The organism is Streptomyces erythrochromogenes (genome assembly GCF_040684695.1).
Taxonomy (GTDB): domain Bacteria; phylum Actinomycetota; class Actinomycetes; order Streptomycetales; family Streptomycetaceae; genus Streptomyces; species Streptomyces erythrochromogenes_C.
In genome coordinates, this window is sequence record NZ_JBFBGM010000015.1 from 168,626 (window position 1) to 215,389 (window position 46,764).

40 protein-coding genes (1 of these 40 running past the window's edge) are annotated in these 46,764 nt (G+C 72.0%); 21 read left to right on the forward strand and 19 right to left on the reverse strand.

All coding sequences use genetic code 11. From position 1 onward, the window contains the following. A protein-coding gene (locus tag AB0O53_RS22645; RefSeq protein ID WP_350997629.1) for a TetR/AcrR family transcriptional regulator crosses the window boundary here: on the forward strand, window positions 1–125 show its 3' portion. Its footprint begins 517 nt before the window's first position; the window shows 125 of its 642 coding nt (coding positions 518–642); the start codon falls outside the window, past its left edge; its stop codon occupies window positions 123–125. Between the two features lie 72 nt (window positions 126–197). Here the strand turns inward: AB0O53_RS22645 and AB0O53_RS22650 are convergent, their stop codons facing one another. Further along, window positions 198–1,121: a CDP-diacylglycerol diphosphatase gene (locus AB0O53_RS22650; RefSeq protein ID WP_365197779.1), complete on the reverse strand. Its 924-nt coding sequence runs from the start codon at window positions 1,119–1,121 to the stop codon at window positions 198–200. A 203-nt stretch (window positions 1,122–1,324) separates the two neighbouring features. Further along, window positions 1,325–1,693, reverse strand: coding sequence for a hypothetical protein (locus AB0O53_RS22655; protein WP_350997623.1), 369 nt, complete (start codon window positions 1,691–1,693; stop codon window positions 1,325–1,327). A 133-nt stretch (window positions 1,694–1,826) separates the two neighbouring features. Between AB0O53_RS22655 and AB0O53_RS22660 the strand changes: the two genes are divergently transcribed. Next, complete coding sequence (locus AB0O53_RS22660) at window positions 1,827–2,387, forward strand: hypothetical protein (RefSeq protein WP_350997620.1); 561 nt, start codon at window positions 1,827–1,829, stop codon at window positions 2,385–2,387. On the opposite strand, the gene AB0O53_RS22665 is transcribed toward AB0O53_RS22660, so the two are convergent. Both AB0O53_RS22665 and AB0O53_RS22670 read right to left on the reverse strand, forming a co-directional pair. Further along, entirely contained in the window at window positions 2,365–4,275 is a 1,911-nt protein-coding gene (locus AB0O53_RS22665; RefSeq protein ID WP_350997617.1) for a protein kinase domain-containing protein, read from the reverse strand. The genes AB0O53_RS22660 and AB0O53_RS22665 overlap by 23 nt on opposite strands. A 181-nt stretch (window positions 4,276–4,456) precedes the next feature. After that, the gene (locus AB0O53_RS22670; RefSeq protein WP_350997614.1) at window positions 4,457–5,089 is read right to left on the reverse strand and encodes a hypothetical protein; all 633 of its coding nucleotides are present in this window, start codon (window positions 5,087–5,089) and stop codon (window positions 4,457–4,459) included. A 423-nt stretch (window positions 5,090–5,512) separates the two neighbouring features. Here AB0O53_RS22670 and AB0O53_RS22675 point away from each other — a divergent pair, with 423 nt between their 5' ends. From AB0O53_RS22675 to AB0O53_RS22685, 3 genes are all read left to right on the forward strand, one after another. Further along, entirely contained in the window at window positions 5,513–6,355 is an 843-nt protein-coding gene (locus tag AB0O53_RS22675) for an AraC family transcriptional regulator (RefSeq protein ID WP_350997612.1), read from the forward strand. 119 nt (window positions 6,356–6,474) lie between these two features. Then, window positions 6,475–7,989 (forward strand): hypothetical protein, encoded by a 1,515-nt coding sequence (locus AB0O53_RS22680; protein ID WP_365197784.1) that lies wholly within the window; start codon window positions 6,475–6,477, stop codon window positions 7,987–7,989. After that, window positions 7,983–8,609: a hypothetical protein gene (locus tag AB0O53_RS22685; RefSeq protein WP_365197787.1), complete on the forward strand. Its 627-nt coding sequence runs from the start codon at window positions 7,983–7,985 to the stop codon at window positions 8,607–8,609. The genes AB0O53_RS22680 and AB0O53_RS22685 overlap by 7 nt, the downstream gene beginning before the upstream one ends. Before the next feature lie 141 nt (window positions 8,610–8,750). Here the strand turns inward: AB0O53_RS22685 and AB0O53_RS22690 are convergent, their stop codons facing one another. Together AB0O53_RS22690 and AB0O53_RS22695 are read right to left on the reverse strand one after the other, a co-directional pair. Continuing rightward, window positions 8,751–9,842, reverse strand: coding sequence for a GNAT family N-acetyltransferase (locus AB0O53_RS22690; protein ID WP_350997604.1), 1,092 nt, complete (start codon window positions 9,840–9,842; stop codon window positions 8,751–8,753). 155 nt (window positions 9,843–9,997) lie between these two features. Next, entirely contained in the window at window positions 9,998–11,503 is a 1,506-nt protein-coding gene (locus tag AB0O53_RS22695; protein ID WP_365197790.1) for an MFS transporter, read from the reverse strand. Window positions 11,504–12,103: 600 nt separating this feature from the next. Here AB0O53_RS22695 and AB0O53_RS22700 point away from each other — a divergent pair. Then, window positions 12,104–14,062 (forward strand): APC family permease, encoded by a 1,959-nt coding sequence (locus AB0O53_RS22700; RefSeq protein WP_403142898.1) that lies wholly within the window; start codon window positions 12,104–12,106, stop codon window positions 14,060–14,062. A gap of 7 nt (window positions 14,063–14,069) precedes the next feature. Here AB0O53_RS22700 and AB0O53_RS22705 read toward each other — a convergent pair whose 3' ends face one another. Continuing rightward, entirely contained in the window at window positions 14,070–14,243 is a 174-nt protein-coding gene (locus AB0O53_RS22705; protein ID WP_350997597.1) for a hypothetical protein, read from the reverse strand. A 150-nt stretch (window positions 14,244–14,393) separates the two neighbouring features. Here AB0O53_RS22705 and AB0O53_RS22710 point away from each other — a divergent pair, with 150 nt between their 5' ends. Continuing rightward, a complete protein-coding gene (locus AB0O53_RS22710) occupies window positions 14,394–16,304 on the forward strand; it encodes a transporter substrate-binding domain-containing protein (RefSeq protein ID WP_365197794.1) in 1,911 nt (636 codons plus the stop codon). Window positions 16,305–16,395: 91 nt separating this feature from the next. Here the strand turns inward: AB0O53_RS22710 and AB0O53_RS22715 are convergent, their stop codons facing one another. After that, window positions 16,396–16,677 (reverse strand): hypothetical protein, encoded by a 282-nt coding sequence (locus AB0O53_RS22715; protein WP_350997591.1) that lies wholly within the window; start codon window positions 16,675–16,677, stop codon window positions 16,396–16,398. A 328-nt stretch (window positions 16,678–17,005) separates the two neighbouring features. Then, window positions 17,006–17,494 carry a hypothetical protein gene (locus tag AB0O53_RS22720; RefSeq protein WP_403142858.1) on the reverse strand — a complete coding sequence of 163 codons (489 nt, stop codon included), beginning with the start codon at window positions 17,492–17,494 and terminating at the stop codon, window positions 17,006–17,008. 293 nt (window positions 17,495–17,787) lie between these two features. On the opposite strand from AB0O53_RS22720, the gene AB0O53_RS22725 reads away from it, so the two are divergent. Then, the gene (locus tag AB0O53_RS22725; protein ID WP_435886667.1) at window positions 17,788–19,755 is read left to right on the forward strand and encodes an ATP-binding protein; all 1,968 of its coding nucleotides are present in this window, start codon (window positions 17,788–17,790) and stop codon (window positions 19,753–19,755) included. Between the two features lie 65 nt (window positions 19,756–19,820). Here the strand turns inward: AB0O53_RS22725 and hemC are convergent, their stop codons facing one another. Further along, window positions 19,821–20,753: a hydroxymethylbilane synthase gene (gene hemC, locus AB0O53_RS22730; RefSeq protein ID WP_365197797.1), complete on the reverse strand. Its 933-nt coding sequence runs from the start codon at window positions 20,751–20,753 to the stop codon at window positions 19,821–19,823. 369 nt (window positions 20,754–21,122) lie between these two features. Here hemC and AB0O53_RS22735 point away from each other — a divergent pair, with 369 nt between their 5' ends. The 4 genes from AB0O53_RS22735 to AB0O53_RS22750 all read left to right on the forward strand — a co-directional run bounded on the left by AB0O53_RS22735 (window position 21,123) and on the right by AB0O53_RS22750 (window position 25,303). Then, on the forward strand, window positions 21,123–21,833 hold the full coding sequence (locus tag AB0O53_RS22735) for a response regulator transcription factor (RefSeq protein ID WP_365197799.1): 711 nt from the start codon (window positions 21,123–21,125) through the stop codon (window positions 21,831–21,833). Continuing rightward, window positions 21,830–23,188 (forward strand): sensor histidine kinase, encoded by a 1,359-nt coding sequence (locus AB0O53_RS22740; protein ID WP_350997583.1) that lies wholly within the window; start codon window positions 21,830–21,832, stop codon window positions 23,186–23,188. The genes AB0O53_RS22735 and AB0O53_RS22740 overlap by 4 nt, the downstream gene beginning before the upstream one ends. 261 nt (window positions 23,189–23,449) lie before the next feature. After that, complete coding sequence (locus AB0O53_RS22745) at window positions 23,450–24,295, forward strand: endo alpha-1,4 polygalactosaminidase (RefSeq protein ID WP_365197802.1); 846 nt, start codon at window positions 23,450–23,452, stop codon at window positions 24,293–24,295. Window positions 24,296–24,601: 306 nt separating this feature from the next. Further along, entirely contained in the window at window positions 24,602–25,303 is a 702-nt protein-coding gene (locus AB0O53_RS22750) for a M24 family metallopeptidase (RefSeq protein ID WP_351001917.1), read from the forward strand. A gap of 11 nt (window positions 25,304–25,314) precedes the next feature. Here the strand turns inward: AB0O53_RS22750 and AB0O53_RS22755 are convergent, their stop codons facing one another. From AB0O53_RS22755 to AB0O53_RS22765, 3 genes are read right to left on the reverse strand one after another with little or no spacing between them, the layout of a single operon-like run. Further along, window positions 25,315–25,701 carry an excalibur calcium-binding domain-containing protein gene (locus tag AB0O53_RS22755; protein WP_351001915.1) on the reverse strand — a complete coding sequence of 129 codons (387 nt, stop codon included), beginning with the start codon at window positions 25,699–25,701 and terminating at the stop codon, window positions 25,315–25,317. A gap of 4 nt (window positions 25,702–25,705) precedes the next feature. Then, on the reverse strand, window positions 25,706–27,376 hold the full coding sequence (locus tag AB0O53_RS22760) for a prepilin-type N-terminal cleavage/methylation domain-containing protein (protein ID WP_365197806.1): 1,671 nt from the start codon (window positions 27,374–27,376) through the stop codon (window positions 25,706–25,708). After that, window positions 27,373–27,999, reverse strand: coding sequence for a hypothetical protein (locus AB0O53_RS22765; RefSeq protein WP_351001912.1), 627 nt, complete (start codon window positions 27,997–27,999; stop codon window positions 27,373–27,375). The genes AB0O53_RS22760 and AB0O53_RS22765 overlap by 4 nt, the downstream gene beginning before the upstream one ends. 297 nt (window positions 28,000–28,296) lie before the next feature. On the opposite strand from AB0O53_RS22765, the gene AB0O53_RS22770 reads away from it, so the two are divergent. Together AB0O53_RS22770 and AB0O53_RS22775 are read left to right on the forward strand one after the other, a co-directional pair. Then, window positions 28,297–29,526, forward strand: a complete 1,230-nt coding sequence (locus AB0O53_RS22770) for a type 2 periplasmic-binding domain-containing protein (RefSeq protein ID WP_365197809.1) — start codon at window positions 28,297–28,299, stop codon at window positions 29,524–29,526. Between the two features lie 134 nt (window positions 29,527–29,660). Further along, the gene (locus tag AB0O53_RS22775) at window positions 29,661–31,649 is read left to right on the forward strand and encodes an FG-GAP-like repeat-containing protein (protein ID WP_365197812.1); all 1,989 of its coding nucleotides are present in this window, start codon (window positions 29,661–29,663) and stop codon (window positions 31,647–31,649) included. A 120-nt stretch (window positions 31,650–31,769) separates the two neighbouring features. Here AB0O53_RS22775 and AB0O53_RS22780 read toward each other — a convergent pair whose 3' ends face one another. From AB0O53_RS22780 to AB0O53_RS22790, 3 genes are all read right to left on the reverse strand, one after another. Further along, window positions 31,770–32,330: a PadR family transcriptional regulator gene (locus AB0O53_RS22780; RefSeq protein WP_365197815.1), complete on the reverse strand. Its 561-nt coding sequence runs from the start codon at window positions 32,328–32,330 to the stop codon at window positions 31,770–31,772. Window positions 32,331–32,491: 161 nt separating this feature from the next. After that, on the reverse strand, window positions 32,492–33,319 hold the full coding sequence (locus tag AB0O53_RS22785) for a prepilin peptidase (protein ID WP_365197818.1): 828 nt from the start codon (window positions 33,317–33,319) through the stop codon (window positions 32,492–32,494). A gap of 126 nt (window positions 33,320–33,445) precedes the next feature. Further along, entirely contained in the window at window positions 33,446–33,796 is a 351-nt protein-coding gene (locus tag AB0O53_RS22790) for a type IV pilin protein (RefSeq protein WP_351001902.1), read from the reverse strand. Window positions 33,797–34,049: 253 nt separating this feature from the next. Between AB0O53_RS22790 and AB0O53_RS22795 the strand changes: the two genes are divergently transcribed. The 7 genes from AB0O53_RS22795 (at window position 34,050) to AB0O53_RS22825 (ending at window position 44,704) form a co-directional block, all read left to right on the forward strand. Further along, on the forward strand, window positions 34,050–35,849 hold the full coding sequence (locus AB0O53_RS22795; RefSeq protein WP_365197821.1) for a GspE/PulE family protein: 1,800 nt from the start codon (window positions 34,050–34,052) through the stop codon (window positions 35,847–35,849). Window positions 35,850–35,937: 88 nt separating this feature from the next. Further along, window positions 35,938–37,149, forward strand: a complete 1,212-nt coding sequence (locus AB0O53_RS22800; protein ID WP_365197824.1) for a type II secretion system F family protein — start codon at window positions 35,938–35,940, stop codon at window positions 37,147–37,149. Continuing rightward, the gene (locus tag AB0O53_RS22805; RefSeq protein WP_365197827.1) at window positions 37,146–37,580 is read left to right on the forward strand and encodes a DUF7285 family protein; all 435 of its coding nucleotides are present in this window, start codon (window positions 37,146–37,148) and stop codon (window positions 37,578–37,580) included. Before AB0O53_RS22800 ends, AB0O53_RS22805 begins: the two co-directional genes overlap by 4 nt. Continuing rightward, complete coding sequence (locus tag AB0O53_RS22810; protein WP_365197830.1) at window positions 37,577–38,101, forward strand: type II secretion system protein; 525 nt, start codon at window positions 37,577–37,579, stop codon at window positions 38,099–38,101. Before AB0O53_RS22805 ends, AB0O53_RS22810 begins: the two co-directional genes overlap by 4 nt. After that, the gene (locus tag AB0O53_RS22815; RefSeq protein WP_365197833.1) at window positions 38,098–41,970 is read left to right on the forward strand and encodes a hypothetical protein; all 3,873 of its coding nucleotides are present in this window, start codon (window positions 38,098–38,100) and stop codon (window positions 41,968–41,970) included. Before AB0O53_RS22810 ends, AB0O53_RS22815 begins: the two co-directional genes overlap by 4 nt. Further along, window positions 41,967–43,079: a type IV pilus twitching motility protein PilT gene (locus AB0O53_RS22820; RefSeq protein ID WP_365197836.1), complete on the forward strand. Its 1,113-nt coding sequence runs from the start codon at window positions 41,967–41,969 to the stop codon at window positions 43,077–43,079. The genes AB0O53_RS22815 and AB0O53_RS22820 overlap by 4 nt, the downstream gene beginning before the upstream one ends. 149 nt (window positions 43,080–43,228) lie before the next feature. After that, entirely contained in the window at window positions 43,229–44,704 is a 1,476-nt protein-coding gene (locus AB0O53_RS22825; RefSeq protein ID WP_435886668.1) for a M1 family metallopeptidase, read from the forward strand. Window positions 44,705–44,719: 15 nt separating this feature from the next. Here AB0O53_RS22825 and AB0O53_RS22830 read toward each other — a convergent pair whose 3' ends face one another. The 3 genes from AB0O53_RS22830 to AB0O53_RS22840 form a co-directional block, all read right to left on the reverse strand. Then, a complete protein-coding gene (locus AB0O53_RS22830) occupies window positions 44,720–45,412 on the reverse strand; it encodes an N-acetylmuramoyl-L-alanine amidase (RefSeq protein WP_365197842.1) in 693 nt (230 codons plus the stop codon). A gap of 299 nt (window positions 45,413–45,711) precedes the next feature. Further along, window positions 45,712–46,371 (reverse strand): maleylpyruvate isomerase N-terminal domain-containing protein, encoded by a 660-nt coding sequence (locus AB0O53_RS22835; RefSeq protein ID WP_351001884.1) that lies wholly within the window; start codon window positions 46,369–46,371, stop codon window positions 45,712–45,714. A gap of 51 nt (window positions 46,372–46,422) precedes the next feature. Next, window positions 46,423–46,764 (reverse strand): fasciclin domain-containing protein (locus tag AB0O53_RS22840; protein WP_365197845.1); only part of this gene is annotated, 342 nt, incomplete at its 5' end.

Consider the following 46,764-nt stretch of genomic DNA (forward strand, 5'->3'; position numbering starts at 1 on the left):
CGCTCCAGGTCTACCGCGAGCCCCGGGGTGGCGCGGGAGAGACCGTCACCCGGCTCGTGGGCCCCCTGCTCGAAGCCGAGATCGGCGTCGTCTTCACCGGCGAATGCCGCCAGTACACGGCATGAACAGCCCATGGCTGCAGCCGGGGTCCGTCCGCCGCAGCGCTCGGTGACGACTGTCGCGGGCCGGGCTCCGCATCAGGTGTAGACGAGCAGGTGGTCGCAGGTGTTCGTTCCGTCGTGGAGGGAGGAGTCGCTGTTGAGGACGTAGAAGGTGCCCGCGAAGCCCGCCGCCGTCATCTTCGGTACGACGATCAGCGTCTGGCCCGCCATGTCCAGGCTGAACCTCCGCACCACGTACAGGTTCAGCAGGTCGAAGAGGTTCTGCGTGAGCGCGCCGAGGCGGAGGATCCGGTACGTGCGGTCGCCCGTTCCGTCCGCTCCCGTGACGAGCGCCTGGAACTGTACGTCTCCCCATTGCGACGGCTGGGGGGCGATCCGGCCGGCCGTCTCGAGGTCCTGCAGGCGGCGTTGCGTGCTGGCGCGGACTCCTGCCATGTGGATGTGCAGTTGGTTGAACTGCCGGGCCGTCTGCGAGTTGATCCCCAGCCCGATGTTGGGGAACTGGACGGGTACGTCTCCGCCGCGGCGGGCGTTCTCCCACGCCTCGTGCCAGTAGTTCGCAGCCGTGGTCGTCACGAGGAAGGGGCACTCGATGCCCGTGATCCGGCAGCTCGGCAGAAGCAGGTAGTTGTGCTGGGTCTCCGGCTTGCCGTGCAGCACCACATAGTTGGGCATCGTCTTCAGGCAGTTGGGCCGCTGTCCCGAAGGCGGCACGATGCCCTGGGTGCAGTACTGCACGTCCTGCCACAGCGGGTCGGTGTCGGTGGGGCTGCCGCAGAGCGGCTGCAGGTGCGAAGGAGGGCAGGCTGCCTGACCGCCTCCGGGCGGGTTCGGGTCCGTGGGACAGGGACAGCACGACGCCCCGGCGGCGGAGTCCACCTGCACTGCCGCGGACGCCCTGCCGGCTCCCCCGGCCAGCAGCGCTCCCGCACCCAGGACGGCGGAGAGCGCGACGAACTGACGCCGAGGCATGTCGTGGCTCGTCATGGTGTGCTTCACGGGGGCGCTCCGATGGTCGACGTCCGCTGGTCCGCTGGTCCGCTCACAAAGTAGGCGGTGGTCCTTCGCTTTCGCGGTAAGGAACCGGCTCGGGGACACGTCTTCCGCCGGAAGGGGGCCTGCCCCCGTACGCCATCCGGTCCGCACGGCGCGCCTCCGGAGGGACGGGGCGCTCGGTGTGCGTGCCGGTCCCGGCGGGTGGGTCAGACGCGCTGCACCAGGTGGTGGACCGAGAAGAGGAGGTGGTCCTCGCCGTACTGAAAGCTGTCGGCGAGGGCCTCGTAGCGGAGGGCACCACGGTCATGGAAGCCCTCGGCCCCGGTCACCACGTGCTCCAGGCAATCGACGAGGTTCGGCGGCGGAGAAGTGTCCAGCAGGGCCGGGGCAGCGACACGGAGTTCCGCCACGGCCGCCCGGCACAGCCGGGCATCCCGTACCGGCCGCACCGGCGGCAGTGTGTGGGACGCCCTGTTCTGCCGGAGCCGTGCCGTGGACACCTCCGAGATCCGTTCCAGCCAGGCACGGCAGGTCATTCCGTGGCGGGTCGGGTCGAAGGCGAAGAATGCGGTCATGATGGCACGAGCGCGGCGGACGGCGCTGGACGGGCCGCACGCACGCCTCACCCCCGTCAAGGTCGCGTCGCCGCGGCGTCAGCAGTCCGTCAGGGCTCGGGGCGGGCGCCCCGACCAGCCCTAATGTCGTCCCATGGGACGACGCGACACTCGGTACGCAAACGGTGCACGGCAGGGGCGGGCGGGCTCTGCGGGGCCGCTCGCGCAGGACACCCACTGGGCCGGTGAGAGGAACGCGGCGATCGGCGCCGCCTTCCTGCTCTTCATCGCGCTGTGCGCACTCGACGCGTGCGCCGGCAGGCTCGGCCTGACCCGCGGTGCCCTCTGGGCCGGCCTTGCCGTGCTCCTCTTCGTGGTCCTGCTGCCGCCCCGGGTGTCCACCCGGCCCGGTGAGCTGAGCACCCGGGGGCTGCTGGTGGAACGCAGCGTCCGCACCGACGCCCTCGTCTCGGTCCGATGGTCCGACGGAGTGTCCGAGCGGATGACCCTCCGGGACATGGACGGAAACCGGGTCGAGATCGACCCGGCCGTCCTCGTCCGCAACCCCGCCATGTGGCAGCGCGTCGACACGGACACCCGCACCTCCATCCAGCGCGGCACCCTTCGGTACGGAGCGACCGCCCTGCGCCGACTGGCGGCGCGCATCGACCGCGAAACGGCCCGGACGGTCTTCAAGGTCTCCGGCGTGCGATGACCGGCACCCGGGCGAGGGTCTGTCCGTCGCCGGCCGGAGGGAGCAGGACGAGGCTCAGCTCGGCGACGACGGCCTCGTCCCCGTCACGGCCTGGCGGCAGCTCGAACAGCAGGTGGTAGTCGCACGATGTGCCGTCCGGGACGTCGACGGGGTACTCGGTCACATGGGGACCGACCTCGTACCCGCGGCCGGTGAGATCGTCCACGGACGGCGAGAGTTGTTTGACGGACCGCACCCGGCGGCCTCCCGGCGTCGCGATCCGCAGGGCGAGGGTACGGGCGAACGCCTGGCGGGTGCGGGCCGCGAGCGAGATCAGTTCTCCCGTGAGGCCCGAGGTGGGAGCCGCAGGATCCATGACGATGTCCATCGTGCCGGGCAGCGCCGTGGTGATCGCTCGGACCTGCGCCACGTCCCAGTCGGTGCCGATTCCCCGGGCATGGCAGGCGAAGCGGCCGGCGCACGAGGCGAGCACGGCCGACAGCTCTTCCGGGCCCTCGGCCGTGGCCTTCAGGTCCGTGAGGAGGACCGCGGCACGCACGGAGTTGCCGTGTGCGGCCAGGAGCCGGTCGGTGAGCCGTAGCCATCTGCCGAAGGCGGCCGCTCCGATCGGCTCCATCCCGGCCAGCGCGGCGCGCGCCTCGGCCTTGGTCTCCGTACTCGCCCCGACCAGGCGCAGGGTGTCGGGGTAGAGCATCCGGGCGTGGTCAGAGCCCGCCACGACGGCGAAGGCAGCGCCGTCGTCCAGGCTGTCGACGGCAGCGGCGACCGCGCCCCGAACGGCTCGGAAGTCCCTTGCGGGGAGCTGGTCGGAGAGCCCCAGCAGGAAGACCAGGGCCCGGGGCGCGGCGGCCGCCGTGTCGTCCGGTGACGGGCCCGGGCCCGTCACCGTCACGATCGCGTTGGCCTCGTTCGCCTCCGGGTGGAGAACAGCGTCGTAGTCCGCCTCCATCGTGAATCCGGCGGTACGGGGAGCCGGTGTCGGGCGGCCGGCGTACGCGTACCGGGGGTCCGGGCGAGGGGAGGACGCGGACGTCGGGCCCTGTCGGGGCGCGGACGGCGGCGCCCCCGTACGCCGGGAGACGGCCAGGTCCCTGAGCCGGTCGGCCACGACCCCGCCGTGGGCGGGACGGTCACCGGGATCCTTCGCGAGGAGGACCGAGACGAGCCGGTCGAGCTCGACGGGCACGCCCGGCCGCAGGGAGGCCAGGCGCGGGGGCGGGGTGTGGATGTGGTCCAGCATCACGACCCGGAAGTCGCCGTGCGTCGTGAAGGGGGGCCTCCCGGTGAGGAGGGCGAACAGGACGCAGCCGAGGGCGTACAGGTCGGCCCGGCCGTCGACCCGCAGGCCCCGGCACTGCTCGGGCGCCATGTAGTCGGGTGTTCCCATCAGGCTGCCCTCCCGGGTCAGGCCGGAGTCCGCGTGGACGAACCCCGCGATCCCGAAGTCGCACACCTTCACCCGGCCGCCGGCGACCAGCATGAGGTTGGCGGGCTTGATGTCCCGGTGGACGATGTCCGCCCGATGCGCGTACGAGAGCGCGTCGGCGACCTGCGCGGCCAGGTCCACGGCCCGGTGCACGGGCAGCCCGGATTTCGCCTGCCCCAGTACCGAACCGAGATTGCGGCCGTCGAGCAGCTCCATGACCAGGTGGAGGCGTCCGTCCTGGGCGCCGCTGTCGAAGACCTGTGTGATGCCGGGGTGCTGGAGCCGCGCCGTGACCCGGGCCTCGCGGTGGAAGCGGTCCACGACGTGGCCGTCGGCCGGATCCGGGGGAAGGAACTTGATCGCGACCCTGCGGTCGAGCCGCGGATCGTGGGCACGCCACACCTCGCCCATCCCGCCGCGCCCGAGCAGCGCTTCCAGCCGGTACCGGTCCCCGATGCGCATGCCCGCGACGTTCAAGGCCCTCTCGCCTTCTCCGGGTCATCCGCACCCGGCGCACGCTGCCCTCTGCCCTCTGCCCTCTGCCCTCTGCCCTCTGCCCTCTGCCCTCTGCGGGATTTGCCCCGCATCGCACTGAGCGCCGTCTCCCCCGCGCCGTCCCCATGGGCACACCGAATCCCTCCCGCTATGGGCGGACCGCCTTGAGGCAGCCGCGGGCGAAGGCGTCCACGCTCGCGTCGAGCTCCTTGAGAGTTTCGGGCGTGACCGTCCCGCGCGCCTCGGCCGTCAGCACGATGTAGAGCATGAGATTGCTGTCGCGGACGCGTAGTTCGCGGACCTGTCGGCGGTCGGTCGGGGCGGTGTAGCCGAAACGGTACGCGGCCCTGCCCAGGTCGGCCACGTCCACGGGCGGCCCGCCTGCAGCATCCTTGCCTGCGTCCGGCCTGAGCCGACCGAAGACGTCCTGGGCGAAGTCGACGCTGTCGGCGAAGGTGAAGTCCAGCTCGACCTTCACGCCGCTGTAGGCCGCACCTCCCGTATCGGCCAGCTCCTGCACGCACTTCACGCCGGGTTCGTCGATGCCCTTGCGCTTCCCGACCCGGTCTGCGGCCTCCTCACGGACGCCGAGGGCGGGGAGGAGCTCGTCGTACGGCAGGGCGTTGCACACTTCATCGGTTGCGGCGAACCGGTAGCCCCCCTTCCCGTCCTGTGCGACCTCCCGCTCTCCGCTTCCGCAACCGCCGGCCCCCAGGGCCACGGCGGCGGCCACGGCGGCGGCCAGAAGCGGCCGGTTCAGCCCCTGCCTGCCACGGCGCAACGGATTCCCCCTCCAGTCGTCATGCTCCTGCTCCACGATGACACCGCCACGGCAGTCCTTCGGGTGTTTCCCCAACTCCGCCCGAAACCAACGGCCATGCGGCGTCATCGACCGCCAGGAAACCGGCCGTGGCACGGTCGGCCTTCGGCCTGGCCTGCACGGGGGTGGCGGCCGGCGCCGGATCGGCGCAGGCCACAAGCCACGACTGGGTCTGCCTCGCGTATCCGAAGCGGCTCGGCAACCGTCTCAACGGCAGCGCCCAAGGCATCCGGGCTGCGACCGACCACTGGAGCGTCATCGCCTACGGCGAGGCCACCGCCAGGTCGTCAGCCTCGGCGACACCATCACGCATCAAACTTAGGTTAGCCTTACCTCACTAAACGAGCGGGTGGTGAACCTGCTGTCCGAGGAAGGACCATGGCCGTGGACACCATTGCTCAGGGACGACTGCGTCTCCGCCCGGCACCGCCGGCCGCGCCCTTCGTTCCCGCTCCCCGCCACACCGGCGCCCCCGTGACGACGGCGGAGGTCAGCGCGGACATCAGCGCGGAGGGGTGTCGCGTGACCGAGAGCGGCCATCCGCCGCACGTGCACACCTACCACCAGTTCCTCTACGCACCGCTCGGCCGGGTGCAGGTCTCGGCACTCGGGGCCTCCTGGACGGTCGAACTCACCGCGGGCCTGTGGGTCCCCGCAGGCGTCACGCACAGCAGCCGCTACTCCTGGGACGCCGTGGTCGTACTGGAGACGTTCGACGCCGAGCGGTTCGACCTCCCCTACGACCGGCCCACACCCGTCAACGTCACCAACGAGCAGAAGGCTCTGCTGCTGAGCCGGGTCCGCACCTCGCAGCCGGACCCCGCCGGTCCCGACGTCTTCGCCAGGCTGTCGGCCACACATCCCGACGCGCTCCCGCTGCCCATGCCCACGTCACCGACGGTCCTCGCGGTGGCGGAGGCACTGACCCGCACGCCCAGTGACCCGCGCACCGCCTCCGCGTACGCCGCCGACTTCTACACCAGCGCGACCACCCTGCGCCGGGCCTTCCAGGCGGAGACCGGGATGTCCTTCTCGGAATGGCGCACGAGACTGCGCCTCAACCACGCCCTCGATCTCCTGGACCAGGGCCGGACCGTACAGACCGTGTCCGCCCACGTCGGTTTCGCCAGCACCAACGGATTCATCCTCGCCTTCCGCCGCTACTTCGGCCGCACACCCGGGACCTACGCCCGCAGGAACACCGAGGAATCCCGCGGCAGGCCCTGAACGATCCCGCAGGAACCGCCTGGTCGGATCGCCTGGTCGGACCGGGTCAGGCGTTGTCGGAGCCCCGTGTCAAGATCCTCCCCGGGTCGGCGGAGCCCGGGCGTCGAGAAGGGATGCGGATGGACATGGACAGGGACGACCTCGCGGAGGCGTGGCGCCCGAGCACACCTCCGACACGGCTGCGGGAGCTGGCGGCGCTGGGTCCCGGGCCGGCCCGGATCGTGGCCGGCCGGATAGGCCTGCAGGCCGGGCTGGCGGAGGAGGTGGCCGTACGGGCACTGGCGGGCGGCCCGGACTGGTTCGGGGTGCTGCGCGCCCTCGCCGCCCACCCGGCCACCTCGCCCGAGCGGCTGGCCGAGCTCGCCGCCCACCCGGAGGAGTCGGTGCGCCGGGTGGTTGCGGTGCACCGCGCGACCCCCAAGCCGGCTGTCAAAGCGCTGGCCCGGGACGAATCGACGGCAGTACGCCGGGCACTGGCCGGCCGCGAGAAGCTCCCCCGCAAGGTGGCCGGGGCGCTGGTCGCCGACTCCTCGGGGGAAGTCCGCCTGGCTCTGGTCCGGCGGGTCGGCGCCCGTCCGGAGCATCTGCGGGCCCTGGCAGCCGATCCGGACGCCCGGGTCCGCCGGGTGGTCGCCGCACTCGGCCACGCCGGCGATGCGGACCTCACCGACCCGGACCCCACCGTGCGCCGCACCGCCGTGCGCAAGCGCTCAGCACCGGAACTCATACCGCTGCTCGACGCCTTGGCGCAGGACCCGGACACCCGTGTTCGGGAGCTGGTCGCCCAGCAGTACCGCAACCACACCCCGGCCGTACTCGCCCGGCTCGCGTCCGACGCCGAACCGTGCGTACGGGCCGCCGCGGCCGCCAACCCCTTCACCCCCGTACGGCAGCTCACCGAGCTGGCCCAGGACCCGGACCTGGCCGTGCTGGTCGCCGTCAGCCGGAACACGACGGCCCCACCCGGGACGCTCGCCCGGCTGGTGGACACGATCATGGCCGCCTCCGGTGACGGCGGACGCAAGGCCCTCGGTCGGCAGGAGGACCTCCAGCGTCTCGCGTACGCGGCATTGGAGCACCCGGCCACTCCGCCCGCATCGCTGCGCGCACTGCACGCAGCGGGCCTGTGGCCGTACTTCCACCCCGGGAACGCGATGGACCAGCCGAACTGGCCGGCGGACCTGCTGATCGAGTTCGGCCTGACGTACAGCGCGAGCACGGTGTCGGGTGCAGCGGAACAGACGAGCTTCGCGGCGGTCGACGAGGCCCGGCACACCGAACCGCCGGAGGACGTGCTCGCCGCCATGGTCCGCAGCCCGATCCACTACCTCCGCCGCGCGGTAGCCAACCGGCACACCCCGCCGGAGGCACTGGCCGCTTTCGTCCGCGATGGCGCGCACGCCGGCGACACCGGCCTCCTCGACGACATCGCCAAGAACCCGGCGACCCCGGTCGAGATCCTGCTGGCCTGGGCCGAGGCCGGCGAGCGCCACTACGACATGCTGAAGAACCCCTCCCTGCCCGAGCCCGTGCTCGCCGCCATCGCGGCGAGCACGGACACCTCGTACGCCGGGGAGGCCCTGTGGATGCTGGAGGTCCGGGCGCTCCGGGCCGGAACGGAGACCCCTTGCTGACCATGTCCTCATGGCGGGCCCGCTTCGACCCGCTCGCCGACACCTCCGCCGTGGTCGAGCGGCTCGGCTCCGGGACGAACATGGCCGACTACCTCCGGGACACCGGCATCGGGTGGCAGTACCACGCGGGCGACCTGGTGGTACCGGAAGACCTGGCTCTCGACATCGCGCTGGTCGTCGACGGCGACCTGATCGTGCACGGCTTCCTGGACGACTACGTGCGCGACATCGGCATGCTGGTGGTGCTGGGCGATCTGGTCGTACGCGACCTGGTCTCCTGGGGCTCGGTCTACGTGGGCGGCGACCTGCGGGCGGAGGGCATCGTCTACGGCTACTACAACGACTTCACCTTCGAGGTGGCGGGTGAGGTGCACGCCCGGGCCCTGGTGTTGCACGACAAGTCCGCCTCCTACGGGACGGGCGAACTGGGGGTGGAGGTGGAGTCCTACCACCCGGGCGAGGAGCAGCTCCGCGCCGCCCGCGACATCTTCGTACCGCAGGTGTACGACGGCGGCGCGAAGCGGGCCAGGAAGGGCCTGCCACCGAAGCTGAGCCGCCCGAGCTACCAGCGGATCTGCCGCCGGCTGCGGGACGGCAAACCGCTGTTCCGCAGCGGGTGAGAGCCCGCTGCGTCGAACCCCCGACGCCCCGACGCCCACCCTCATGGCCGGCGAGGGGCGTACTCGGTGGGAGGAGCCTGACCGCATCCGGCACCTCGTACTCCGTCGCCGGGGAGCGGGCGGGCCTGCGCCGAGCCGGCATCACGGACGGCGGTCGCGCATCCTGCCGACCGCGGCCAAGGTGCGCAGGGCTGCGGCTTTGAGGTGCGGCCGCTCGCGCACGAATCCCCGGGCGGCGCGTGGCGGCTCGTGGCTGAGCCAGTGCAGGGCCGCCCCGGCCCCGGCCCGGAGCACGGCACCCTCGTGCACGGTCAAGTCCCGTGTCTTGAGGGAGTCCTTGTAGGGGGCGTCGCCCCTGCCGAGATCGAGCAGGTCGATCCCGGCGGCGGCGGCCGCCTCGATCATCCGGAGGTAGAGGACGCGTCCGGGACTGAAGGTGGCGAAGTCCCGGTCGTAGGCGGGGAACCAGCACGACAGCACGGTGCGCGAGCGCAGACCGAAGTGCGCGGCGACGGGGCGCCCGCCCGCGTAGAGGACCGACAGCAGGCCCGAGCAGGACGGTGTCCGCGTGGTGGCGAGCGTCGTCACCAGGTTGTTGATCCAGTTCTGGGCGAACCGGTCGCGCCGGCCCGTGCGGCGGTACTGGGCGGACTTCCACGCCATCAGCATCCGCAGTACCGCCGGACTGTGCTCGTCGAACACGAAGCGCAGCGGCCCCGCCTGCCGGGCCAGGCGGCGTTCCTGTGCCCGGGTCGCCTTCAGGAAGGTGCGGGAGCCGGCCCGGAGCAGGGTCTCGTAGTCGGCGTAGCCGCCCGTGACGTCGATGACGGGCGAGGCGAACCGCCCCGTGGCGAACGGCAGGAACAGGTCCTGGCCGCTTTCGAGGTGGTTGAACTCCCAGACGGACAGGGAGCTGGCACGCAGCAGCTCGTGGGGGTCCACGACCGTACCGGGGCGCAGCACGGCCCCCTGGCAGTCGGACACGCCCAGGCCGATGGCGCGGCCGCGGCCCCACCGGCCCCGCTCGAAGGGGAAGAAGCCGGCCGGCTCGCCGTCCTGGCGTACGACCGCGACCCTGGCACCCGGCCGGACGCGGCCGACCGTCCGGCAGAACTCCGGGCTCATGAAGGGGTTGGCCTGCGGCGCCGTGCCGGCCCGCAGTTCGCCCCACAACTCCACTTCTGCCGGGGTCAGCTCAGAGGGGCGGATCACGTCGATGCGTTGAACGGTCACTACGGCTCCTGATGCGTCGGACAACTCCTTGGGCCCTGACCGACTGCCGGCACACGAGGAGTGAGCTGCGGTCACGCCGGGGCGCCCTGCCGTGTTAAACGACTGCCGGAGTATCAAGCATCGGCAAAGAGCAAGGCGCCGCGCGGTCAACCCCTTCAGGTGAGCTGATCCGCCTCGCTGTTCTCCGTCTCGCCGAGGCGGACGTTGCGGAGCACGAAGAAGGCCGCGGTCGCGGCGCCCAGGAGCAGCAGGGCGGCCGTCAGCAGGGTCAGTTGGAGGCCGCTGGTGAAGGCTCCCCGTACGGCGGCGGTGACCGCCGCACCGTGGAACTGTGCTTCGTGCAGTGCTTCGGTGAGGGTGGAAGCGGCGGGGATTTCGTCGGGGAGCCGGGCGGAGAAGAGGACGGCGCTCATGGTGCCGAGGGAGGCGATGCCGAGGGCGGCGCCGAGCTCGGTGCTGGTCTCCGCGACGGCCGAAGCCGCACCGGCCCGCTCCGGTGGGGCCGCGGCGAGCACGATGTCGGTGGCCAGCAGGGCGACGGTTCCCACGCCGATGCCGGTGAGTGTGGCCCCGGCGACCAGCCGGCCCAGTCCTTCGCCCGCAGCACTGGCGGTCAGGCAGCCGGCCGCTGCCGTGGCGAGACCGAGGCCTACGACGGTCCCGGGGCGCAGCCGCAGGGCGAGCCTGCCGGCCAGTGTCAGGCCCGCGAGGACGCCAGCGACGCTGGGCACCATCCAGAGCGCGGCCGCCAGAGCGGTCAGGCCCAGGATGTTCTGCAGGTATGAAGCGGCGAGAAGGGTCAGGCCCATCAGGGCGAACTGGATGATGCCGTTGGCGAGGATTCCGGTGCTGAACGCACGGCTGCGGAACAGTGCGATGTCGATCAGCGGGTGGGTCAGGCGCAACTGCCGCACCACGAACGCGGTGGCGGCGGCAGCGCCCAGGAGGCAGGCGGCCGGCCCGGCGAGTCCGACTCCGTCAAGTGCGGTGAGCTTGGCTCCGTAGACGACGAGCAGGACCGCCGCCGTCGACAGTGCGACGCTGAGCAGGTCGGTCCGGCCCGCGGCGGGGTCCTTCGCCTCGGGCAGGAGCACGGGCCCCGCCCCCAGCAGCAGCACCGCGACGGCAAGGTTGACCAGGAGGACCGAGCCCCACCAGAAGTGCCCGAGCAGGATGCCGCCGAGGACGGGGCCGAGGACGGAGCCGGCCGCGAACGCCGCGGACCACAGCCCGATCGCGGTGCGCCGCTGGGTCCGGTCGCGGAACATGGTGCTGATCAGCGCGAGGGTGGACGGGGCCAGCATCGCGGCACCGACGCCCATCAGCGCACGGCAGACGATGAGGATCCCCGGGCTCCCGGAGTAGGCGGCGGCCGCCGAGGCGGAACCGAACAGGGCGGCCCCGGCCATGAGCATCCGGCGCCGTCCGAACCGGTCGCCGAGCACACCCATGGTGATGAGCAGGCCGGCGAGCAGGAATCCGTAGACGTCGAGGATCCACAGCACCTGCGTACTGCTGGGCGCCAGGTCCTGGCTCAGGGCCGGGACCGCGTAGAAGAGGACGCTGATGTCCATCGACACGAACACGCACGCCGCTACCAGGACCGCGAGACCGGCCCACTCACGCCGGCCGGCCACCGGCGGCACTTGCACCACGGACACGAAGGGTTCTCCTTGAAGAGCTGGGTTCCGCCGCGCCGGAGGCAGGAGGCCGTGCGGGCGCGGCGGCGAAGGAAGGGGACTGGGGCTGGGGCCGGCCCGAGGCAGCGGTCGCAGCCCATGCCTGACGGGCGCCGGAGGCACGCTCTACGGCACCGCGTATCAGGGGGAAATCAGCAACGCATGCCCACCACCGTAGCCCAAATCGGACATTGAAGTGAAACCCTTTTCATCCGCGCCGACAGGGGCGTTCCCGGCCCCGGGCCGACGTTAGGGATCCGTATGGATTTGGCGGCCCGGGACGCCTCGCACGGCGCCCTGGCCACCTCCGTGCAGTCGGGTCACAGGGGTTCCGGAATCTCACGGACCAGGGCTTTTCCCTTTACCACGCCGCCTGTTCGGACCAGGGGGTCCGGCCGGGGTGGTGGCTGGTCCGCCGGGCATGAGGGCAGGGCGGGTGAGAGGGCCGGGCCGTTCGGTGCGGGTCCGCGTCGGCGGCGGGCCCATACTCGATGATCGTCGTGAGGCCCCCGCTCTGGTGGCCGTGAGGTGAGCCGGGCGGAGAGGTCGATGGGGGACATGAGGGACGCGGATCACGCCGGTATGCCCGAGGTGGTGGACAGTCCCGCCCCTCGCGCCGAGCCGTCGGGCGGGCTGGGGCGGTGGATGCTGCGGCACCAGGTGCAGCCGGTGGGGCCGGCGGCCGACGAGGGGCATGCCCAGCCGCATCCGTGGTGGAAGGTGATGTGCCTGACCGGTGTCGACTACTTCTCCAGCCTCGCCTACGTACCCGCGATCGCCGCTCTCGCCGCGGGGGCGGTGTCGCCGCTGGCGACGCTGCTGATCGTGGCGTTGACGCTGCTGGGAATGCTGCCGATGTACCGGCGGGTGGCGAAGGAGAGCCCGCACGGAGCGGGGTCGGTGGCGATGCTGGAGGACCTGCTGCCCTTCTGGTGGGGCAAGCTGTTCGTCCTGGTCCTGCTCGGCTTCGTGGCCACCTCGTGGATCATCACCATCACGCTGTCCACCGCGGACGCGTCCGTGCACGTCGTGGAGAACCCCTTCTTCCCCGCGGCTCTGCACGGCCACGAGGTCGCCCTGACGGTGGTACTGCTGCTCGTACTCGGCGGGGTGTTCCTGCTCGGGTTCAGCGAGGCGGTCAGCGTGGCCATTCCCCTGGTCGCGGTCTTCCTCGTGCTGAACGCGATCGTCATCGGCGTCGGACTCGTCCACGTGTTCACCACCCCCGGGGCCTGGTCCGCGTGGACCGACGCCCTCGCAGCGGGCGGAGGCGGCTTCGGCGACCTCCTGGGCCCGGCGCTGCTCGCCTTCCCGCTGCTGGTGCTGGGCCTGTCGGGCTTCGAGACCGGCGTGAGCATGATGCCGCTCGTCGCCGCCGAGGGCGCCGATCCCGAGCAGCGGCTGCGCTCGCGGATCCGCAACACCCGAAGGCTGCTGACCACCGCCGCTCTCATCATGAGCGTCTACCTCCTGTCCGCGAGCTTCGTCACCACTCTCCTCATCCCGCACGAGTTGTTCGAACCGGGTGGCGCCGCGAACGGCCGTGCCCTGGCGTGGCTGGCCCACGAGCAGGTCGGAGAGGGCTTCGGCACCGTCTACGACATCAGCACCATCCTGATCCTGTGGTTCGCCGGAGCCTCCGCCATGGCGGGGCTGGTCAACATCGTCCCCCGCTACCTGCCCGATTACGGCATGGCTCCCGAGTGGGGACGCGCCGTCCGGCCGGTCGTGATCGTCTACACGTTCCTGTGCATCGTCATCACGATCGCCTTCGACGCCGACGTCGACGAGCAGGCCGGCGCGTACGCCACCGGCATCCTCGCCATGATGGTCTCCGGCGCCTTCGCCGTCACCGTCTCCGTCGCGCGCCGGCGCCGCCGGGCGCCGGCCGTCGGCTTCGCCCTGCTGACCGCCGTACTGCTCTACGCCCTGATCGCCAACATCATCGACAAGCCCGACGGCATCGTCATCTCCGCGTTCTTCATCGCCGGGATCATCGTCGTGTCGCTGATCTCCCGCGTCTCCCGCACCACCGAACTGCGCGCCGACCGCATCGTCTTCGACGCCGATGCCCGCCGGTTCGTCGACGACACCCTCGCCCACGACAACGCGATCAACATCATCGCCAACCGCCGGCAGGCCGGGGACGTCGCCGAGTACCGCGACAAGGAACGCGAACAGCGCGGCGTCAACCCGGTCCCCGGCCGCGCCGACGTCGTCTTCCTGGAGATCGACGTGGTCGACCCCTCGGACTTCAGCGACACCCTCACCGTCCGCGGGGTCGAGGTCGGCGGCCACCGGATCCTGCGCGCGGCCGCGCCCGCCGCGCCGAACGCCATCGCCGCCGTCCTGCTGGCCCTGCGGGACGCCACCGGTGTCCAGCCGCACTGCCACTTCGCCTGGGCCGAGGGCAGCCCGCTCGTGCACATGGTCCGCTACTTCCTCCTGGGACGCGGCGACACCGCCCCGGTCACCCGCGAGATCATCCGCAGCCACGAACCGGACCCGGCACGCCGCCCCGGCATCCACGTCGGCGGCTGACCACCGCCTACCCGCCCGGACGCCGATCCGCCGTACGGGCCGCACGGGCCGCGCGGGCCGCACGAGCCGCGCGAATCCTGCGGGTGCACCACGCGGCGGCGGTCAGGAACACGGTCGCGGTGAGGTTGCCGAGCACCTCGTGGAGGAAGAACTCGCGCAGGCTGGTCAGGATCAGTGTCATGGCCGGCTCCCGTCCGGTGGGGTGGATCTGACGGGTCGACCGTCCGGTACGGGACCGGTCGGCTCGGCCGTGCCGGGACATCGCGCCAGTTCAGCGGGGTTGTACGGGTGGACGTGGCTGGTCTGGGCTGGACAACGGGGAGGCGGGCGGATGCCGCGTCAGAGGCGCTTCGTAGGACGGCCGCACGCCAACGAACTGGCGGTGTTCATCGTGCGGATCACCGACCCGCGTTCGACCAAGGAGGTCTTCGACCTCATGGGTACGCCCAGCCGGGCGACGTGGGCGAAGTACATGAACGGCTCCGCGGTCATCCCGAAGAGGACGCTCGGCGCACTCGTACGGACGGTCTGCGGCAGCGACGAGCGCCGCCGCTCCGTCTGCGCGCAGCAGGCGAACCGGCTGTGGAGGGCTGCGGACGACGAATCGCGGCGGCCCGAGGACGACGGCGGGGAGTCGGCGCTGGTCCGCCTCCACGAACGGCTGGCCGATGCCGTGGAGGCGCGGCACCGAGCCGAGCTGGTGGCCGCGAAGGCGAACGCATCGGTCGGCGTGCTGCGGGACATGCGCGCCCTGATGGAGTCGGTGATCGGTTCCACCAGGGCGCAGCTGCGGTCGGCCACGGAGCGGGAGCGGGCCGGGCTTCGACAGCGGCTCGTGGACGCGGAGCGGCGGGCGGCGCGCATCGAGGACGAGCTGGGGAGGGCGCAAGGTCGTCGCTACACGGCGGAGCAGGCGCAGCAGGCGCTGGCCAGAGAGGTCTTCGAGGCACGGGAGGAGATCGCCCGTCTGCGGCACAGCATCGACCGGATGCCGGTGGACGACCTGCCCGCCACCCCGACCGCCGCGCTTCCGCCGGCGCCCGAGCTGGCCATGGACGCCCTCGACGACCAGCTGGCGACGATCGTCGGCGAAGGTGCGGCGGCGGACGAGGAACTCGCCGGGCTCATGGAGCAGGCCGACCTCGAACCCGACGACGCGGGTGCTGCGCCGCCACTGACCATCGCCGGTGTGGTCATCGAGCGCCCGGAGGCCGATGCCGGGACGGACGCGGACGCGGACGCGGACGCGGACGCGGACGGCAGGAGCATACGGCCGGAGCTTCCCGGGACGGCGGCGCCCGGGTCGACACCGGCGAACAACGGGGCCGGACGGCCCACCGGCCGGCGGGCGGCGGCGCACCGCCGGACCCGTACGAGGGCCGGCGTGTGCCTCGTCCTCCTGGCCTCGCTGGGCATTTCGCTGGTCTGGGATCCGCCGCCTGCCGGAGGGCGCCACGGCGAGGCACGGGACGGGCTCGACGGGGAGCGCCTGACGATCGGCGTGTCGCTCGACTCACCCGGCCTGGGCGAGGTGAGCGGGGGCTCCCTCCTCGGGTTCGAGTCGGCGATGGCCCCCTGGCTCGCCCGTCGCCTCGGCTTCGCGGACGGGGAGTTCCGCCTCACCGGACTCCCCGGAGAAGACCGCGGGCCGCAGCTGCGCCGCGGACAGGTGGACATGGTCATCGCGCGGATGGAGATCAGTGCCGCGCGCGAGAAGGAGTTCGTGTTCGTGGGGCCCTATCTGAAGAGCCATCACGGGGTCCTGGTGATGAAGGCGAACACGGAGGTCTCGTCGTTCAAGGACCTCGCCGGCCGCAGTGTCTGTACGCGGGTGTCCTCCACCACCGAACGGTCGCTGGTGGAGGACAACCGTGCTGTGGCCGTGAGCCGGGCCGGGCTCGGAGAATGCGTCGCGGCCCTGCGTAGCGGGGCGGTGGACGCGGTCGTCGGCAGCCAGGCGGAACTCTTCGGCTACACGCAGAAGTACGACGATCTCGCAGTGCCGTCGGCCGCGACGGACGGGCAGGTCGCCGGACTGTACGCCGTCGCGCTGCCCGCGGGGACGACCGATGCGTCCTGCCGCAGGGTGCTGCGGGCCCTGCGCGAATACGTGCGGGGCCAGTGGAAGGAGGACTTCGCCTCCCGGCTGGGAAGCGTGGTGCAGGCGTTTCCCACCACGTGGTCCGCGTTCGCCCCCACCGAAGGCGACCTGGACGAAAACTCCTCGTGCGCCTCTGCGTGAAGGTGCACGGTGTGACGTCATGGCCGCGAGGCCAGGCCGCGGGCCGGGTCGTACGCGCGGTTGCGCGCCCGGGTGCGGAGGTTCGCGCCCGTCAGCTCAGGGTGGGCAGGACGATGGCCTGGGCCTTGAGGATCGTGCCGTCCTTGATCCACCAGTAGCCTTCGCGGTTGTCCTCGTCGGCCTCGATGTGCTCGCCTGCCATGACGAGGTACTTGAGGGAGCCGTCGGGCTGCCCGGCGACCGCCTCGGCGATGATCTCGACGTCGGCGGTGAACTTGAGGGTCGTCCTCACCGAGTCGCGGATCCCGGGGACGGCCATGAACACCTTCTCGTCGGCTTCGGTGCAAGGGCGGAACTTCGAGCCGTCAGCCATGTCGATCTCCCTCGTCGGCGGTCCTGCCGGGACGGGACGAGGACGACGCCCACCGTCGGGCCCGGCACAGCACGGCGATCATGACAGGAGACGGCCGCCGCAGGCGCGCATTGCGCCGGTGTCGGGCGAACCCCACCAGTACGTCGCCGTCGCGGTGAGGACGACCCCTCGGTCGCCCCGCAGGACCGGCAAGGGAGAAGGGATGGACCTGACCATGATCGTAGGGGCTGCGGTCCCGGCGGTCCGTGGAAAGACCAGACGCAGGGCCCGCCCGGCCCGAGCAGCCTGCGCTGCTCGTCGATCCAGCCCTCACAGCACTGTGGCAGTGTCAGGCTGTGTGCTTATGGATCACGCCGAGGTAGAGGCGTTCACGATCGGGCACCTCTTCGCCCCGGCGGGGCGTGAAGAACACCGCGCAGACGTTGGCGGGTTGGGTGAGGATGCTGGCTTGCTGTCCGAACGTGAGGCGGTCGTTGACGTCATGGCGGCAGTCGACTGCATCAAGGCCGGCGATCAGGTCTTCTCGGAGCACTGTGGACGGGTAGGACTCCGAGTCCGGCAGGACCAGGGGCGGCAACGTGGCCGTCGTGCCCGGCCGGAGACTGATGGAGATTCCGCTTACCAGGCGTTGGGTGATGGACAGCTTCAGGCCGTTCCAGGCGTAGGGGTAGCCGTCAATGTCCGGTCTCATCCGGATGGCGGGGTGCGGGCGTCCTGGGCCCAGGAGACTCTCGGCCTCGGCCAGCGGCATCCCGCAGTGAAGCGGGCCGATACGGCCGGTCCGGGCGAAGTCGACGAGCACGTTCATCAAGGTCACGGCAGTGACTCTGGCATCTTCTCGTGCTGACACGCACCTGGATATGCCGGCAGCGGTGTCTCAGTCGCGGGGGCTCAGATCTGCCGCAAACGCAGACGTCAGGGCAACGGCCGTGCACGGCGGGCGTGTTCCGGCGCGCGGGTGGGTCCTTGCAGCGAGTGGCGCTCGTGTGCGGCGTCCGGCTTCCGCGGTTACGGTTCTGCGGTTCCGTGCCCGAGAATGGCGGCGTGGACAGTTGGATTCCGCCGGTGCAAGGTTCCTTCGTAGGGCGAACGGGTGAGGTTGCCGAGCTGATGGCCGGGCTGCGGACGCACCGCCTGGTCACCTTGGTCGGGGGTGGTGGTGTCGGCAAGTCCCGGCTGGCCGCCCATACGGCAGGGTGCGCGCCCGATCAGCCGTACGACGCCGTGTACTGGGCGCCGTTGTGGTCGTTGTCCGGCCGGCCGCTGTTCGCGGCCGCGGTGGCGGACGCCTGCGGGCTCACCGATCATTCGACCCGGGATCCGGGTGAGGCACTCGGCGCCTGGATCGGCGGGAGCCGCGTCCTGCTCGTGCTGGACTCCTGCGAACACGTGCGGGAGGAGTGCGCCGCGCTCGTGGAGGCGCTGCTGGCCCGCTGCCCCCGCCTGGTGGTACTCGCCACCAGCCGTGAGCCCTTGGGGGTGTGGGGTGAACGGGTCCAGAGGGTGGGCCCGTTGGACCCCGAGACCGACGGGCTGGAGCTGTTCACCGAACGGGCCGACGCTGTCGGGGTGCGGTGGACGAGGCAGGCGGACAGGGCGGCGGCGGTTGCCGTGTGCCGGTGGCTGGAGGGCGTGCCGCTGGCTCTGGAACTGGCCGCCGGGCTGCTCGGAGAGCACGGTGTGGGTGAACTGGCTGCGGGCCTGGGCCGGCGGCTGGAGCTGGGCGGGAGCCGCGAGATATCGGTGGGTCCGGCGCGGCACCGGGCTCTGGTGACCACCATCGGCTGGAGCCACGAGCTGTGCAGTCCCGCCGAACGCCTGTTATGGGCGCGGATGTCGGTCTTCCGCTCCGACCCCGCGCCGGAGGCCGTGCTCGATGTGTGCGGCGGGGCGCCACTGGGGCCGGCGGCGCTCGGCGGAGCCCTGGCCGGGTTGCAGGACAAGAGCATCGTGACCGTCCGGGAGGGCCGGGTGCGGATGCTGGACACCGTCCGCGAGTACGGTGCGATGTGGCTCGCGGAGATCGGCGAGAGCGACGCCGTGGCCGACCGGCACGCCGGCTACTTCAGCCGTGCGACGGCCGCCGCCGACGAAGCGTGGTGGGGGCGGGGACAGCGGCGGGCCTACGCGGGGCTCGCCCGCTCCCACGACGATCTCTGCGCGGCACTGGAGCACCTGCTGCTGGCGGACCCCGAGGAGGCCATGGCGATGGCCGGCCGGCTGGGGTTCTTCTGGGCGTGCTGCGGCCATCTGCACGAGGCGGGCCACTACCTGGACGAGTTCCTGCAGCTGGTGACGGCTCCGGCAGCGGTCCAGGCCAAGGCGCTGTGGTCCTTGGGTGTGGTGCGCTGCCTGCAGGGGAGTTACGACGTGGCGCAGCGGCTGAGCCGGGAGGCGAGGGTGGTCGCCGAGGTGGCCGGGGAGGGGGCGCTGGTCGCGGACGCGGCGTATCTGCACGGTCTGGTGCTGCTCCTGCGCGGCAAGCCGCTGACGGCCCTCCACGAAGCGGACCGGGTGCTGTCGGCCTCGATCGCCGGTTCCGCCTCGGGCGCCCGCTGCCGGCTGCTGCGGGTGTTCGGCCTGACCGGATCGGGGTTCCTGGCCCAGGCGCGTACCGAGGCGGAGGCGCTGCGGGCGGACTCGGTGGCCGTGGGTGAGTACTGGGCCCGCTCCTACGCGGACTACCAGCTGGCGGTGATCGCGCTCCACGAGGAGCGGGCGGCCGACGCCGCAGGACACGCCCGGTCGATGCTGCGCGCCAAGCAGGCGATCGGGGACTCCTTCGGTCTCGCCCTGGGGCTTGACCTGCTGGCGGTGGCCTTCGCCGACCAGGGCCGGGGTGAGCTGTCGGCCGGTGCGTACGGGCTCGGGCACCGGTTCTGGCAGATGGTGGGCCATCCGCAGCGCGGCACGCCCGAGTTGGGTGCGCTGCGGGAGCAGGGTGAGCGGTCGGCCCGTACGCAGGCCGGCGATGCGGCCTACGACAGGGCGTACGGGCAGGCCACGAAGGCGGACCCCCACCGGATGCTGGACGCCATGCTCGCCGACCCCATCGACGGACGTACCCGCAGAACGTAGCGCCGGGGGTGGGCGGGCCCGGGTCCGGCCAGGTCGGGCCGGGTCGGGCCGGCCGGGCCGCCGGGTCAGTGGGGGATGCTGTCGATGACCTCGCGGGCGCCCTGACGCAGGAGGGCGACGGCGACGGAGGTGCCGAGGGTGGCGGGGTCGAGGCGGCCGGCCCACTCGTGGGCGTTGAGGACGGTCTTGCCGTCGGGGGTGAACACCGAGGCCCGCAGGGACAGGTCTCCGCTGCGTTCCGCGCGCGCGTAGCCGGCGATGGGGCTGTTGCAGTGGCCTTGGAGGACGTGCAGGAGCATGCGTTCGGCGAGGGTTTCGCGGTGGGTGTCGGGGTGACCGAGGGCGCTGACGGTGTCGATGAGGTCGGTGTCGTCCTGGCGGCACTGGAGGGCGAGGGTGCCCGCTCCGATGGGCGGCATGAGGGTGTCGGTGGAGATGACCTCGGTGATGGCGTCCGACCGGCCGATGCGGTGCAGGCCGGAGACGGCCAGGAGGAGTGCGTCGGCGTCGCCGCGGGCCAGCTTGTCGAGGCGGGAGTTCGCGTTGCCACGGATCGGTACGCACGTCAGGTGCGGGTGGGAGGCGGCGAGCTGGGCGGTCCGGCGCACGGAGGAGGTCCCGATGCGGGTGCCGGGCGGCAGCCGGTCGAGGGTGAGCCCGTCGGGGTGGACGAGGGCGTCGCGGATGTCGTCGCGCTCCAGGAACGCGGCGAAGGTGGTCCCGGCCGGGAGCGGCCGGTCGGCCGGGACGTCCTTGACGCAGTGGACGGCGAGGTCGGCGTCACCCGCGAGGATGGCCGCGTCCACCTCCTTGGTGAAGGCGCACTTGCCCTCCACCTGGGCGAGGTCGCCCATCCACCGGTCGCCGGTGGTCTTCACCGGCAGGACGGTGGTCGTGATCCCGGGGTGGAGGGCGGCGAGCTCGGCACGGACGCGTTCCACCTGGGCCAGGGCCATCGGCGAGTCGCGGGAGACGATACGGATCAGTTCAGCGGGCACAGAGGCACGATACGCCTCTGCGGCCGCGCCGCGACCACTCCCCCGACGTGCAACGCAGCTGCTTCGCACGGCAGTTGGAGGCTTCGGGAGGGTGTTCGAAGAAGCGTTCCGCTCGCACCTGACGGCCTTCGGGCTCGATCCACGGGCCTCCGGGCGACGGGCCGCGGTCGCGTCGGCACGGGCGCGGATCCGGTCCGCCGAGGTGCTCGACCGTCCCGGGCGGACCCGGGGCCTTGAGCACGTTCCGCTCGCCCGAGGCGGGGGCCCCGGACCGGCACGGGCGGACCGCCGTGACGCCGGACGGTAAAGCGTTGGCCATGGCTTGTTTACTATGTCCTCCCGTTCAGCGCGAACAAGGGCGGACTGCACATGCGCGTACTCCTGGTCGAGGACGAACCCGACCTCCGCGAGGTCGTGGCGGCCGGCCTCAAGGCCGCCGGCTACGCGGTCGACGCTGTCCACGACTGGCCGGAGGCGGACTTCCTGCTCGACCTGAACGCCTACGACTGCGTCGTCCTGGACCGCATGCTGCCCTCCGGGGACACCCTCCCCGCTCTGGAGGAGCGGCGCCGCTCCGGGTGGACGACCCCCGTGCTCTGCCTCACCGCCCTGCACACCGTCTCCGACCGGGTCGCCGGCTTCCACTCCGGCGCCGACGACTACCTCCCCAAGCCCTTCGCCATGGAGGAGCTCGTGATGCGGGTCGGCAGCCTGGCCCGGCGCGCGGGGGACCGGCTCCCCGTCCACCTCCGCCACGCCGACCTGGAGCTGGACGCGGCCCGCCGCGAGGTGCGACGGGACGGGATCCTGCTCACCCTGACCCACAAGGAGTACGCCGTCCTGCGGCACCTGCTCGTCCACCGGGAGACGGTGGTCACCCGTGCCGCACTCGTCGAGCACTGCTGGGACGAGATGGCCGACCCCGTCTCGAACGTCGTCGACGCCGTCATGGCCGGCCTGCGGCGCAAGCTCGGTCCGCCGCCGCTGATCCGCACCGTCCGCGGCCACGGCTTCCTGCTCGGCGGCGACAGCGAGAGCAACGGCGAGGGCGCCGACGCCGACGGCCGGGGACCCCGGTGACGCGCTCCGTCCCGGCACCCGGCCCGGCTCCCGGGCGGGCCGGACGTCGGCGGTCGCCGGCCCACCGGCGGCTGCGCCGGCTCCAGCTCCGGCTGACCCTCGCCTACACCCTCATCACCCTGGCCGGTGTCAGCGCCCTGTCCTGGATGGTGATCCGCACCGACGAGCGCTCCTGGCGCGCCGCCGCGTACGACGAGATGGACCAGCGCGCCGCCGTGAGCACCTCGCTCATCTACTACACGGACGCCGGCCTCCAGCTCGACGGCCTCCACGACGACGAGCACACCCGCGGCACCCCCCGCGTACGGGTGCTGCACGCGGCGCCCGGCGACGCCCTGCGCCTGGTCTTCACCTCCCCGGGACCGGCCGACCCCGCCCTGGGCGAGGACCGGCTGACCGCGCTCGCCCGCACCGCGATGGACCGCGACGACACGGTGCGGGCCGAGGAACCGGACTCCCGCGGCGCCACCGCCTACCTGCTGGCCCGGCCCTTCCACCACGACGAGACGCAGGAGGTGCGTGGTGCGGTCGTGGTGGTCGGGGACCCGTCCCAGTGGATGGCCGAGCACCGCCGGCTGGCCACCTCCGTCCTCGTCGGAGCCGGGTTGCTCACCGCCCTGGCCGCCGCGACGGGCCACCTGCTGTCCGGCCGGAGCCTGCGCCCGGCCTGGCAGTCGCTGGAGGCGCAGGAGCGGGTGCTCGCCGACGCCGCCCACGAGCTGCGGACCCCGGTCGCGGTCATGCGCAGCTCGGTCGACATCGCGGGCACCGATCCGCGCGGCCTCGACCCGCACCTGCCGCGCATCCGCCGGGCCACCGAGCGCCTGACGGACGTCGTCGAGAACGTGCTCACCCGCGGCCGCCTCCAGGCCGCCGGACCGGACCTGCGCGCCGTCCCCCTGCGGCTCGACCAGCTGGTCGAGCAGGCCTGCGAGGAACTGGCGGCCGGCCCGCACGTGGTGACCACCTCCCTCGACGCTTCCGTCGTCACCGCCGACCCCGCGCTCGTCCGCATCGCCGTCCGCAACCTCCTGGACAACGCGCTGCGCCACGGCCGCACCCCGGGGCCCGGGCCCGCCGCCGGCCTCGCCGAGGTGCACGTCATGGTCCGCGGCGCGACCGTGGCCGTTGCCGACCGCGGCCCGGGCATCGCGGCCGCCGACCTGCCCGACCTGACGGAACGCTTCCGCTCCCCGGGCGGTGGCACCGGCATCGGCCTGTCCCTGGTCCGTGAGATCGCCGCGGCGCACGGCGGCGGCCTCACGGCCGACCTCCGCCCCGGCGGGGGCACCCTGGTCCGCCTCTCGCTGGCCCCCGGCGAGACGGGCCCCGCACACGCCTCCGGAACGGTGTGACCCGTCGGCCCGCCCGCACCGCCGGCACGGCGTGACGTCTCGGCCCGCCCACACCGCCGGAACGACCTAACCGCTCGGCCCGCCCACACCGCCGGCACGGTCTGACCCCTGGGACGGAGCCCCGCCCGGTCCGGCCCGGCACCGCTCCCGGATACCGCCTGATCGGCGAAGCCGCCGGGGGCACCACCCGCGCCTCATCGATTCCTCACGATCACTCCCGCAGGATGCGAACACCCCATCGCACCTCGCACAGGAGAACGCGTGCCGAAGCACTCCCCCACACCCTTCCTGCGCCGCAAGGCCACTCTGGCCGCAGCGGCCGCAGGCGTCGCCGTCGCCGTAGGAGCGGGCCTGATGCTCTCCCAGGCCTCCGCCGGCCAGGCCGCCGCCCCGCGCCTGCCCGCGGCGAACATGTCCTTCGACTACCAGATCGGCGCCCCCTACACACTGCCCAAGGGCGTGCGCGCGGTCTCCCGCGACCGCTCCGCCCCGCCCGCCGCCGGGCTGTACAACGTCTGCTACATCAACGCCTTCCAGGCCCAACCCGACGCCCTGGACTGGTGGCAGAAGAACCACCCCGACCTCGTCCTGCGCGACTCCGCCCGGCGCCCGGTCGTCGACGAGGACTGGGGCGAGGCCCTCCTCGACACCTCGACGGCCGACAAGCGCACCCGGCTCGCGAAGGTCGTCGGCGACTGGATCACCGGCTGTGCCCGCAGCGGCTACCAGGCCGTCGAGCCGGACAACCTGGACTCCTTCTCGCGCTCGGGCGGACGGCTGACGAAGGCGCACAACGCCGCCTTCGCGAAGATGCTCGCCGACCGCGCCCACGCCGCGGGCCTCGCCATCGGCCAGAAGAACACCGCCGAGCTGCTCCCCGACCGGGCGAAGATCGGTTTCGACTTCGCCGTCGCCGAGGAGTGCGGCCAGTACGACGAGTGCGGCGACTTCGCGAAGGCCTACGCGAACCGCGTGTTCGTCATCGAGTACCAGAACTCCGGTTACAACAAGGCCTGCTCCGCCTGGGGCTCCAAGCTCGCCATCGTCCAGCGCGACCTGGACGTGTCGGCCCCCGGCTCCAAGGCCTACCGCCACCGCACCTGCTGACCCACCGCGGGGACGCAGCTCCCGCCCCCGCCCCTGCCACCGCCCCCGACGGGGCGGGGGCAGGGGCGGGAGGTCATCCCCGGCAGCCCGGTCGTGGTCGCGCGCACCGGCCCTCGTACGACGGACCAGCACGGGCGGTCGGTAGCGGCCGAGCGCTGGATGATCCACCGGTGATGCCGCGCAGGCACCCGCTGTTAGGTTCGCCCAGGCGGTCAGGGCTCCTCCCTGAGCGCCGGTCGGTCACCACCCCAGCTCGCGGGCCCGGCAGCGAGCGGCGCGGGCACGGGCTGACAGCGAGGACACACGATGGCGACGTTGGACCGGACGGACGTGGGGCTGCGCGCCCTGCACCTGCTGGAGGGCCAGCGCATGGCGCAGCGCCTGTTCGCGCACGTGCTCGACACTCAGGTGATCAAGCCGGGCCGCAGCGAGGAAGAAGTCGACAACCGGATCGCCCTGATCGCCCGCGAGGTGTTCGGCGTACGGGCGGGCCGGGTCCGCCGCAGGTTCGTACGGTCGTGGCCGAACACCGTGGTGGGCGGCTCGTGGCCGGAACGGGTGATCGGCGCACAGGACCTGGTCGTACTGGACTTCGAGTCGCTGTTGGCCCCGTACGAGACGGGCTTCGCCCGGACCGTGGCCCTCGGTGACGCTCCCGTGCGCCGGCGCCTCGTGCACGATCTGACCGCCGTGGCCACCGGGGCCCGGGATGCCTTCCGGGCCGACGGTTCCATCACCGGCCGCGAGCTGTACGCGAAGGTCCGCGCCCTGGCGGCCAGGGCCGGCCGGAGCCTGGCCGCCCGGCATTGCGGTCGGCTGACCGGTACCGCGCCCGCCCCGCACGCGGAGGCGACACGGCCGGAGGTGTTCATCTGTGCGGAGAACGACCGGCCCCTGCGCCGGACGCTGGAGCAGGGGTGTCGGGCCCACTGGATCCTCCAGATCCACCTTGCGGACGAGCACCGTGGGCACGCCGTCGTACACACGGAACTGCTCGACCTCGTCTGACCGCACCGTCGCTACGTCGGCGGCGGTTTGATCGGCTCGATGATCGGCGCGCCGTCCACGTCGGTCATGAAGTCCCGGTGGACCGGCTTCTTGTCCGTCGGACCGGGGCGGTTCGGACACGCGATGCCGTCGCCGTCCCGGTCGAGTCCGTTGGGGTCGAGCGCGTCGGCGCGCAGCACCGCTTGCGCGTCCGCCTGGGCCTTGAACGCTTCGCAGTCGACCACGTGCCCCTTGTGCACGTACGGAGAGACATCGAAGGTGGGCTCGGCGGGGCCATGGCCGGCGCACGCGGCGAGCGTGATCGCCACGATCACACCGACCGCCGCGCCCGCGGTGCGACGACCCGGCCGTAGCCCGTGGCTCCGGCTCTCGTGGTGGTTGCGCGGCTGGTCCGCCATGGTCCTACTCCGCTCCTGTCCGGAACACCTCGACCGTCTTGTTCGCCGGATCGATCGCGTACAGCTTGCCCGTGGTGTCGTTCACGGCCAGCGACCCGAAGTGGCGAGGGGCGCCGAGCGCAGCTTGCGTCAGCATCACGGTGCCGTCGGTCACCCCGATGCCGCCCGGTGCGGCGCCGTCCGCGTAATAGCGCGGTACGAAAACCCTGTTGAAGTTCTTCAGCACGGCGACCTTGTGTGCCGGATTGGCGAGCGCAGTCGAGACTTCGCAGGCCGGCGCCTCGTTCTTGGCCTCCGCCCCCTCGATGCGCAAGAGGCGACCCCCGGATTTGGGGCATTCCGGCAGGTCCGAGCTGCCCTTGGAGAAGAGGTAGACCGACGCCGCCGAGGGACTGTAGACCGCGAAGAGGTGACCGTAGGTCGATCCCGGCTCTTCATCGATCGCCGTGGAACTGCCGTTGTCGGGGTTGATGACGATCGTCGTCCCGACGTTCCTCCGTCCATTGGTACCGGTCGGGTCCAGAACACACCTGGAGGCAAACAGGTAGACGAGGTTGCGGTTCGGATCGAGGACCGTCGCGCCTCTGACGGTGTTGGGGATGAGGTGTCCGTAGTTGCTGACGCTGCAGGCCGTTGCCTTCGTCTCGAGCTCCGCCACGAGCCGGGCCTCATGAGTCTGTGTCGAGATGCCGTAGAGGCCGCTGTGGGGACTCGTTCCGAGGCCGGTACCCGACTTCGCGAAGTACACCATGTGCCGCGCGGGGTCGAAGGTGAACTCCATGCCGACGGCTGCGGCCGCGATTCCCGCACCGGGCAGGGGGATCCGCGTCGCCGACGAGGCACCGGACGGGATGTAGGAGACCACCGAGTTGCCTCCGACGCCTCCGCCGACGTAGACGTCGCCGTTCTCGGGCGAGACGGCCAGACCGCTGACGGCCACCGGGAACGCGACGCGGGTCACTTGATTGCCGCCCGCCGTGTCGATGACCGCGACGCTGTCGTTGCCGCCGACGTAGACGTGGCCCGTACCGGAGTTGACCGCGATCCGGGTCGGGTTCGACACGGCGCCGGAGAGGTCGATCGGAGTGCCGATCGGTTCGTCGGTCTTGCCGTCGATCACGGTCACGGTGCTGCCGACGCTGCCGGCGTTGGACACGACGTACACGCGATCGGCCTTCTCGTCGACCGCGAGGTCGGTCGCATTGGCGCCGACCGCGATCGGCTTCGCCGTGTGCTGCGTCGGCGAGTTGTCGTACAGCGTGAAGGACGACTTCGCGCCCCGGCCGCACTTGCTCTCCTGACCGACCGCCACCATGTTGTAGACCGGTTCGCCGGTCAGCAGCCCGTCCGCCTTGAGGTCATCGATCGTCCCGTAGTGTCCGTGCTTCGCGCAGTAGGCCTCTTCCGCCGTGCGCAGCGTGGCCGCGTCCGCTGCGACCGCCTCCTTGCGACCCTTGTCGCCGATGCCCCGGACGGAGAACACCACGATGGCCGCGAGGACGCCCAGGATCACGATGACCACGAGCAACTCGATGAGTGTGAAGCCGTCCTGACGTCTGGTGCGCAGGGGGAACAGGCGATGATCCGGTGTCATGACAGTCGGGGTTTCCTTCGATCGATGGGTCACGTCCGGCCCGTGCACCCGCGCACGCCGGTGCCGCGTCACGGTGTTCACCGTCGGACGGGCTTGACGTCCTTGGGGCCCGGCAGGTCCGGGCACGCGATGCCCTTGCCTTCGCCGTCGAGGCGATTGGGGTCGGCCGGTGCGAAGCGCAGGACGGCCTGCGCGTCGGCCTGGCTGGCGAAGTCCGGGCAGTCGTAGGCGTCGTTGCCGTAGCGCAGGAAGTAGCGGGCGTTGAAGGCTCGCTCCGGCTGGGGGCACAGTGCGCTCCGGGTGTCGCCCGCAGCGCAGGTGAACCGCTGGGCGACCTGTGGAACCGGTTCGGTGTCGCGCGGTTCCGGCAGTCCGCGACATGCGACGCCGCCTCCGCCGTCGAGGCGGTTCGGATCGCCGGGGTCGGCCCGCAGCACCGCCTGGGCATCCGCCTGAGTGGCGAAGTTGATGCAGTCGAAGGCGTCGCCGTGCGTGGCGTACTCCTGCGCTTCGAAGCCCTTGTTGTTCGGGCACAGCACGGAGCGCGGGGTGCCCGGCGTACACAGTTCGCGATCGGGCCGCTGGGCCCGGGCGGCCGGGTCCGACCCGCCGCGTACCCACATCACCACGCCCAGCACCACCGCGACCACCGCGAGAACCAGCGCACCCCGCCTGATCGCGCGCGAGCCCGACCGTCTGCTCAACCGTGCCATACCACGCCTCTGCCCATCGTGCCGTCAGCCTCTTGCCTGCCTCGCGCAGTGGGTCGAAGTGACGCACCCACCAGGCCCGTTGCAGTCCGGATGGGTGCATTACATCCACCGCGAGCACGGTTGTCAACGATTGACTACCGGGCTCCGGCGTGAGCACCATCTAGGCGCGTGCGGCACGTTCACGCCGGAAACCCCGCAGATGCCCATGGGTTTCCGGAATTCGCCCGACCCCACCAGCACGGTGCCCGTCCGGCGGCCGCCGCCAACCAGATCGACAAGGAGTAGCAGATGCAAACAAGATTCGGTCGCGCTCGAAGCGGTCCGAAGTCGGCCCGCACCGCGCTGCGCCGGGTGCGCAACGCCTTCGCGGTGGGTGCCCTCGCGACGGCGCTGATCACCGCCACGGCCCCGGCGGCGTCCGCGACGACGAACTCGGAGGTGGGCGTCGCGAACAACATGTACCCCGCCCTGAAGGACATGCGGAGCCACATCGCGACGCTCAAGTCGTTCACGCCGTTCACGGCGAACCCTGCATCGCAGGTCGGCGGGTTCTGGAACAAGCCCGCCATCGACACGTCGACGATGCGGGGGATCACCTCGGGCAGCCTGCGCCAGCAGCTGAAGAGCGCCGGCCCCTACACCACGTGCAACCCCTCGTCGTCGAACAACTGCGTCGACGGTCCGTTGCACATCGACGCGTTCCTCTCGGCCGACGCGACCAACGTGGACGCCGTCATCCCGACCTCGGACGGCGGCACGTGCACGGCGAGCGGGAGCGTCGAGTGCAACGGCGACGTCACCAGCAGGCACCTCGTGGCGATCGGGCGCCTGGCGATCTACAGCTGCAACGGCAGCTGGGCGGGCTCGACCAAGGGCGACGACCCGTCCAACGCCGCCAGTCCCCCGCTGGCGCTCGGCGCGGACGCCAATGGCAGCGGCAACGGCAAGGCGCAGTCGCCCCGGTGTGACGCGTCGCCGGTCTCCGGCGGGGCGCCCACGACGATCCCGGCCGTGGTGACCTGGCTCGGGACGAGCGGGAACCGGATCGCGGTCGCCGACCCGGCTTCCGCCCCGTTCGGTGCGGCGTCCAAGCAGGCGCTGGTGCAGAACGGCTTCACCTGGACCGACAGCGGGCCGGGCCAGAACGTGTTCCGGGGAAGCGCCTGCGACAGCGCGGGCACCGCGTGCAAGGTGCGCCTGGAATCCGGGATCAGCCAGGTGCGCGGCGCGGTGACGGCGAACGCCGGCGGGAACACCCAGCTCGGTCTCGTCGCCAAGTCGAACGTGGTGAACGTGAGCTGGACGTCGAGTTCACTGAACGGCACCACGGCCAATGACCCCAACACCTGGACCGAGGTCAATCCGAGCGCGTACTCCGGCTACGGGGACATCGAGCAGTACGGCGTCGCCCTGAACGGCGGGAACGCCGGCGCGGCGGCCGTCTGGAGCGACCTCTTCGCGAGCGACTGGGACTACGACTTCACCATCCAGGGGACCCTCGCCGCCTACGGCTACTAGGCCGTTCCGGAACCCCGGGGGGCGGACCGTCGGCCGGGCAGGAGCACCGCCCGGCCGACGGTCCCGCCCCGGTCCTCCCCCACTGACCAGCTGCATCGTCCCACTCCCCCAGGCCCTGAGGAGGGTCCTCTCCCATGCACAGATCCCCACGCCGTCAGTTCACTCAGGACGGCGGCCCGGTCGCGGTCACGGGCCGTCGGCGCCGCCGGATTCCGGCGCTCGTCCTCGCGGCGGCGACCGTCATGATGGCCGCCGCCCCGGCCACGGCGACCGGCGCCAACACGACCGGCTTCGCCACCGCGGCGAACCTCGACGACAACGGCCGCGGCAGCACCGCCGTCGCGATCGGCGATCTCGACAACGACGGGACGCCGGACCTCGTGACGGCGATCCGCGCCGAGGGCCTCGGCGTCTTCCTCGGCTCGGGCGGCGGCGGCTTCGGCGCCGTGACCACGTACCCGGCACCGCTCACCGGAACCAGCCTCTTCCTCAACTCGGCCGTGATCCGCGACGTCAACGGCGACGGCCACCAGGACGTCGTCAGCCAGGACGCGCGCGGCAACGTCGCCCTGGTCTGGCTGGGCGACGGCTCCGGCGCTCTGGGCGCCGGAGCGGCGGTGCAGCTCAACCCGACGCCCGGGTGCGACACCACGGGCGACAACCCGTGTGTCGTGCGCCTCCCGGGCGACGTCGCCGTGGGCGACTTCGACGAGGACGGCAAGCCGGACCTCGCGACCTCCAACGCGAACTCGAACAACGTCGCGGTCGTGCTCGGCAACGGCAACGGCACCTTCGGTGCGGCGGCGCAGTTCGGGTTGAACGGCGGCACCGGCCCACAGGGCATCGCGGCCGCCGATCTCAACGGCGACGGCCACCTCGACCTCGTCACGTCGAACGCGTCGGCCGGCACCCTCTCCGTGCTGCCGGGTGACGGAAACGGCGGCTTCGGCACGGCTTCGAACGTCTCGGCCGGTACGACGCTGCCCTCCCGGCTCAGGCTCGCCGACGTCAACGCGGACGGCAAGCAGGACGCCGTCGTCGTGGCGCCCGGCACGCCGGGGCGCCTCGCCGTCCTGCTCGGCGACGGCGCCGGCGGCTTCGGCACCGCGAACCTGCTGTCGGCGGGGTCGAACCTCACCTCCGCCTCCGTGTCCGACGTGAACGGCGACGGCCACGTCGACCTGGTCGCCTCCAGCGCCGGTTCGCACCAGGTCGTCGTGCTCGAGGGCGACGGCACGGGTGCGTTCGGCAGCCCGCTCGCCTTCGGGCTCAACGGCGGAAGCAACCCGCAGGCCGCTGCGGTGGCCGACCTCGACGGCGACGGGCGTCCCGATGTCGTCACGGCCAACAGCAACAGCTCGGCGACGTTCGTCAAGGACGCCTCGGTGCTGCTCAACGCCACGAACCGGACGCCGACGGCCGCGAACGACGCCTACGGCCACGTCGGGGCGGACACCTCCCTCGTGGTCGCCGCTCCGGGCGTTCTCGGCAACGACACCGATCCCGACGGCAACCCGCTGACGGCCTCGCTCGTGACCGGCCCGGCGCACGGCACCCTGACCCTGGGCCCGGACGGCTCGTTCGGCTACCAGCCCGCCGGTGGCTACGTCGGCAGCGACAGCTTCACGTACAAGGCGACCGACGGCACGGTCGACTCGAACGTCGCCACCGTGACGATCAACGTCTCGGCCGGCTGCAACGGTCTGGCCGCCACGATCACCGGCAACGGGATCGTGAACGGCACGAGCGGCGCCGACGTGATCGTGACCGGCAACGGCAACGACGCCGTCAGCGGGAACGGCGGGCACGACACGATCTGCACGTTCGGCGGCAACGACGCCGTGTCGGCCGGCAGCGGCAACGACTACATCGACGGCGGTGACGGCAACGACGCCGTCAGCGGCGGCGACGGCAGCGACGCCGTCCGGGGCGGGGCCGGCAACGACGCGCTCTCCGGCGGCAACGGCAACGACACCGTGGTCGGCGGCGCCGACAGCGACGCCCTCTCCGGCGGCAGCGGCGCGGACGTCTGCGCCGGCGACGCCAACGGCGGTCCGACGCTCCCGGGTACGGACTCGGTCGTGTCCGGCGGCTCCTGCGAAACCGTCGTCGAGGTGCCCTAGGCGACGGGCCGCCCCCGGCGGCCGCCCATGACCCGCTGATGTGCGGGAAGGGCTCGGCGATCGCGATGACGCGGTCGCCGAGCCCTTCCCGGTGCCGCCGTCCGGCACCCGCGCGTGACCTCAGCCGGTCTTGACGGCCCGCTGCGCCGGCTTCTCGACGTCGACGGCGTCGAGAAACCGGCGCGCGGCACGGACGTGTTCCAGCCGCAGGGCGTAGTTCGCGCGGGCGATGTGGTCGCCGGCGGCGAGCTCCTTGACGCGGAGCGACTCCTCGATCTCGTCGATGACGGCCCGCTGGCGCTCGGCCAGGCGGGCCGGGCTGGTACCGCGGCGCTGGAGCAGCAGCAGCTTGCACGTGAGCTCGGCCCGGACGTCGAACAGTTCCGTCACGGGTTCGCTGAGCCACCGGCCGACCGTCGTCTTCGCCGAGCGGGTGGCGGCGTAGATCATGCGCTGCGGTCCCCGATCGCTCTCCTCCGCGCCGACCGGCGTGATCAGTCCGCGCTCCGCAAGCCGCGTGATCGACCGGTAGACCATGGGCCGCGAGACGTACCAGAACTCACCGATTTCCGCGCCCTCAGCGGTGAGCGCTGCGACGGCGAAGCCGTGGCTCGGCCGTTCGGCCACGATGGCGAGCACGATCCACTCGGCCAGCGGCAGATCAAGATCAGGTTCCTTCATGGTAACCAGGGTAAGGATCGCCGGTGGTATTTGCGATGCCGACCGAGCCCCGAGCCAAAAAGGCTGGCGCGGGGACCGGATCCCGGGAGAACACGCGGATCTGCCGTCCGGCGGGCGGTCCCACGAGGCACCCCGTGCCCGGCCCCCCCCGGTGGTGACGGTCAGTCGCGGACCGGCGTGAGCGGCGCACCCGTCGCGTACGGGTCACTCATGCTCTCGTACCAGTGGACGACGGGCGCGCCCACGAGGAGGGCGGCGATGGCGCCGGCGGCGAGGAACAGGCCGAAGGGGAGGCGGGTTCGGCGGGTCGCCCGTCCGGCCGCCATGAGCGCGATACCCACCAGCAACCCGGTGGCGCTGCCGGCCAGCAGCGCGAGGACGAGGTACCACGGACCCAGCCAGCCCAGCCCGGTGCCGAGCAGGCCGGCCAGGCGTACGTCGCCGAATCCGAGCCAGGCCGGCCGCATCCAGTGCAGGGCGAAGAAGACGGCGAATCCGCCCGCTCCGCAGGCCGCGGTCACGCCGAGCCGATGCCACTGGCCGGTGGCCGCCGCGGCCGTGAGCAGAAGGGCGGCGGTGAGGCCGAGAGTGGGGTAGAGCAGCCGGCGCGGGAGCAGGAACCGTTCGGCGTCGCAGGCGGCCAGGGCCAGTAGTCCTGCGGTGAAGACGAGTACGGCCGGCAGGGCTTCCGACCAGCCGAAGCGCAGGGCCTCGGCGGCGAACAGGAGCGCGGTGAGCGCCTCCATGAGGGGGTAGCGCGCGGGGATGGCCACCCGGCAGGCGCGGCAGCGCCGGCCCAGCAGGAGCCAGGACACGACGGGGATGTTGTCCCGGGCCGCGATCGGTGTGGCGCATCGCGGACACGCGGAGCGGGGGCGCACGACCGAGAGGCCGGCCGGCACTCGGGAAACGGCGACGTTGAGGAACGACCCCACCGCGAGCCCCAACAGGCCGAAAATCACAACGAATATGAACGACATGGTCGTCATGCTGCCGTACCGCGCGTACCAGTCAATACCGGTACTTTCACGACGATGGTTCCGGCGACGACCCGGCCGCCGGCAGCGGTTCGCCGGGCGGCACTTCCGATACCGCCCGGCGAGAACGGCCTCGCGTCAGAAGCCGGTACAGGGGTTCGTCTGACCCTCGGGGAAATCCGCGAGGGCGACGGCATAGGTCTTGCCCCCTTCGCCCGGAGTGACCTTGTGCCAGAGGGAAGGGCTGGACAGGAACCCGCCGGTCACCAGCTCACCCATGTCGCCGTACTTCTGCTTGGTGGCGAAGTGCGCCTCTTCCGCGGTCTGGATCGTGACCTTGTCGGTCTTGCACGCCGAGCCCTGGCCCTTGTCGTTGATGCCCCGGACGGAGAAGACGACGATGGCGGACAGGATGCCGAGGATCACGATGACCACGAGAAGCTCGATGAGCGTGAAGCCGGCTTCCGCCGTCTCGTGCCGTGTGCGCATTCGCCGACGCAACGCGCCTTGCAGATAAGTGGACATCTTTCTCCATCTACGGCCACCGGTCCAACAGGACCGAGTGCTAGTAACAGTCTGATTAATCAGCGGCAGACTACTGATCGGGCGATGGGTCCACAAGGGGCGACCCAGGGGCGAGCACCCACCCCTGGAGCACGGAAAGCCGCGACGGCGTTCTGTAGTATCTTGCTGACTAATCAATGACTGACAGTGCTGCGAATGTGCGTAAGGGGTGGGTTCCTTGGCGAGTCATCGACTTCTCCGGCGCCGCGCGGCGACGACGGACCCGGTGGGCGAGGACGGCACCCCGCCCGGTGCGGCGGCGGGCGAGGAGCCGTCCACGGCGGAGCCCTCGCCCGCGGGATACGAGGGGCCGCGCATCGGGGAACTGCTGGTGCAGCGTGGTCTGCTCACCCCGGCGCAGGTCGACGAGGCGCTCCTGCAGCAGTCGGCCTCGGGCAAGCGCCTCGGCACCCTGCTGGTCGAGCTCGGCATGGTCGACGAACGGTCGCTGGTCGAGGCGCTGTCGGTTCGACTCGGCGTGCCGGTCGCCGACCTGCGCCAGAGCGAACCCGATCCCGAGGCGGCCGCCCGGGTGCCGGAGGCACTGGCCCGCTCGCTCGGGGTCGTCGCGGTACGGCGGACCGGGGACACGCTGCTGATCGCCGCGGGCGACCCGGGAGACCCGCGCGTGCTCGACGAGGTCGGCCGTGCCGTCGCGCCGGATCGGGTGCGGCTGGCGATCGCGGTTCCCGCCGACATCCGGCGCTCGATCGACAGCGCCTACCGGGCGTTGACCGGGGTCGGCAGCCTCGTCGAGGCCTTCGAGGCGACCGAGGCCGGCCGGGGCGCCGCCTCCGGGGCCAGGGTGGTGAGCGAGGACGCCCCGGTCGTGCACCTGGTCAACCTCATGCTGACCCAGGGCCTGCGCGACCGGGCCTCGGACATCCACATCGAACCGCACGGCGACCGGGTCCGGGTCCGGTACCGCATCGACGGCGCGCTGCACGACGTACTGAGCCTGCCGGAGAACATGGGCCCGTCCGTGGTCAGCCGGATCAAGATCATGGCCAATATGAACATCGTCGACCGGCGGCGGCCGCAGGACGGGCAGATCGCCACCGAGATCGACGGCCGGTCGGTCGACATCCGGGTCGCGACCACCCCCACCATCTGGGGCGAGAAGACGGTCCTGCGGCTGCTCGACAGCAACCGCACCCTGTTGCGGCTGGCCGAGCTGGGCATGCCCACCGCGACCTACGAACGGTTCTCGTCCCTGCTGCGCTCCCCCTACGGCATGGTCGCCTGCGGCGGACCGACCGGCAGCGGCAAGACGACCACCCTGTACGCCACGCTCGGTGAGCTCAACCAGAGCGAGCGCAACATCACCACCATCGAGGACCCGGTGGAGTACGTGGTCCCGTCGGTCAACCAGATCCAGATCAACGAGCAGGCGGGCGTGACGTTCGCGACCGGACTGCGCTCGATCCTGCGGCAGGACCCCGACGTGATCCTGGTCGGCGAGATCCGGGACGGCGAGACGGCGCGGATCGCGGTCGAGTCCGCTCTCACCGGCCACTTCGTCCTGTCGTCCATCCACGCCGCCGACGCCTGCTCCGCGCTGCACCGGTTCACCGACATGGGCATCGAGCCGTTCCTGATCACCTCCACGGTCGCCGGAGTGGTCAGCCAGCGGCTGGTCCGGCGGATCTGCGACCAATGCCGCGAGCCCTACCGGCCGGGCGTGGACGAACTGGCCTTCTTCACGAAGGCCGGCGGGTCGGCCGACATCGAATTCTGGCAGGGCCGGGGCTGCACCTTCTGCTCCCGGACCGGCTACCAGGAGCGGATCGGCGTCTTCGAACTGCTCGTGATGAGCGACACGGTCAAGCGGCTGCTCGTCGAGAAGGCACCGATCAGCAGCCTGCGCAGGACCGCGCGCGAGCAGCACATGGACAGCCTCCTGGACGGAGGCGTCCGGCTGGTGGAAGAGGGGGTCACGACCATCGCCGAAATCATGTCCAGCGTGTACGTGGCCTAGGCCGTCTCGCGCCCGGGCGACTGCGCCTGATGCCCCCCGAACACCGACCACGTGAACCTCTGACACCTGAAACCAGGAGCGCATCGGCATGGCCACCTTCAAGTACGTCGCGGTCGGCGCGGACGGGAAACGGGCCACCGGCGAGCTCACGGGCTCCAGCGTCGAGGGGGTGACCGACAGCCTGACCCGGCAGGGCTACGACGTGCGGTCGGTCACGATCGCGGGCCGCAACCTGCTGCAGCTCGAACTCACCGCGGCCAAGGTCGATCTGGTCGAACTGAGCAACTTCTCCCGCCAGATGGCCGCCTTCATCAGGGCGGGAGTGCCCATTCTGGACGCCCTGGAGATCATCCGCGCCGAGACCAAGGACAAGAAGCTGGCGAGGCTGCTCGTCGACGTCATGGACTCGCTGCGCTTCGGCGAGAGCTTCGCCGGCGCGATGGCCGTCCACACCAGGGCGCTCCCGCCCTTCTACGTCGCCGTCCTGCGCTCGGCCGAAGCCACCGGTGAACTCGACGTGGTGATGGCCCAGTTGGGCCGCTACATCGAACGCGACGTCGAGGGCCGGCGCACCATCCGCTCCGCCCTGACCTATCCGAGCCTGGTGATGGCCCTGGCCGTCGCCGTCATCCTCGTCCTCGTCATCTTCGTGCTGCCCCGTTTCCAGCTGTTCTTCGAGTCCTTCAACGCGGAACTGCCGCTGCCGACCCGGATCCTGCTGGGCTTCACCGACTTCGTCACGGTCTGGTACCCGGTCGTCATCGGCGTGCTCGTCGCACTCGTCGCGGCGGTGATCGCCGCCCTGCGGACCGAGCGGGGACGCAGGCTGCGCGACCGGTTCCTGCTCGTGCTGCCAGTGGTCGGCGATGTGGTGCGCTACATGGTCATCGAACGCTTCTGCCGCATCCTGACCTCGATGATCAAGGCCGGCGTGCCGATCCCGGAGGCGCTCGGCCTGGCCGCCTCGGGCACCGACAACCTGGTGTACGAACGGTCCATAGGGAAGGCCCGGGTGGAGATGCTGGAAGGCGGCGGCATCTCCGGGCCGATCGCCCGCACCGGGCTGTTCCCCGGGGCGGTCACCCAGATGATGCGCGTGGGAGAAGAGACCGGCACCCTCGACGACCAGCTCGGACACGTGTCGGAGTTCTACGAGAAGGAACTGCAGCACAAACTCAAGCGGCTGACCAGCCTGTTCGAGCCGGCCATCGTGATCATGGTCGGGGTCGTCGTCGGGTTCGTGGCCGTCGCCCTGCTCTCGGCGATCTACGGCGTCTACAACCAGGTCGAAGTCCAGTGACCGGCCCGGCGCGCCGCCCGCGGCGCCCCCGCGGTGAGGAGGGCGAGACCCTGGTCGAGGTGCTCGTCGCCCTGGTGCTCATGGGCATCGCCTTCGCGGCCGTCTTCGGGGGCATCGGCACCGCGATCATCAGCTCGGACCGGCAGCAGAAGGTGACCACCGCCGACTCGGTCGTCCGCAGCGCCGCCGAGAAGGTCGTCAGCGCCCCGTACGCGTCCTGCGCCCGTGGTTACGGAACTCCGACGCCGCCGGAGGGCTACACCCTGACCGTCGAGGTCGAGTACTGGGACGGGGTGGGCGCGTTCGGCCCGGCCTGCCCGACGGCCGACACCGGAGTGCAGAAGGTAACGCTCACCGTGCACACGGCGGGCCCGCACCCCGTCGGGGACGCGACCCTCGAAGTGGTCAAGCGGGAGTCGATGCCGTCATGACGACCCGACGGACCACCGGACGACCTGAGTCGGGGTTCACCCTGACCGAGCTGCTGGTCACGATCGTCATCCTGGGCATCATCGGGCTCCTGCTGCCCCGGGCGATCGTCCTCGGGCTGCGGTTCACCGCGAGCACCGAGCAGCGGGTGGCCGCCACCACCGCGGTCGGCGCGCTGGGCCGCTACTTCTACGGTGACGTACGCAGCGCGGACGGCGTCACGACCGACCCCGCCTGCGGGATCGCCGACGTGATCGTCCACCTGAGCCGGCCCGGCGCCGACGTCGTCTACACCTACGACCGGCCGGCCGGCGCCCTCCGGCGGGTGACGTGCACCGACGCGGGTGTCGTCACCACCGTGCTGGGCCGGTTCGGCCCCGCCGCACCGGCCCGTCCGGTGACTTTGAGCTGCGGTGCCGAGACCTCGTGCACCTCGCCCATGGAGGTAACACTGACCGTGCAGAGCGATCCCGCCGTGCCCCCGACGGTGCTCACCGCCGTCCGACGATCGAGCTCGTCATGACCGGCCGCCAGAATCCGCGCCGCCGCCCCCACCCGCGCCGCCGGCGCGACGACGAACAGGGCGCGACGCTGGTCCTCGCGCTGGCCTTCATCGTCGTCTTCAGCCTGGTCACCGTGTCGGTCCTGTCCTTCGCCGCCACAGGTCTGAAAACCGCGGGCGCCTACGTCGACCAGGGCAAACGGGACTACAGCGCGGACGGTGCCACACAGCTCGCGATCGAGAACTTCGCGCGGGGCAACCCGTGCGCCGACTACACCGCCCCGCCGATCAACGGCCGACAGATGATCGTCCACTGCGACCCCCTCAACGCGTCCGCGGCGGCCACGCGCGCGACGCAGCCCCAGGACGCGCTGCGCAGCCTGGGCACGGCGGACGGGGACGGCATCCACGTGACCACGCCCGGACTGCGCGTGCAGGGCAGCGTGTTCTCCCGCTCGGACATCACCACCGGCGCCGGTGCCTCGATGGTCGTGTCGGGCGACGTGTCCGCCGTCGGCAACTGCTCCGGCGCCGTGTCACAGGTCCGGCTGGCCCCGACCCAGGCGCCGTACGTGCGCTCCTGCGCCGACGACACCCCGCCGGCCCCCGCCGACGAGGCCGTGGGCGCCGACCCGGACCACACCCCGCCGGCGACGGCCGTCCCGGTCCGGCGGACGGTGCCCGCGTGCCCCGGCCCGGGCAGCGGCCCCGGCTCCTGGCTGGTGGCGTTGCGGCCCGGCCACTACGACGACGCCCGCGCCCTCACCCGCCTCACCGGCGGAGCGTGCCCGGGCATCGTGGTGTGGCTGCAACCGGGCGTCCACTACTTCGACTTCACCTTCACCGGCCCCGACGCGGTCTGGACCGTGGACGACCCCACGGTCGACGTGGTCGGCGGCACGCCGGCGGGCTGGGACCCCGCAGCGCCCACCCGCCCGAAGGTCCCCGACCCCGGGGGGTGCGACACCACGCGGCCCGAAGGCGTCGAGGTCATGATGGGCGGTGGCAGCCGGTTCCAGGTCGACCGCGGACACGTGGAACTGTGTGCCCCGGTGGTCCCGGACGCGCAGCAGGTGGCGGTGTACGGGGTGCAGCCTCCCAAGCCGTCACACACGCTGAAGCCGACCGCGGTGGTAACGAACACCGGCTTCGCCGACCCGGGCCATGCCCTGACCGGCGGCGAACGGCCGACCCTGCCGGGGTGTGCGCAGCCGGCGGGCACCGCGAGCTGCACGGCCGACGCCGTCCTCGACCCGGTGAAACGCTCGTCGGCCTCGATCCGGCTCGCCGGCTTCACCCCGCAGGTGCCGCCCGGCTCGGTCATCACGAGCGCCTCCCTGCACGTCAGGCACGAGGAGGACGGCGACCTGACCGCTCCCGGCGCGGTGCAGGTCACCACCACCGTCGGCGGAGTCACCTGCCGCACCGACGACCTGCCCCGGAACACGAAGCTCGCCACGGATCCCCCGATCGACCTGCTGGCCGCGTGCGGGCTCGGCGACCCGGCCCGGTTCAGCGGCCTGGCCGTCACCCACACCGCCACCCTGGACAGCGGCGGCAGCGGCGCCACGGAACGCCTGGACGGCATCTGGCTGGAGGTCGCCTACCGCACACCGGTCACGTTCAAGCCGACCGCCGTGAGCGCCTCGACCGGGTTCACCGCCACCGGCACCGCGCCCGACAACGCCCTGGAGATCGGCGAACAGCCCACGCCGTCGGTGGCCGGCGCCGCTCTGACCGAGGCGGCCCCCGCCGCGTCGATCACCCTCGCCGGATTCGGCCGGCCGCCCTTGCCGGCGGGGTCGACGGTCCACTCCGCCGTGCTGCGGGTGGCGCATCAGGAGACCGGTGACGCGGCGGCGCCCAGCCTCGGGGTCACCCCCGCGGGCGGCGGCGGCCGGTGCACCCGTCTGCCGCTCACCACCCGGGCCGCCCTCGGTGAGGACCGGATCGACCTGAAGGCGTGCGGGATCACCGACCCCGCACAGTTGACCGGCCTGACCGCGACCTACACCGCCGGAATGAAGGCCGGCGGCACCGCGGGCGCGGACTCCCTCGACGGCATGTGGCTCGAAGTCGTGTACGACCCGCCCGCGCCCCGGCCGGCGACGAACGCCTCGTCGACGACGTTCGTCCGCGCCGCCGACGCCCGGGCGATCGACGGCACCGACACGGCTCGGGCCACGCTCGACCCGGTCACGACGCCGACCGCCGGCATCAGCCTCGGCGGCTACGACTCCCCTGCGGTGCCGGCCGGCTCGGTCCTGGACGGGGTCCTGCTGCACGTCGCGCACCGCGGCGATCCGGGGGCCTCCGGGGGGCCTCCGCCGTCGGCCGAAGTGACCCTGGCCGGCCCCGGCCTGCCCCGCTCCTGCACCACCCCGCACAAGCTCACCGCGCACCAGGGCGCCCTGGGCACCGACACCCTGGACCTGGTGGCCGCCTGCGGGCTGACCGACCCCGCACAGCTGACCGGCCTGGTCGTGACCTACACCGCCGCCCTCGGCGCCGGCAGCACCGCCGCCACCGCCCAGCTCGACGGCGTCAGCCTGGAACTGGCCCACCGTCCTCCGGTCACGGTTCGGCCCACCCAGGCCGCCGGCACCGCCACCCCCGCGGCCGCGGCGTTCCTCGACCCGCAGAACGCGCAGGCGATCGACACCGCCACCGCGTCCGCGAGGCTGTCCACGGCCACCCCGTCCGCGTCGATCCGGCTCGGTGCCTTCGCGATGCCGCCCCTGCCGGCGGGAGCGGTGATCGACAAGGTCCTGCTGCGCGTGGCGCACCAGGAGACGGGCGCCGCGGCGCCGCCCTCCCCGACCGGTCCCCCCGCGGCGCAGCCACCCACGGCCGCCCTGACCGTCTCCGGCACCGGTACCGCCTGCGACGCGCAGCACGCCCTGACCACGCGTGACGGGGCACTCGGTGTCGACGTGGTCGACCTCGGCGTCTGCGGGGTCACGAACGGCGGCCAGTTGTCCGGGCTGGCCGTCGACCATGCGGTGAGGCTGGGGGCGGGCGGTACCGACGCCGCCGCAGAGCTCGACGGCGTCGAACTCGACATCGTCTTCCGGGCCCCGTCCATCAGGGCCCTGACCGGCTGCCTCACCACCGGCAGCCGTTGCCCGGTGCTGAAGTCGACCGACGACGCCGACACCGCCACCCGGCACAGCCGGCTGCTGGTCAACGGCACCGTCTACGCGCCGACCGCTGCCGTCGACCTGTCGATGAGCCAGGTCGGCTCGCAGGTCGTCACCCGCGGCATCATCGCCCGGACGATCGCTCTCGGCATCGGCCCGGCCGCCGGACACCTGCGCCCGGTGATCGGAATCCCACCGGAGCCGGTGCTGTTCACGACCTATCCGGCCGTGTTCGGGAAGCCGGCGTCGGTCACCGCGAACACGGGGTTCACACCCCCCGCTCCCGGCGCGCCCGTCGACGTCACGGACGCCACCGTCCCCGGCGGCGGCCGGGCGTCCCTCACGCTCGGCGGCTACGCCCCGCCGGCACCGGCCGACGCGACCGGGCCGCTCGACCGCGTCGTCCTGCAGGTGGCGCACCACGAGGACGGCGACGTGGGGTCCGTGAAGCTGTCGGTGGACTTCCCCGGGAGCACCTGTACCAGCGTCGACGGGGCACTGGAGGTGCCGGTCCGTCCCGGCGCGGGCGGTCCGGTGACCGACCGGTTCGACCTGGCACCGTGCGGCCTGACCCGGGCCTCCCAACTGGCCGGGCTGACCGTGACCCACACCGTCACCGCCGGGGGCGGCGGGGCGACCGCACACCTCGGCGGCACCCGGATCGACCTGCTGTCCGGGCCGCTCGTCCGGGCCGCCGTGTCCTTCGACGGCCACACCGGCACCGTCAAGCAGTGGACGGTCCTGCCATGAGCGAGCACACCACCTTGGAGACCACCATGACCGGGCCGAGTTCTGCGACCATCGACCAGCTGCTCGGTGAGCTGTGGGCGCGGGGCGGCAGCGACCTGCTGCTCACCACGGGCTCGGCGCCGTTCCTCCGCGTCGACGGCACCCTGCGACCGGTCCGGGGGCCCGCGCTGACCGAGCAGGACGTCGATCGCCTGGTGACCGGGGTCCTGGGCGGGGAACTCACGGAACGCTTCCGCCGGGAGAAGCAGGTCGATTTCGCGTTCAGTTGGGGAGAGAAGGCCCGGCTGCGCGGGAACGCCTTCGTGCAGCGCGGCGCGTCGGCGCTGGCACTGCGGATCATCCCGTTCGACGTGCCGTCGGCCGAGCAGCTCGGGCTCCCCCCGGTCGCCGTCGGGTGGGCGGCCAAGCCGCGCGGGTTCGTACTGGTCACCGGCCCGACCGGGGCGGGGAAGTCGACGTCTCTGGCGGCGCTCGTCGACCACGTCAACACGCACCGGTCGGTGCACATCCTCACCATCGAGGACCCGATCGAATACCTGCACGGGCACAAGCGTTCGGCGGTCAACCAGCGCGAGGTCGGCACCGACACCGACTCGTTCCCCGCCGCGCTGCGTTCGGCGCTGCGCGAGGATCCCGACGTCCTGCTCCTCGGCGAGATGCGCGACCCGGAGAGCATGGCCGCGGCCCTGACCATCGCCGAGACCGGGCACCTCGTGTTCGCCACCCTCCACACCAACGACACGTCGCAGACCCTGGACCGCATCGTCGACGCGTTCCCGGCGGAGCAGCAGCCACAGATCCGGCTGCAGCTGGCGCACACGCTGGTCGGCGTCCTCAACCAGACGCTCGTCCCCCGGATCGGCGGGGGCCGGGTGGCCGCCTTCGAGGTGCTGGTGGCCACGTCGGCGATCCGCAACCTGATCCGTGAGGGGAAGACCCGCCAGATCCGGAACATGATCTCGACCGGCCACCGCGACGGCATGCAGACCCTCGAGGCGGGCCTGGACGCGCTCGTCGCGTCGGGCACCGTCGCCTACGAGGAGGCCGTGCTGCACACGGCCCACCCGGAGGAGATCAGGCGGCCCCACGTCCCGGTCGGCCGCACCTGACGCCCGGCGGACCGCGTCCCGCCGGGTCGGACGCCGGCTTGCGCGCCGTCCGGCCGGCCCTCGGCTCCTGGGCCTCGCGGTACCCGCCGTGCCCGCCGGAGGGGCCACGGGCACGGCGTGGCGAGGTCGGGGCGCCCGGGGCCTGGGTCATGATCGGCTGCGTGAAGACTTCCGGACGTCTGGCCGCCTGCGCGGTCGCGGGCCTGCTCGCCGCCCTCCCCGCGTGCTCGGCGTCCGAGGGGCGCGGCGGCGCCGGCGCGGGTGCGCGTACGGGCGCGGACACCGCCGGGACGCGGGCACCCGCCGCGGTGTTCCGGGGCGGACACCCCGGCGCCGCGGGCGCCCGTGACCCGTACTTCCCGGAACTCGGCAACGGGGGCTACGACGTCTCCCACTACGCCCTGACCCTGGCCTACGACCCCGGCAGCGGCCACCTCAAGGGCACTGCCGAGATCACCGCGAAGGCCACTGCCGACCTCAGCTCCTTCAACCTCGACCTCCTCGGCCTGGAGGTGCGCAGCGCCACGGTCGACGGCCGTACGGCACAGGTTCGCCAGGACGGGCAGGAGCTGACCCTGCGGCCGCCCGCCCACCTGCGCAAGGGCGCCTCCTTCCGCAGCGTCGTGCACTACGAGGGGAAGCCCGAGTCGATCACCCACGACCACGGCTGGCGCGAGGGCTGGTTGAGGACGGACAACGGAGCGGTCGCGTTCGGTGAGCCGACGGGCTCGATGTCCTGGTTCCCGGGCAACCACCACCCGTCGGACAAGGCCTCGTACGACATCACCGTCACGGTCCCCAAGGAGGTGCAGGCGATCTCCAACGGAGTGCTCCGCGCCCGGCGCACCAGCGGTGACCGCGCCACCTTCCACTGGCACCAGGCCGAGCCCATGGCGAGCCACGTGGCGACCGTGGCCATCGGCAGCTACGACATCAAGACCTCCCGGACCCGGTCGGGCATCCCCGTCGTGTCGGCGATGGACACGACCGCCGGCGTGGACGAGGACGGAGCGGTCCTCGGCCGGTTCCCCGAGATCATGGAGTGGGCCGAGGGGAGGTTCGGCCCCTACCCCTTCGCCTCCGCCGGGGTGATCGTCGATCGGGCGGCCGATGTGCCCTACGCCCTGGAGACGCAGACCAGGGCGACCATTCCGGCCGCCGCCTTCCACACCACCAACGTGGTGCACGAACTCGCCCATCAGTGGTTCGGCAACTCCGTCACCCCGCGGACCTGGCGGGACATGTGGCTCAACGAGGGCTTCGCGACCTACGCGGAGTGGTTGTGGACCGAGGACCACGGCGGGGCGAGCGCCCAGGACCACTTCGACCGCAACCACGCCAAGGCCGCGGACGACGACGAGTGGGACTTCCCGCCCGCGGAGCCGCCGACCGCCTCGGACATCTCCCGCCAGCCGGTGTACGTGCGCGGCGCGATGGTGATCCACAAGATCCGCCAGGCCGTCGGGGACGAGGACTTCCGCGCCCTGGTGCGGGGCTGGCCCCTGAGCCGCCGGCACGGCCACGCCTCCACCGAGGACTTCACCGCGTACGTGGAGGCCAGGGCGGGCCGGGACCTCGACACGATCTGGGACGCGTGGCTCTACGGCGACGGCAAGCCCGCGTGACGGGCCGACGCGCGGTCAGGCCCTGATGCGCCGGCGCGCGGTCTCGACGAGGTTCATGTACTTGTCCCAGTCCCACACGGTGCCGGGGTCGTCGTGAGTGGACAGCGGAACCTCGACGTGGCCGAGGATGTGGTCCCGGTCGACCGGCACCTCGTACTTCGCGCAGATCGTGGCCGTGAGCACGGCGGACGTCTCGTACATCTTGTCGGTGTAGACCGGCTGATCGGTCCAGCCCTCGTGTTCGATGCCGATGCTGCGGTAGTTGTACCAGACGCTGCCGGAGTGCCAGGCCACGTCCCGCTCGCGCACGCATTGGGCGATCCGCGTGCCGCTCGCGCTGATCATGTAGTGCGCGGACACCCGCTCGGCGGCGTCCTTGAACTTGGAGAACATGACCGGCAAAATGTCGGTTGTCAGATGAATGACGACGTATTCGATGGGATACGCCTCGGGGCGGTCGGAGACCGTGTAGTTGGACTCGGACGCCTCGACCCAGACGGCGGGGGCGTAGTCCACCGAGGAGTCCTTTCGCGGTGTCGCCGGCGGACCCGCGGCGACGGCGGCCTTGCCGCCGGGGCTCGGCAGCGCGGGTTTCGCCTGCTCGTCAGGTCTCAGCAGCTGTGGCAGTCCGGCAGCGGCCAGTGCCGTGCCCGCCGCGCCGGCAGCACCCCACAACAGCCGTCGACGGCTCAGCGGGCTGTCTTCCATGGCCACTCCTCATGAGGTCGAGCAGGCAGGCAGAAGGACGACGCGCCGCGGATCCCCGCATCACGATGCGCAGGCGGCACGTCCCGTAATCTGATGCTTCACCAGTGCCCGCACCCCGGCAAGCCGGTCCTCCACCACTCGGCGCACCCGCTACGCCACATGCTTGGCGCGCACGCGTTCGGGCTCGTCGACCCGGCCGGATGCAAACCCGCAGGTGGGTGAGGTGGCGTGGATACACGCGAGGCGCCGCAGAGCCGTCACCCGCCGGACGGGACTCCCGCTCACGGCACGGCCGCGGGTCAGGCGAGGAAGAGCGGGAACCCCACTGCCGCGTCGCGCAGTTCGGCGCACTGGGCGTCGGTGGGCGCGCTGCGGCCCGTGCCGACCAGGAGCGCGTCCCGGTCGGTGAACGAGGCGGGGAAGGCCGCCCCGGCGATCCGCTCCAGCAGGGCGCGGGAGCGGGCCATGGCCTCCGCGGGCGGCCTGGTCCGCGCATGCGGCAGGTGGGCGATCAGGTCGAGGTGGTGCAGCGTCCACTCCAGGACGTACGCGCCGAGGTAGTCGGCCACGGTCAGGACCTCGTCGCGGGTGCCCACCCGGGCCTGCGGATCGGCGAGTTCGGCAGCGCGGCCGGCGGCGGAGCCGATGTCGTCGAGGTGGAACCGGAGCAGGTGCGGGTCCCCGTACGCGGCGGCCAGCCGGACGGTGAGGGCGTCGAGCGGGTCCTCCCCGGTCGGGGGCCGCTCCTCCACGTGCCAGTAGGTCACCGCGTCGACCGTGGGCTCCGTCGCGGCGGGGGTGGCGAGGGTGATCAGGACGTCCTGGGCATCGATGACGAGGTGGCACACGAGGTCCCGTACGAGCCAGCCGGCGCAGCCCGACGGGCGCGCGAAGTCCGGGTCCGGGATCTCGGCGACCGCCGTGCGCAACGCCGTCCAGGATCGGGTGAAGAGGTCCACACCCGCACCGTAGCGCGGCGCCTCCGGTTTCGGGGGCGCCGCTCGCACGGGCTACTTGGGCATCAGGACGGTGTCGACGATGTAGACGTTGGCGTTGGCGGTCTTCACGTTGCCGCAGACCACGTTCGAGGTGCCGTTGACCTTGTAGGCCTCACCCGAGCCCATGGTAGTGACCATGCCCTTCTGCAAGGTCTCGAAGGAGCCGTTCTCCAACTGCTTCGGGGCGAGCCTCTGACCGACGACGTGGTAGGTGAGGATCTTGGTCAGCTGCTCCTTGTCGGCCAGGACCTTGTCCAGGTCGGCCTTCGGAATCTTCGCGAAGGCGTCGTTCGTCGGAGCGAAGACCGTGATGTCCTTCGCGTTGTTGAGGGTGTCGACAAGACCCGCCTGCTT

Coding starts and splice junctions, on each gene's coding strand:
- AB0O53_RS22655 (WP_350997623.1), bottom strand. CDS start 1,693: ATGACCGCATTCTTCGCCTTCGACCCGACCCGCCACGGAATGACCTGC.
- AB0O53_RS22660 (WP_350997620.1), top strand. CDS start 1,827: ATGGGACGACGCGACACTCGGTACGCAAACGGTGCACGGCAGGGGCGG.
- AB0O53_RS22665 (WP_350997617.1), bottom strand. CDS start 4,275: ATGCGCATCGGGGACCGGTACCGGCTGGAAGCGCTGCTCGGGCGCGGC.
- AB0O53_RS22680 (WP_365197784.1), top strand. CDS start 6,475: ATGGACATGGACAGGGACGACCTCGCGGAGGCGTGGCGCCCGAGCACA.
- AB0O53_RS22700 (WP_403142898.1), top strand. CDS start 12,104: ATGCCCGAGGTGGTGGACAGTCCCGCCCCTCGCGCCGAGCCGTCGGGC.
- AB0O53_RS22705 (WP_350997597.1), bottom strand. CDS start 14,243: ATGACACTGATCCTGACCAGCCTGCGCGAGTTCTTCCTCCACGAGGTG.
- AB0O53_RS22710 (WP_365197794.1), top strand. CDS start 14,394: ATGCCGCGTCAGAGGCGCTTCGTAGGACGGCCGCACGCCAACGAACTG.
- AB0O53_RS22715 (WP_350997591.1), bottom strand. CDS start 16,677: ATGGCTGACGGCTCGAAGTTCCGCCCTTGCACCGAAGCCGACGAGAAG.
- AB0O53_RS22725 (WP_435886667.1), top strand. CDS start 17,788: ATGGCCGGGCTGCGGACGCACCGCCTGGTCACCTTGGTCGGGGGTGGT.
- AB0O53_RS22735 (WP_365197799.1), top strand. CDS start 21,123: ATGCGCGTACTCCTGGTCGAGGACGAACCCGACCTCCGCGAGGTCGTG.
- AB0O53_RS22750 (WP_351001917.1), top strand. CDS start 24,602: ATGGCGACGTTGGACCGGACGGACGTGGGGCTGCGCGCCCTGCACCTG.
- AB0O53_RS22755 (WP_351001915.1), bottom strand. CDS start 25,701: ATGGCGGACCAGCCGCGCAACCACCACGAGAGCCGGAGCCACGGGCTA.
- AB0O53_RS22770 (WP_365197809.1), top strand. CDS start 28,297: ATGCAAACAAGATTCGGTCGCGCTCGAAGCGGTCCGAAGTCGGCCCGC.
- AB0O53_RS22775 (WP_365197812.1), top strand. CDS start 29,661: ATGCACAGATCCCCACGCCGTCAGTTCACTCAGGACGGCGGCCCGGTC.
- AB0O53_RS22780 (WP_365197815.1), bottom strand. CDS start 32,330: ATGAAGGAACCTGATCTTGATCTGCCGCTGGCCGAGTGGATCGTGCTC.
- AB0O53_RS22785 (WP_365197818.1), bottom strand. CDS start 33,319: ATGACGACCATGTCGTTCATATTCGTTGTGATTTTCGGCCTGTTGGGG.
- AB0O53_RS22790 (WP_351001902.1), bottom strand. CDS start 33,796: ATGCGCACACGGCACGAGACGGCGGAAGCCGGCTTCACGCTCATCGAG.
- AB0O53_RS22800 (WP_365197824.1), top strand. CDS start 35,938: ATGGCCACCTTCAAGTACGTCGCGGTCGGCGCGGACGGGAAACGGGCC.
- AB0O53_RS22810 (WP_365197830.1), top strand. CDS start 37,577: ATGACGACCCGACGGACCACCGGACGACCTGAGTCGGGGTTCACCCTG.
- AB0O53_RS22815 (WP_365197833.1), top strand. CDS start 38,098: ATGACCGGCCGCCAGAATCCGCGCCGCCGCCCCCACCCGCGCCGCCGG.
- AB0O53_RS22820 (WP_365197836.1), top strand. CDS start 41,967: ATGAGCGAGCACACCACCTTGGAGACCACCATGACCGGGCCGAGTTCT.
- AB0O53_RS22825 (WP_435886668.1), top strand. CDS start 43,229: ATGATCGGCTGCGTGAAGACTTCCGGACGTCTGGCCGCCTGCGCGGTC.
- AB0O53_RS22830 (WP_365197842.1), bottom strand. CDS start 45,412: ATGGAAGACAGCCCGCTGAGCCGTCGACGGCTGTTGTGGGGTGCTGCC.